Source organism: Blastococcus sp. CT_GayMR16, assembly GCF_004570875.1.
In the GTDB taxonomy this organism is placed as follows: Bacteria; Actinomycetota; Actinomycetes; order Mycobacteriales; family Geodermatophilaceae; genus Blastococcus_B.
The window spans coordinates 1-55,410 of record NZ_SPQK01000013.1 but is presented as its reverse complement, the minus strand read 5'-3'; the positions used below and the strand labels follow the sequence as shown (position 1 = coordinate 55,410).

The 55,410-nt window shown below is 72.8% G+C and carries 57 protein-coding genes and 1 rRNA gene (1 of these 58 only partly in view); 26 read left to right on the top strand and 32 right to left on the bottom strand.

The window, feature by feature from the left end:
- The 3 genes from E4P38_RS23225 to E4P38_RS14575 form a co-directional block, all read left to right on the top strand.
- Positions 1-865, top strand: partial view of an excalibur calcium-binding domain-containing protein gene (locus E4P38_RS23225; RefSeq protein ID WP_209309115.1) — the 3' portion only. It extends 113 nt beyond the left edge of the window; only the last 865 of its 978 coding nucleotides appear in the window; its start codon lies beyond the left edge, outside the window; its stop codon occupies positions 863-865.
- Between the two features lie 159 nt (positions 866-1,024).
- Complete coding sequence (locus E4P38_RS14580) at positions 1,025-1,351, top strand: multidrug efflux SMR transporter (protein WP_135132540.1); 327 nt, start codon at positions 1,025-1,027, stop codon at positions 1,349-1,351.
- 128 nt (positions 1,352-1,479) lie between these two features.
- Positions 1,480-1,947 carry a hypothetical protein gene (locus E4P38_RS14575; protein ID WP_245161039.1) on the top strand — a complete coding sequence of 156 codons (468 nt, stop codon included), beginning with the start codon at positions 1,480-1,482 and terminating at the stop codon, positions 1,945-1,947.
- A gap of 13 nt (positions 1,948-1,960) precedes the next feature.
- Here E4P38_RS14575 and E4P38_RS14570 read toward each other — a convergent pair whose 3' ends face one another.
- Positions 1,961-2,899, bottom strand: a complete 939-nt coding sequence (locus E4P38_RS14570) for a DUF5926 family protein (protein WP_135132538.1) — start codon at positions 2,897-2,899, stop codon at positions 1,961-1,963.
- 91 nt (positions 2,900-2,990) lie between these two features.
- Here E4P38_RS14570 and E4P38_RS14565 point away from each other — a divergent pair, with 91 nt between their 5' ends.
- A complete protein-coding gene (locus E4P38_RS14565) occupies positions 2,991-4,199 on the top strand; it encodes a cytochrome P450 (RefSeq protein ID WP_135132537.1) in 1,209 nt (402 codons plus the stop codon).
- 23 nt (positions 4,200-4,222) lie between these two features.
- Here E4P38_RS14565 and E4P38_RS14560 read toward each other — a convergent pair whose 3' ends face one another.
- Genes E4P38_RS14560 through E4P38_RS14550 form a run of 3 tightly spaced genes read right to left on the bottom strand, consistent with a single transcriptional unit; the run spans position 4,223 to position 6,457 of the window.
- Positions 4,223-5,023, bottom strand: a complete 801-nt coding sequence (locus E4P38_RS14560; protein WP_135132536.1) for an alpha/beta hydrolase — start codon at positions 5,021-5,023, stop codon at positions 4,223-4,225.
- Positions 5,020-5,730 (bottom strand): TMEM175 family protein, encoded by a 711-nt coding sequence (locus tag E4P38_RS14555; protein ID WP_135132535.1) that lies wholly within the window; start codon positions 5,728-5,730, stop codon positions 5,020-5,022. Before E4P38_RS14555 ends, E4P38_RS14560 begins: the two co-directional genes overlap by 4 nt.
- A 28-nt stretch (positions 5,731-5,758) precedes the next feature.
- Positions 5,759-6,457, bottom strand: coding sequence for an SDR family oxidoreductase (locus tag E4P38_RS14550; RefSeq protein WP_135132534.1), 699 nt, complete (start codon positions 6,455-6,457; stop codon positions 5,759-5,761).
- A gap of 151 nt (positions 6,458-6,608) precedes the next feature.
- On the opposite strand from E4P38_RS14550, the gene E4P38_RS14545 reads away from it, so the two are divergent.
- From E4P38_RS14545 to E4P38_RS14520, 6 genes are all read left to right on the top strand, one after another.
- Positions 6,609-7,082 (top strand): helix-turn-helix domain-containing protein, encoded by a 474-nt coding sequence (locus E4P38_RS14545; RefSeq protein ID WP_135132533.1) that lies wholly within the window; start codon positions 6,609-6,611, stop codon positions 7,080-7,082.
- Positions 7,083-7,199: 117 nt separating this feature from the next.
- Positions 7,200-8,072: a hypothetical protein gene (locus tag E4P38_RS14540; protein ID WP_135132532.1), complete on the top strand. Its 873-nt coding sequence runs from the start codon at positions 7,200-7,202 to the stop codon at positions 8,070-8,072.
- Between the two features lie 215 nt (positions 8,073-8,287).
- Positions 8,288-9,277, top strand: coding sequence for a PASTA domain-containing protein (locus E4P38_RS14535; RefSeq protein ID WP_135132531.1), 990 nt, complete (start codon positions 8,288-8,290; stop codon positions 9,275-9,277).
- On the top strand, positions 9,274-11,658 hold the full coding sequence (locus tag E4P38_RS14530; RefSeq protein WP_135132530.1) for a GDSL-type esterase/lipase family protein: 2,385 nt from the start codon (positions 9,274-9,276) through the stop codon (positions 11,656-11,658). Before E4P38_RS14535 ends, E4P38_RS14530 begins: the two co-directional genes overlap by 4 nt.
- Positions 11,655-12,353 carry a DNA alkylation repair protein gene (locus E4P38_RS14525; RefSeq protein WP_209309114.1) on the top strand — a complete coding sequence of 233 codons (699 nt, stop codon included), beginning with the start codon at positions 11,655-11,657 and terminating at the stop codon, positions 12,351-12,353. The genes E4P38_RS14530 and E4P38_RS14525 overlap by 4 nt, the downstream gene beginning before the upstream one ends.
- Positions 12,354-12,378: 25 nt before the next feature.
- Positions 12,379-13,995 (top strand): long-chain fatty acid--CoA ligase, encoded by a 1,617-nt coding sequence (locus E4P38_RS14520; RefSeq protein WP_135132529.1) that lies wholly within the window; start codon positions 12,379-12,381, stop codon positions 13,993-13,995.
- Positions 13,996-14,061: 66 nt separating this feature from the next.
- Here the strand turns inward: E4P38_RS14520 and E4P38_RS14515 are convergent, their stop codons facing one another.
- The 5 genes from E4P38_RS14515 to E4P38_RS14495 all read right to left on the bottom strand — a co-directional run bounded on the left by E4P38_RS14515 (position 14,062) and on the right by E4P38_RS14495 (position 20,362).
- On the bottom strand, positions 14,062-15,651 hold the full coding sequence (locus E4P38_RS14515; RefSeq protein ID WP_135132528.1) for a sulfite exporter TauE/SafE family protein: 1,590 nt from the start codon (positions 15,649-15,651) through the stop codon (positions 14,062-14,064).
- Complete coding sequence (locus E4P38_RS14510) at positions 15,648-16,955, bottom strand: tetratricopeptide repeat protein (RefSeq protein ID WP_135132527.1); 1,308 nt, start codon at positions 16,953-16,955, stop codon at positions 15,648-15,650. Before E4P38_RS14510 ends, E4P38_RS14515 begins: the two co-directional genes overlap by 4 nt.
- A gap of 2 nt (positions 16,956-16,957) precedes the next feature.
- Positions 16,958-17,767 (bottom strand): class F sortase, encoded by an 810-nt coding sequence (locus tag E4P38_RS14505; protein WP_167760569.1) that lies wholly within the window; start codon positions 17,765-17,767, stop codon positions 16,958-16,960.
- Positions 17,768-17,848: 81 nt separating this feature from the next.
- A complete protein-coding gene (locus E4P38_RS14500; protein ID WP_209309113.1) occupies positions 17,849-19,588 on the bottom strand; it encodes a DUF4331 domain-containing protein in 1,740 nt (579 codons plus the stop codon).
- 444 nt (positions 19,589-20,032) lie between these two features.
- Positions 20,033-20,362 carry a rhodanese-like domain-containing protein gene (locus tag E4P38_RS14495; protein ID WP_245161038.1) on the bottom strand — a complete coding sequence of 110 codons (330 nt, stop codon included), beginning with the start codon at positions 20,360-20,362 and terminating at the stop codon, positions 20,033-20,035.
- Between the two features lie 74 nt (positions 20,363-20,436).
- Here E4P38_RS14495 and E4P38_RS14490 point away from each other — a divergent pair, with 74 nt between their 5' ends.
- The 3 genes from E4P38_RS14490 (at position 20,437) to E4P38_RS14480 (ending at position 23,556) form a co-directional block, all read left to right on the top strand.
- Complete coding sequence (locus E4P38_RS14490; RefSeq protein ID WP_135132523.1) at positions 20,437-20,949, top strand: PH domain-containing protein; 513 nt, start codon at positions 20,437-20,439, stop codon at positions 20,947-20,949.
- Positions 20,946-22,457: a PH domain-containing protein gene (locus E4P38_RS14485; RefSeq protein ID WP_135132522.1), complete on the top strand. Its 1,512-nt coding sequence runs from the start codon at positions 20,946-20,948 to the stop codon at positions 22,455-22,457. Before E4P38_RS14490 ends, E4P38_RS14485 begins: the two co-directional genes overlap by 4 nt.
- A 112-nt stretch (positions 22,458-22,569) precedes the next feature.
- Positions 22,570-23,556, top strand: coding sequence for an ABC transporter ATP-binding protein (locus E4P38_RS14480; protein ID WP_135132521.1), 987 nt, complete (start codon positions 22,570-22,572; stop codon positions 23,554-23,556).
- 66 nt (positions 23,557-23,622) lie between these two features.
- On the opposite strand, the gene E4P38_RS14475 is transcribed toward E4P38_RS14480, so the two are convergent.
- From E4P38_RS14475 to E4P38_RS14460, 4 genes are all read right to left on the bottom strand, one after another.
- Positions 23,623-24,858, bottom strand: a complete 1,236-nt coding sequence (locus E4P38_RS14475; protein WP_135132520.1) for a glutamate mutase L — start codon at positions 24,856-24,858, stop codon at positions 23,623-23,625.
- Positions 24,855-25,955: a saccharopine dehydrogenase NADP-binding domain-containing protein gene (locus tag E4P38_RS14470; RefSeq protein ID WP_135132519.1), complete on the bottom strand. Its 1,101-nt coding sequence runs from the start codon at positions 25,953-25,955 to the stop codon at positions 24,855-24,857. The genes E4P38_RS14475 and E4P38_RS14470 overlap by 4 nt, the downstream gene beginning before the upstream one ends.
- A 119-nt stretch (positions 25,956-26,074) precedes the next feature.
- The gene (locus tag E4P38_RS14465) at positions 26,075-27,715 is read right to left on the bottom strand and encodes a cation acetate symporter (RefSeq protein WP_135132518.1); all 1,641 of its coding nucleotides are present in this window, start codon (positions 27,713-27,715) and stop codon (positions 26,075-26,077) included.
- A complete protein-coding gene (locus E4P38_RS14460; protein WP_245161037.1) occupies positions 27,708-28,097 on the bottom strand; it encodes a DUF485 domain-containing protein in 390 nt (129 codons plus the stop codon). The genes E4P38_RS14465 and E4P38_RS14460 overlap by 8 nt, the downstream gene beginning before the upstream one ends.
- Before the next feature lie 197 nt (positions 28,098-28,294).
- On the opposite strand from E4P38_RS14460, the gene E4P38_RS14455 reads away from it, so the two are divergent.
- Positions 28,295-29,587 carry a Rieske 2Fe-2S domain-containing protein gene (locus tag E4P38_RS14455; protein WP_135132516.1) on the top strand — a complete coding sequence of 431 codons (1,293 nt, stop codon included), beginning with the start codon at positions 28,295-28,297 and terminating at the stop codon, positions 29,585-29,587.
- On the opposite strand, the gene E4P38_RS14450 is transcribed toward E4P38_RS14455, so the two are convergent.
- Complete coding sequence (locus tag E4P38_RS14450) at positions 29,588-29,740, bottom strand: hypothetical protein (RefSeq protein WP_209309112.1); 153 nt, start codon at positions 29,738-29,740, stop codon at positions 29,588-29,590.
- 85 nt (positions 29,741-29,825) lie between these two features.
- Here E4P38_RS14450 and E4P38_RS14445 point away from each other — a divergent pair, with 85 nt between their 5' ends.
- Both E4P38_RS14445 and E4P38_RS14440 read left to right on the top strand, forming a co-directional pair.
- Positions 29,826-31,013: a histidine kinase gene (locus E4P38_RS14445; protein WP_135132514.1), complete on the top strand. Its 1,188-nt coding sequence runs from the start codon at positions 29,826-29,828 to the stop codon at positions 31,011-31,013.
- Complete coding sequence (locus E4P38_RS14440; RefSeq protein ID WP_135132513.1) at positions 31,010-31,702, top strand: response regulator transcription factor; 693 nt, start codon at positions 31,010-31,012, stop codon at positions 31,700-31,702. Before E4P38_RS14445 ends, E4P38_RS14440 begins: the two co-directional genes overlap by 4 nt.
- A gap of 2 nt (positions 31,703-31,704) precedes the next feature.
- On the opposite strand, the gene E4P38_RS14435 is transcribed toward E4P38_RS14440, so the two are convergent.
- Positions 31,705-32,181, bottom strand: coding sequence for a hypothetical protein (locus tag E4P38_RS14435; protein ID WP_135132512.1), 477 nt, complete (start codon positions 32,179-32,181; stop codon positions 31,705-31,707).
- A complete protein-coding gene (locus tag E4P38_RS14430) occupies positions 32,178-32,528 on the bottom strand; it encodes a hypothetical protein (protein WP_135132511.1) in 351 nt (116 codons plus the stop codon). The genes E4P38_RS14435 and E4P38_RS14430 overlap by 4 nt, the downstream gene beginning before the upstream one ends.
- Before the next feature lie 202 nt (positions 32,529-32,730).
- Here E4P38_RS14430 and E4P38_RS14425 point away from each other — a divergent pair, with 202 nt between their 5' ends.
- From E4P38_RS14425 to E4P38_RS14415, 3 genes are all read left to right on the top strand, one after another.
- On the top strand, positions 32,731-33,513 hold the full coding sequence (locus E4P38_RS14425) for an ABC transporter ATP-binding protein (protein WP_135132646.1): 783 nt from the start codon (positions 32,731-32,733) through the stop codon (positions 33,511-33,513).
- 4 nt (positions 33,514-33,517) lie between these two features.
- Positions 33,518-35,980, top strand: a complete 2,463-nt coding sequence (locus E4P38_RS14420) for an ABC transporter permease (protein WP_135132510.1) — start codon at positions 33,518-33,520, stop codon at positions 35,978-35,980.
- Positions 35,981-36,107: 127 nt separating this feature from the next.
- Positions 36,108-37,319, top strand: coding sequence for an MBL fold metallo-hydrolase (locus E4P38_RS14415; protein WP_245161035.1), 1,212 nt, complete (start codon positions 36,108-36,110; stop codon positions 37,317-37,319).
- A gap of 5 nt (positions 37,320-37,324) precedes the next feature.
- On the opposite strand, the gene E4P38_RS14410 is transcribed toward E4P38_RS14415, so the two are convergent.
- The 5 genes from E4P38_RS14410 to E4P38_RS14390 all read right to left on the bottom strand — a co-directional run bounded on the left by E4P38_RS14410 (position 37,325) and on the right by E4P38_RS14390 (position 41,465).
- Positions 37,325-37,978, bottom strand: coding sequence for an HAD family hydrolase (locus E4P38_RS14410; RefSeq protein ID WP_167760567.1), 654 nt, complete (start codon positions 37,976-37,978; stop codon positions 37,325-37,327).
- Positions 37,979-38,066: 88 nt separating this feature from the next.
- Entirely contained in the window at positions 38,067-38,921 is an 855-nt protein-coding gene (locus E4P38_RS14405) for a DNA-formamidopyrimidine glycosylase family protein (protein WP_135132509.1), read from the bottom strand.
- 60 nt (positions 38,922-38,981) lie between these two features.
- On the bottom strand, positions 38,982-40,508 hold the full coding sequence (locus tag E4P38_RS14400) for an NAD-dependent malic enzyme (protein WP_245161034.1): 1,527 nt from the start codon (positions 40,506-40,508) through the stop codon (positions 38,982-38,984).
- Between the two features lie 22 nt (positions 40,509-40,530).
- On the bottom strand, positions 40,531-40,971 hold the full coding sequence (locus E4P38_RS14395) for an SRPBCC domain-containing protein (RefSeq protein WP_167760566.1): 441 nt from the start codon (positions 40,969-40,971) through the stop codon (positions 40,531-40,533).
- Positions 40,968-41,465, bottom strand: coding sequence for a DUF309 domain-containing protein (locus tag E4P38_RS14390; protein ID WP_245161033.1), 498 nt, complete (start codon positions 41,463-41,465; stop codon positions 40,968-40,970). The genes E4P38_RS14395 and E4P38_RS14390 overlap by 4 nt, the downstream gene beginning before the upstream one ends.
- 105 nt (positions 41,466-41,570) lie before the next feature.
- On the opposite strand from E4P38_RS14390, the gene E4P38_RS14385 reads away from it, so the two are divergent.
- The 3 genes from E4P38_RS14385 to egtE all read left to right on the top strand — a co-directional run bounded on the left by E4P38_RS14385 (position 41,571) and on the right by egtE (position 44,062).
- Positions 41,571-42,164 carry a sigma-70 family RNA polymerase sigma factor gene (locus E4P38_RS14385; RefSeq protein ID WP_245161032.1) on the top strand — a complete coding sequence of 198 codons (594 nt, stop codon included), beginning with the start codon at positions 41,571-41,573 and terminating at the stop codon, positions 42,162-42,164.
- Complete coding sequence (locus E4P38_RS14380; protein WP_245161031.1) at positions 42,157-42,870, top strand: anti-sigma factor; 714 nt, start codon at positions 42,157-42,159, stop codon at positions 42,868-42,870. Before E4P38_RS14385 ends, E4P38_RS14380 begins: the two co-directional genes overlap by 8 nt.
- A 73-nt stretch (positions 42,871-42,943) precedes the next feature.
- On the top strand, positions 42,944-44,062 hold the full coding sequence (gene egtE / locus E4P38_RS14375; protein ID WP_167760565.1) for an ergothioneine biosynthesis PLP-dependent enzyme EgtE: 1,119 nt from the start codon (positions 42,944-42,946) through the stop codon (positions 44,060-44,062).
- Positions 44,063-44,081: 19 nt separating this feature from the next.
- Here the strand turns inward: egtE and E4P38_RS14370 are convergent, their stop codons facing one another.
- From E4P38_RS14370 to alc, 3 genes are all read right to left on the bottom strand, one after another.
- Positions 44,082-45,470, bottom strand: coding sequence for an 8-oxoguanine deaminase (locus E4P38_RS14370; protein ID WP_135132504.1), 1,389 nt, complete (start codon positions 45,468-45,470; stop codon positions 44,082-44,084).
- 37 nt (positions 45,471-45,507) lie between these two features.
- Positions 45,508-45,831, bottom strand: coding sequence for a DUF4333 domain-containing protein (locus E4P38_RS14365; RefSeq protein WP_135132503.1), 324 nt, complete (start codon positions 45,829-45,831; stop codon positions 45,508-45,510).
- A gap of 76 nt (positions 45,832-45,907) precedes the next feature.
- Positions 45,908-47,026 (bottom strand): allantoicase, encoded by a 1,119-nt coding sequence (alc, locus tag E4P38_RS14360; protein ID WP_135132502.1) that lies wholly within the window; start codon positions 47,024-47,026, stop codon positions 45,908-45,910.
- Between the two features lie 84 nt (positions 47,027-47,110).
- Between alc and E4P38_RS22955 the strand changes: the two genes are divergently transcribed.
- Positions 47,111-47,266 (top strand): hypothetical protein, encoded by a 156-nt coding sequence (locus E4P38_RS22955; protein WP_167760564.1) that lies wholly within the window; start codon positions 47,111-47,113, stop codon positions 47,264-47,266.
- On the opposite strand, the gene allB is transcribed toward E4P38_RS22955, so the two are convergent.
- The 7 genes from allB to E4P38_RS14325 are packed head-to-tail and all read right to left on the bottom strand — an operon-like array spanning position 47,263 to position 52,960.
- The gene (allB, locus tag E4P38_RS14355; protein WP_135132501.1) at positions 47,263-48,573 is read right to left on the bottom strand and encodes an allantoinase AllB; all 1,311 of its coding nucleotides are present in this window, start codon (positions 48,571-48,573) and stop codon (positions 47,263-47,265) included. The genes E4P38_RS22955 and allB overlap by 4 nt on opposite strands.
- A complete protein-coding gene (locus E4P38_RS14350; protein WP_135132500.1) occupies positions 48,570-49,283 on the bottom strand; it encodes an urease accessory protein UreD in 714 nt (237 codons plus the stop codon). The genes allB and E4P38_RS14350 overlap by 4 nt, the downstream gene beginning before the upstream one ends.
- A complete protein-coding gene (gene ureG, locus E4P38_RS14345) occupies positions 49,280-49,957 on the bottom strand; it encodes an urease accessory protein UreG (protein WP_135132499.1) in 678 nt (225 codons plus the stop codon). Before ureG ends, E4P38_RS14350 begins: the two co-directional genes overlap by 4 nt.
- Entirely contained in the window at positions 49,947-50,624 is a 678-nt protein-coding gene (locus tag E4P38_RS14340; RefSeq protein WP_135132498.1) for an urease accessory UreF family protein, read from the bottom strand. Before E4P38_RS14340 ends, ureG begins: the two co-directional genes overlap by 11 nt.
- A gap of 13 nt (positions 50,625-50,637) precedes the next feature.
- Entirely contained in the window at positions 50,638-52,359 is a 1,722-nt protein-coding gene (locus E4P38_RS14335) for an urease subunit alpha (RefSeq protein WP_135132497.1), read from the bottom strand.
- Entirely contained in the window at positions 52,359-52,661 is a 303-nt protein-coding gene (locus tag E4P38_RS14330) for an urease subunit beta (protein ID WP_135132496.1), read from the bottom strand. The genes E4P38_RS14335 and E4P38_RS14330 overlap by 1 nt, the downstream gene beginning before the upstream one ends.
- Positions 52,658-52,960, bottom strand: a complete 303-nt coding sequence (locus E4P38_RS14325) for an urease subunit gamma (protein ID WP_135132495.1) — start codon at positions 52,958-52,960, stop codon at positions 52,658-52,660. Before E4P38_RS14325 ends, E4P38_RS14330 begins: the two co-directional genes overlap by 4 nt.
- Before the next feature lie 176 nt (positions 52,961-53,136).
- On the opposite strand from E4P38_RS14325, the gene E4P38_RS14320 reads away from it, so the two are divergent.
- From E4P38_RS14320 to E4P38_RS14310, 3 genes are read left to right on the top strand one after another with little or no spacing between them, the layout of a single operon-like run.
- Positions 53,137-53,499 (top strand): GntR family transcriptional regulator, encoded by a 363-nt coding sequence (locus tag E4P38_RS14320; protein WP_135132494.1) that lies wholly within the window; start codon positions 53,137-53,139, stop codon positions 53,497-53,499.
- Positions 53,496-54,419 carry an ABC transporter ATP-binding protein gene (locus E4P38_RS14315; protein ID WP_135132493.1) on the top strand — a complete coding sequence of 308 codons (924 nt, stop codon included), beginning with the start codon at positions 53,496-53,498 and terminating at the stop codon, positions 54,417-54,419. The genes E4P38_RS14320 and E4P38_RS14315 overlap by 4 nt, the downstream gene beginning before the upstream one ends.
- The gene (locus E4P38_RS14310; RefSeq protein ID WP_135132492.1) at positions 54,419-55,114 is read left to right on the top strand and encodes a hypothetical protein; all 696 of its coding nucleotides are present in this window, start codon (positions 54,419-54,421) and stop codon (positions 55,112-55,114) included. Before E4P38_RS14315 ends, E4P38_RS14310 begins: the two co-directional genes overlap by 1 nt.
- Positions 55,115-55,290: 176 nt before the next feature.
- On the opposite strand, the gene rrf is transcribed toward E4P38_RS14310, so the two are convergent.
- Positions 55,291-55,407: ribosomal RNA gene (gene rrf, locus E4P38_RS14305) — 5S ribosomal RNA — on the bottom strand.
- Between the last annotated feature and the right edge of the window lie 3 nt (positions 55,408-55,410).

Sequence of the window (55,410 nt, the reverse complement as noted above, 5' to 3'; positions counted from 1 at the left end):
CGACCCTGACGCCACGGACAACGATGAAACGGACCCGGTCACACCGGGCACGATCACCGGCTCCGAGAGCGTCACCGGAGGAACCGCCGGCCCCGGCGGAACCCAGACGCAGTACGACAGTGCCTCTGTCGCGCCAGCAGGATCGCTCGCCGAGCCGACCGGGCAGGTCAGCAACTCGCGATCCAATACCACTTCCGCCTCCGGTACCGCAGCAGAGCAAGGAGCCACCGAGGAGGAGGGCGAGAACGAGGACGCTGAGAACCCGGCCGATGAAGACCCCGCGGCGTGCATTCAGGGTGTCGGCGAGCAGTTGATGGACGACCTCGAAGGTCTTGGTACCAGAGCCGAGGATCTGGCAACCGAGTTCTCGACTGCCCTCATGGCCGTCACCCCCACCACCAATCCCACTGGTATCCCGGACCTCCTGCAGAAGCTGGGGGAGGACGCCGAGATGGTCGGCACGGATGCTGCAGGTTTCTTCGCCACGGCGGTCGCGGGCATTGCAGAGTGCCTGGCTGCGGCCGCCCCCGACGAGGAGCCCCCGGCTGACGACGCGGGCGGAGGCGAGCCCCCGGCCGTCCAGCCGAGCGGCGTGTACTACCAGAACTGCACCGATGCGCGGGCTCAAGGAGCGACCAACATCCCGCGCGGCGCCCCCGGCTACCGTCGCGAGTTGGACAGCGACAACGACGACATCGCATGCGAGGACGACACTTCTCCCGCCGTGCCGCCGACAACCACCCCGACCGCCAGCTCCGGCAAGCTCGCCTACACCGGCGTGGACCTCGAGCCCCTGCTGAGGACGATCGCCATCCTGATCTCGTCCGGCACGCTGCTCACGCTGGCTGGGCGCCGCCAGGCCTGAGGTTCGTCGCGCGGAATCGTCGCCTGTCGCCCGGCGGCGTGGTGGACCACGTGCGCCACACCCGTCGGACCAGCGCGCACTCCTGCACGCCACAAGCTCACTGGTACGTGTGTACCGTTTTTTTTGGTACGGTGGTACCAGTCGAGCAGGGAGGCAGCCATGGCATGGGCCTTGGTGATCGTGGCCGGGTTCTTCGAAACGGCGTTCGCGGTCTCTTTGAAGATGTCCGACGGTTTCAGCCGGCTGTGGTGGACGCTGACCTTCCTCGGCTGCGCGGGGGTCAGTTTCGCGTTGCTGTCGATCGGGCTGCGCAGCCTGCCGGTGGGCAGCGCCTACGCGGTCTGGACCGGCATCGGTGCGGCTGGGACGGCGATCCTCGGCATGGTTTTCCTCCGGGACCCGGTCACCACGTTGGGCCTGCTGTCGATCCTGCTGATCGTCGCGGGCGTCGTCGGACTGAACCTGTCGTCCTCCTCGGCCCACTGACCGTGGCTGGGGACGACGATGCGGGCCGTCCTGCTACACCGAAAGGCGCCGCCCGGCGGGAAGCGATCGTCGCCGCCGCCGCGACGCTGGTCCTGACGGAAGGTCCCGATGCAATATCCCACCGGGCGGTGGCGGTGGCCGCCGGGGTTCCGCTGGCGGCCACGACGTACTACTTCCGGTCTCTGGACGAGCTCCTGGTGACCGGTGTGCAGCGCGCTGCGGACGCCGAACTGGACGCGGTGGCCGAGCTGGTCGAGGCGCTGCCTCGACGAGCACGCGCCGCCGGCTGGGCGGCGGAGCTGGTCGTGGACGTGGTCCTCGGCCCGCGGAGGCGGAGCGACGCCGCCATCCAGGCGCACTACGAGCGCTTTCTCGCCGGCGGCCGGCATCCGTCGCTGCGGCCGGTGCTCCGCGCAGCCCGTCGCCGAGTGGACGGGCTGCTGGGCGACGCCCTCGGGCGATGCGGGCACGGGAGCGCCGACGTCGGCCTGCTGGTCGCCGTCCTCGACGGCACAGCGATGTCCGCCCTCGTCGAAGGCGACGGCTCTGCCCACGCCCGGGCTGTCGACGCCGTCACCTCGGCTCTAGAGAGCTGACGCCCACGCCGACTCAGCGCAGGGTGATCTGCCGGGAGATCAGGCCGGCGCGTGAGCGCCGCTCGTCGGAGGTGAGCGGCTCGGTGACCGTCAGGGCCTGCTCCAGGCGGGCCTGGAACTCACGCGCGGGCGCGATCCAGTCCTCCGCCGGGGTGTCGGCGGGCAGGTCCCACACGGGGACGACGAGACCGAGGGCGCGGAAGGCGCCAGCGTACCGGGTGCCCTCGCCGAGCAGGATCTGCTCCGACGCCGCGAGCCGCGCCAGTGCGTCGAGCAGCTTCTCCTCCGGCTCGCGCCGGACCCAGCGCAGGTGCGCGCGCTCGTTGCCGGGCCGCACCCAGTAGGCGGCGTCCAGGCCTTGCAGCCGCACGGTCGGCAGGATCGCCTCGTTGGCGTGCTCGAGTCCGGCCAGCGCCGCCGCGCTCGGGTCGGTCCCGTCGAGCCAGAACGCGAAGTCGTCGTGGACGACGACGTCGAACGGCGCGCTCAGGTCCAGCTGCTCCTGCAGTCGGGGGCCGGCCGAACCGGCGGCACCGATCGGACCCGGGTCGACCGGCGCACCCGCGGGCGCTTCGAGCGCCGCGGCCAGCGCCGTCCCGATGTCGCGGCTGACGTCGTCGGAGGAGGCCTGCATCTGGACGCCGAGCACGATCTCACCGTTGGCCCGCACCAGCGCGGGAGTGCCGCCGGGCAGCACGCTCGCCAGGGTCACGTCCCGGCCGTCCGTCGTCTTCAGCTTTGCTGTGGCTGCGGGCACCAGCTCCCGCATCGCGACCCAGTCGGCCTCGCCGGGCAGGCCCTCGAAGGGGCGGGTCACCGGCGGCGCGTAGCCCGAACCGTGGCAGTGCTTGTAGCGGCGTCCGGAGCCGCACGGGCACGCGGCCTTCGGGTTGATCCCCTCGGGCGCGGCGGCGGGGGCGGAGGAGCGCTTGCGGGTCGCGGACTTGGCCATGCCCACGAGCCTAGGTGGCCCCCGTCCAGAGGCTCACGCCGAGCATGCACGGCGGGAGGGGGACTGGGGTCCGGTTACTAGGCTCCCGAGCGTGACCTCGGCCCTCGTCCCGCTGGACCTCACCGATCCCGCCGTGGTCGCCGACCCCTACCCCGCGTTCGCCCGGGCGCGAGCCGTCGCGCCGGTGCAGTGGCACGAGGGCCTGGGTCTCTGGCTGGCGTTCACGCACGCGGAGTCGAACGCCGTCCTGCGGGACCGGCGCCTGGGCCGGATCTGGAAGGACAAGGAGCCCGAGAGCCGGTTCGAGAGCTTCAACCTGATCCACCGCAACGCGATCCTGGAGATGGAGCCCCCGCACCACACCCGGCTGCGGCGGCTGATCAGCACGGCGTTCGCCCGCGGGCACGTCGAGCGGCTCCGGCCGTGGGTCGAGGAGCTGGCCGGCCGGCTCGTCGACGACCTGGTGGAACGGTCGGCCGGAACCGAACCGGTCGACCTGCTCACCGGGATGGCCGACCAGCTGCCGGTCGCCGTCATCGCCGAGCTGCTCGGGGTGCCCGAGGCCGACCGCCCGCTGCTGCGCCCGTGGTCCAACGCGATCGTGAAGATGTACGAGTACGACCGCACGCAGCAGCGGGAGGACGATGCCGAGCGCGCGGCCGACGAGTTCGTCGCCTACCTGCGGGGGCTGGCCGCCGAGCGCCGCGCGAACCCCGGCGACGACCTGGTCAGCCACCTGGTCACCGTCCGGGACGCCGACGGAGACAAGCTGACCGAGGACGAGCTCGTCACCACCTGCATCCTGCTGCTCAACGCCGGCCACGAGGCGACGGTCAACGTCACCGGGAACGGCACGCTCGCCCTGCTGCGCAACCCCGACCAGCTGCGGCGGCTGCGCGAGGACCGGACCCTGCTGCCGACGGCGATCGAGGAGCTCATGCGGTTCGACTCCCCGCTGCAGCTGTTCGAGCGCACCGCCACCGAGGACGTCGAGATGGGTGGGATCACCGTCGAGCAGGGGCAGAAGATCGCCGCGCTCCTGGGCTCGGCCAACCACGACCCGGCCGTGTTCCAGGTGCCGGGGACCCTCGACGTCGGCCGCGCCGAGAACCCGCACATCTCCTTCGGCGCCGGCGTCCACTTCTGCATCGGGGCACCGCTGGCCCGCGTCGAGCTCCAGGCGTCCTTCGGCGCGCTGCTCGACCGGACGACGTCGCTCGAGCTCGGAGGGGAGCCCGTGCGACGTCCGGAGTTCGTGCTCCGCGGCCTCGGCGATCTGCCCGTGTTGCTCGCCGCCTGACCGAGACGGGTCAGCCCGCGGCCTCAGAGCCCCTTGGCGCGCAGCCACTCCAGGATCGAGGCCGCGACCTCCGGCCAGCCGCTGTCGACGGTGAGGGAGTGGCCACGTCCCTCGAACTGGCGCAGTTCCGTGACCGCGGACGAGTGGCGGTACTGCTTGAGGGTCGACCGGGTGCTCACGTCGGGCACGGTGTGGTCGGCGGTCCCGGAGACCAGCAGCAGCGGACCGCGGCTCTCGTTCGCCGTGTCCACGGCGGCCTGGGAGTGGGGCTGCAGGTTCGCCGTCGCGGCCTGGAACAGCGGGCGGGCCGGCGCCGGGACCACCCACCGGTCGAACAGCGCGTCGGACTCCTCCGGGGTGAGTGCGTTGCCGAAGCCGAAGCGGAACTGCTCGCGCGTGAGGGAGACCGAGCGGTGCAGGTTGGCGGGGTTGGCGAGGGCGGGCAGCGCTGACCGCAGCTGGGCCAGCGGCAGGGCGAGGACGCCCTTGATCTGCGCGGGATCGATCGCGACGGCGGCCACGCCGATGCCCTGGCCGAGCAGCTTCTCGGCGACCAGACCGCCGAAGGAGTGGCCGATGACGATCGGGGCGGCGTCGAGGTCGTCGATGATCTTGGTGAAGTGCGCGACGGCGTCGTCGATGCTCGTGTTCGCGACAGCGTCCGGCTCGGACCGAGCCGCCTCGACGGTCGCCGGCTCGTTCGGCCAGCCCGGGGCGATGGGGTCGTAGCCGGCGTCGCGGAACAGCTCGAGCCAGGGGTTCCAGCTGGTGGCGTGCAACCACAGCCCGTGGACGAAGACGACGGGGGTGGGGGATGCGCTCATGACGGATCCGATCTGCGGGAGGGGCGGAGGACCGCTGCGGGTGCAGCAGGGACTGGGACGGGGGACACGGACCGATCGGTCTCCTCGGGGATGCCGCCGGACGGCGGGGACTGGCCGGGCAGGATCGGTGTCTGCTCGAGGACGTAGAAGCCGTTCACCGCGGCGTAGAAGATGAGCATCGCGACGGGGGAGAAGACCCCGATCACGACTGCCAGCGGGTAGAGCACGGTGCCGAGGCCGAAGCGCGCGATGCCCTGCCGGGCCTCCCGGGCGCCCACCGGGTGCTTGAGCAGACCGCGGCGGACCAGGTGGGCGAGCATCAGCGTGAAACTGACCCCCATGCCCTCGTTCGACAGGCCGTAGAGGAGCACGGCCACCCGGGTGTCGGCGTCCCCGCTGCGGAGGTAGGCCGCGAGCGTCGCAGTGGTGAAGGGGATGGTGGCGACCCACAGCAGCAGAACGAGGTTCTGGAACATGAAACTGCGGTCGATGTGGGCCGCCAGCGCAAGAACGGCGTGATGGTTGACCCAGATGACGCCGATGACGAAGAAGCTCAGCGCGTAGGCGGCGAACGACGGCCACTCGCCGGCCAGCTGGGTGGCGAGGCCACGCGGGCTGTCCGCGTCGACGTGCAGGTCGAGGACCAGCAGCGTGATGGCGACGGCGAAGACCCCGTCACTGAAGGCCTCCAGTCGGCCGGTGCCCATCGCCGTCGGCTTCCGCCAGGTCCGCGGCTCAGGCGAACTGGGGATAGATCGCGGTCACGCCGCGGCCCAGGCCCGCTTGCACCGCGCGGGTGCCCTCGTCGGCCAGGATCTCCAGCTGCCCGGCCGCCAGCCCGTCGAGGGCGAGCGACGCGACGACCGCAGGGTCGCTCTTCGGCCCGTCGACGGACCGGGCCATGTCCGTGTCCATGAAGCCGACGTGCAGAGCGCTGACCTGGGTGTGCTGACCGGCCATTTCCTGGCGCAGCCCGTTGGTCAGCGACCACGCGGCGGACTTTGCCGCGGAGTAGCCGGTGTAGCCGGGAAAGGTGACCCAGGACAGCACCGAGAGAACGTTGAGAACGGCGCTGGTCTCGTGCGCCGCCAGCTGCGGTGCGAAGGCGCGGATCACGTCGAGCGGGCCGAAGTAGTGGGTGGCCATCTCGAGCTCGATATCGGAGCGGTCGCCGTCGAGGAGGGAGACGCCCGTGAAGGAGCCGGCGTTGTTGATGAGCAGTGAGACGCCCTGCGCCTGCTCGGCCGCTGCGGTGATCGAGAGCCGGTCGGTGACGTCGAGGCGGACGGGGATCACCCCGGGCAGGTCGACCGACCCGGGGTCGCGGGCGCCGGCGTAGACGGTCGCCCCCCGGGCGAGGAGCTGCTGGGCGAAGTGCCGGCCCAGTCCGCGGTTGGCGCCGGTGACCAGTGCGGTGCGGCCTGCGATGTCCATGTCGGTTCCGATCCGCGTGGCTGAGTTGGTACGGCCAACTTAGGCCTCCTGGATAGGAGAGCACAACCTAGTTCCGCTGCGGGCGCAGAGTCGGCCGGAGCCGACCCGGAGACAGCTGGATGGGGACGGACAACTCAGCTAGCATGGGCCGGTGACGGACGAGCGGTTGGCGCAGTCGAGCTGCTCGGTCGCCCGGAGCCTGGGGGTGCTGGGCGAGCGCTGGACGATCCTGATCCTGCGTGAGGCGCTCTCGGGGACCACCCGGTTCGCCGACTTCCGAACCGCCCTCGGCGTCGCCGCCGACGTGCTCAGCGACCGGCTGGCCACCCTGGTCGACGCCGGCGTGATGGTCCGCGAGCCCTACCAGGAGCCGGGCAGCCGATCCCGCTTCGCCTACCACCTGACCGACGCCGGTCGGGAATTGGAGTTGGTGCTCGGCTCACTGCAGCAGTGGGGCGACCGGTACCTGCCGCGGCCGGAGGGGCCCACCGTGGAGCGCCGCGCGGTCCCCACCGACCGCCTGGTGCACGTCGCATTCGTCGACGACGAGGGCTGCGAGGTTCCCCCTGCCGAGGTGGCGGCGGTGCGGACCGCCGCGTACCCGGTGGTCGTGCCCTCGTCCTGACCCCGCCTGCGCTGGGTGCGGGGCAACGCAGAGGTGGACGAGGCGTCGCCCTCACGCCCGGTCAACAATCCCTCCGGCGCTGCCGAGGAGTGCGCTGACGGCCGAGCGGGAGGCGACATGGACGAGCGGGACGACGAGCCCGGTCTCTTCGGCCTCGATGGCCGGCGGGACCCGGTCGACGGCCCCGACGTCACGGAACCCCGGCCCGGACGGCGACGGTGGCTGCCGATCGGCGCCGGACTCGGCGCGGCGGCCGTGGCCGTCGCACTGGTCGTGGCCGCGACCGGCGGAGAGCCGTCCGACGCGGACGAAGCCCCCGCCGCAGCGACGCCGACGACGGCGACCGCTCCGCGCACGACGGAACCACCGGTGGCCACCACCGCGACCCCGGCTGCCAGCACCGTCCCGGCGGCCGTACTGGTCCAGGAACGGGCCGAGCTCGCCGAGACGGCAGCACTGCTCGACTCCGCCGTGACGCTGAGCTCCCCGGCCCAGTGGGACCAGTGGCTCCCCGCCGGCAAGCCGTACCCGGGCGAGAGCACCGAGGAGGAGATGGCTACCTGCCCGCGGCTCGCCGCCGGGCTGAGTGCGGCGCTCGGCGTCCAGATGAGCTACTGGATCGGGACCCTGCCCGGGGCGGGCGGCTGCACGTGGGTCCCCATCCCGCTCCAGTATGGCCCGGACCCCTACAACTACGCCTACGTCCTGAGGGTGGCCTACGTCGCCGACGGCACGACGATCGAGAGCTGGCGCCACCAGTTCTACGAGCACCAGGGCGCCATCTGCCCGGATGTCGACGTGCCCGCGGTCGCACCTGGAGCCGTGCTGTTGCGATGCGCGAACGACAACACGAGCTACACGCTCGCCCTCCCCGACCAGCGACGGGACGGCGTCTGGTTCCTGTCGGCCGACACCCGGAGCAATGCCGCGCATCCCGCGTCGTACGCACTCACCACGCTCGTCGACGGCGTGGCCGCGGCCTACGGCTGACCCTCCGCGCGAATCGTGACCTGGGCGTGACCTGACACCTGTTGGCTGTCGCCCGGCCGACACGGGGGTGAGCACGGATGACGGGACCGCATCCCGGCGAGGAGCCGCGCGCGCAATCGGGCCGACCACCGGGTGGGCGCGTCGAACCGACTCCTCCGCACACGCCTGCCCCGGCCCCCGCGCGCCCCGGGCCGGTCCGGCGGCGGGCCACGGCTGTGTGGAGGCGCATCCGGGAGATCTGGGGCCGCCGGCGCCTCCGGATCATCGGCACGCTGCTCGTCGTCTGCGGGCTGTTCGCCGGGGGCTTCGCGAGCGGCTGGTCCGCGCACACGCTGGCGGGCGTACCTGCCGCGGCGGACACCACGGTCGAGCTCGTCGCCGCGCCCCCGGACGACGCCGCGGAGAAGGTGCTCGTGCCCGACGTGCGCGGACTCCTCCTGACCGACGCCCGCCAGGCGGTCGTGGATGCGGGCACACCGGTCGACGGCATCTCGGTGGTCGAAGGACCCTCCGCCCTCCCCGCCGGAACCGTGACCGCCCAGGACCCGATCGGCGGCTCCCGGGGCACCGGGACCGTGACCCTGACCGTCGCGGTGGCCGGCACGATGCCGGCGCTGGTGGGCATCCCGGCCACGGAGGCAGCTCAGACGCTGCTCGACCTCGGGGTGCGGGCCGTCCAGAACCAGGTCTACGACCCCGCGGTGTCCGAAGGGACCGTGCTCGCGGTGGACCCCGCCGCCGGGAGCCCGCTGGCCGCGACCGCCACCCTCACCGTGGCCGGCCCCGCCTCGAGCGTTTTCGTGGCCGAGCTCGACCCGCTGGAGTCGGCCTGCAGCAGCGGGGAGATCTCGCTCAACGGGCAGGACCACGAACAATCGGTGTACTGCAGCGTCCGTGAGCGGGAGTCGGTCCAGACCTACCTGCTCGACCGGCAGGCCACTCTGCTCACCGGCGTCCTCGGCATCACCGACCGCAGCGATCCGGGCACGTCGGCGACCGTACGGATCGTCGCCGACGGGGTGACGGTCTTCGAGGGTGCCGCCGCCTACGGCGCGAGCACCCCCTTCGAGGCGCGGGTCGCCGGCGCGCTGCGCGTCGAGATCCGGTTCTCGGGCACGGTCGGCGAGCGCAGCGGCGAAGTCGGTTTCGGGGACCTCCGGGCAGTCGGCGGGCCCGACGGCATCGACGCCCTGGCGGCGGGGTGAGGCGCCGGCTCCAGCGGCTGGCAGCCGTCGCTGCCGCCACCTTGGTCTGCCTGGTCCTGCCGGGCGGGGCGGTCGGCCCGTCGACAGCCGCGCCAGGTGATCCCGCCGACCCTGCCGCGGAGGTGGCCGGCGGGAATCCCATCCTGTTGGTCCTGGACACGTCCGGGTCCATGGGGGAGGACGACGGCACCGGCACGATCAAGATCGAGGGTGCCAAGAACGCGCTGCTCAATCTGCTCGCCCGCCTGCCCCTGGACACCCATATCGGGATGCGCACCTACCCGGCCGCGAGCGGCGGCTGCGACTCCGGCTCCATCGACATCGGCCTGGCTCGACGGGACCCCGGGGACATGTCGGCCTCCATCCGGGCCGTCACCGCCGACGGAGACACCCCCACCGCCGAGGCGCTGGCCGCCGCGGCCGAGGACATCAAGAGCCGTGGGTACTCCCAGGGGACGATCGTTCTGGTCAGCGACGGGGAGCACACCTGCGACGACCCGTGCGAGGTGGCGCGCTCCATTCGCGACCAGGGCATCGGGCTGACCGTCGACACCGTGGGTTTCCGGATCGATGATGCCGGCGCCCAGGAGCTGCAGTGCATCTCCGGAGCCACGGGCGGGACCTACACCCCGGTTGACGACTCCGCCGCCCTCGGTGACCGGCTTGCCGCGCTCCAGGCGCCGCGCCTGGAGCTCGACGCCCCCGATGTCCCCAGCTTCTCCCCGCTGAGCGAGGGGGTTCTGGGCATGACGGCGACAGTGCGGAACACGTCCGGCGTCGATGCGCGGAACGTCCGGCTCGCCCTCACTTACCACCCCTCGAGCAGTGGCGGCGCCCCGACAGTGCTCACGCCGCTGCGACTCCTGGGCAACCTGGAGGCCGGCGGCAGCCGCACGGTGCGATGGTCGGTCTACCCCTCGACGCAGCGCGCCTCGGGCCAGCTCGACTGGACGGTGACTCTCACGGCGATCGGCGTCCCGGTGCAGGCCCGGGCCGGCGTCACCACGCTGAGCAGCGAGTTCCGGCTCGACACGGTGGGACCGGTGTTCCAGGACGTCGACGACGTCGTCATCCTCGGCGACTCCTACTCCTCCGGCGAGGGCGGCGGCGACTACGGGCCCGGCGGCGCCTGTCACCGCAGCCCGAACGCCTGGGGACGGCAGGCCTTCCCGAAGACCGTTGCCGTGCACAACCTCGCCTGCTCCGGCGCGGTGGTCGCCGACTACTGGGCGAGCGACCAGCAGAAATGGTTGAACCCCTGGGACGACGTGGAGAGCCAGCACGATCAACTGGACGCCCTGAAGCGAAGCGGGGACGTCGACGTCGTTGCCCTGACCATGGGCGGCAACGACATCCAGTTCCCCGATCTGGTCAAGAGCTGCGTCACCACCGCGAACTGCGTCGACAACGCCGTGTGTGACGACCAGGGCTCCTGCCTCACGTGGCGCGAGCACATGGAACTGCTGCTGGCTGGCCTGGGCCCGCAGCTGAGGTTGTTCTACGAGGACGTCGCCCGGGTGGCCGGCACCGACGTCGTCGTCCTGCCCTATCCCGACCTGTTGCCCAACACCAGCCGGGGAAGATTCACGTGCACGGCCGGACTGCCGGGATTCAGCCCCGACGAGCAGACCTTCGGGCGGTGGGTGCAGGACGAGCTGCACCGGCAGATCAGCGCGGCGGTCCGCGACGTCGCCGCCAAGGGTCTCCCGGTGCACCTGGCCCGTGACGTCCGCACTGCACTCCAGCCGAACCACACGATCTGCGACCGGGACCCCTGGGTCGTCCAGGTGACCGACCGGGACATCTTGAGTCCCGAGCGTGTCCACCCGGACCCCGACGGCTACCGCGCGATGGCAGGCGCCCTCGTCCGCTGGTCGGCGTCCCCGGCCGCTCCGCAGAAGGCGACCCGCGGGAAGGGCGAGACGTCGTCCCTGCTCGTCCGTACCGCCGAAGGCCTCGGCCAACTGCTGGCGCCGGCACCGATCCCGGTCGATACGAGCCAGCCGGGGAACACCCTGCAGGCACGCCCGGGCGTCCCCCTGCAGATCACGAGCGGAGGCCACCTCCAGGGCTCGCTCGTGGTGGTCGGCGTCCAGAGCACTCCGCAGGCGCTGGGCTCCGCCTGGGCCGATGCGGACGGGCGGGTCACGGTCGATGTCCAGCTGCCGGAGAACCTGCCGGACGGCGAGCACACGCTGTGGACCTCCGGCCTCGACCCCGACGGTCAGCTCTCCATCGACACACAGCAGCTCGACGTCGGCGGCAGTGCGCCGTGGTGGCCCACGGCGGCGCTGTCGCTGACCTGCCTGCTGCTCGCCGCATCCGGGTGGCTGCTGTTGCGCGTCGACCGTCGCCGGACCCGTCGGCGCGCCCCGGCGTGACCGCCGACGAGGTGCTGGCCAGGCTGCGCGGGCTCGCCGTCCCGTCCCGGCTCCCGGGCATGGCCCGGTACGGCATCGCCACCGACCACGCCTACGGCGTGACCGTCGGGGAGCTGCGGACCGTGGCGAAGGAGCTCGACCGGGACCACGGCCTGGCCGCCGAACTCTGGGCCAGCGGGGTGCACGAGGCGCGCATCCTCGCCTCGCTCGTCGACGACCCGGCACTCGTCGACGACGAGCAGTTCGAGCGCTGGGCCCTCGAATTCGACTCCTGGGACCTCTGCGACCAGGTCTGCCAGAACCTCCTCCGGTACGCCGCGCCGGCCTGGGCGAAGGCCGCCCAGTGGACGACGAGGCCGGAACTCTTCGTCCGGCGGGCCGGGTTCTCGCTGATGGCGGGCCTGGCAGTCGCCGACAAACGGTCGGACGACGCGCGGTTCGCCGCCCTGCTCGACCCGCTGGCGGCCGGCGCGGACGACGACCGGCCGCTGGTCCGCAAGGGAGCGAGCTGGGCCTTGCGCGCGATCGGCAAGCGGAGCCCCGGCCTCTACCGGCTGGCACTCGACACGGCCGAGCAGCTGCGGGCCGGGAGCACGGGGGCCGGGTGGGTGGGAAGCGACGCAGTGCGCGAGCTCGGAAGCCCGGCGGTCCGGAAGCGTCTCAGGCTGACCGGAGACTCCTCGCCTGGAAGGTGAGCGCCGTCACTGGCAAACTCCGGCCATGCGCGGCCTGATGCAGGACTACCCCCTCACCATCGACTCGATGTTCCGGCACGTCGAACAGCACTACGGCGACGGGACGATCGTCACCAACAACCCCGGCGGCGTCACCCGCACGACCTACGCGGAGTGGGCCGAGCGGACCCGCCGGCTCGGTGGCGTGCTCGACACCCTCGGCATCAGCGCGGACGGCCGGGTCGGCACGTTCGCCTGGAACTCCGCGCGGCACCTGGAGCTCTACTTCGGTGCCCCGTCGACCGGCCGCGTGCTGCACACACTGAACGTGCGGCTCTTCCCCGAGCAGCTCACCTACATCGCCAACCACGCGGAGGACGAGGTCATCTTCGTCGACCGCACGGTGCTGCCCCTGTTGTGGAAGCTCATCGACACGATGACGACGGTCAAGCACGTCGTGGTCATGGACGACGGCGGCGACAACGAGATCCCCGACGACTCCCGCGTGCTCGACTACGAGACGCTGCTCGCCGACGCCGAGCCGGTCGATTTCGGTGTCACGGACGAGAACTCGGCCGCGTACATGTGCTACACGAGCGGCACGACGGGCAACCCCAAGGGCGTCGTCTACTCCCACCGGTCGACGTTCCTGCACACGATGGGCGTGATGCAGCCCAACGCCTTCGGTCTCGGCATCCAAGACGTCGCCATGCCGGTGGTCCCGATGTTCCACGCGAACGCATGGGGCATCGCCCAGGCGGCCCCGGCCGCCGGCGCCTCGCTGGTCATGCCCGGGGCGATGATGCAGCCCGAGGCGCTGGCCAAGCTCATCCTCGACGAGGGCGTCACGTTCACCGCCGGCGTCCCGACCATCTGGCTCGGCATGCTGCCGTACCTCGCGGGCAAGCCGCACAAGCTCCGCGACATCGGCTGTGGCGGTTCCGCGGTGCCCAAGTCGCTGTCGGAGGCCTACCGCGAGCAGGTCGGGCTGCCGATCCTGCAGGCCTGGGGCATGACCGAGACCCACCCGGTCGCCTCGTCGGGCGTCCTGCCGAAGCGCTATGCGGACGCCGACGACGAGACGAAGGCGAACCAGCGGGCGCGCGCCGGCATCCCGTTCCTCGGCGTCGAGGCGCGGATCGTCGACGCCGACACCCTCGAGCCGCAGGCGTGGGACGACAAGGCCACCGGCGAGCTGCAGGTGCGCGGGCCGTGGTGCGCCGCGGACTACTACAACCCCGACGCCGGCGTGCAGCTCACGACCGAGGACGGCTGGATGAAGACCGGCGACGTCGCGGCCATGGACGAGTTCGGTTCCATCCGCATCGCCGACCGCACCAAGGACCTGATCAAGTCCGGCGGCGAGTGGATCAGCTCCGTCGACCTGGAGAACGCGATCATGAGCCACCCGGCGGTGAAGGAGGCCGCCGTCATCGGCATCCCGCACCCGAAGTGGGACGAGCGTCCGCTGGCGTGCGTCGTCCTCAAGGAGGGGCAGACCGCGACCGCGGAGGACATCCTCGAGCACCTCAAGCCGCTGGTCGCCAAGTGGTGGATGCCCGAGGCGGTCGAGTTCATCGACGAGGTGCCGAAGACCAGCGTCGGCAAGTTCTCGAAGAAGGACCTGCGGTCGAAGTTCGCGGAGTACGAGCTCAAGAACTGAGCGTCGGGGGGAGCTCTTGGTGCCGAAGGCTCCCCCCGCCGTCAGCGGGCGATTCCCCGGCGGAGGTCAGGCGCCGAGCACTGCACCGCGAGCAACGAGCGCCACGCCGACCAGGAGAACGAGACTCGCCGTCAGCACGGGGGCCGCGATCGCGACCCGCGTGAGCCATCTGCGTCCGCGCAGGTCGGCCAGGCGACGCTCCATGCGACCGCGCAGCCTGACCAGCAGCAGACCGACAGCGGTGAGGGTGCCCGCCATTCCCAGACCGTAGGCGAGCACCAGAAGGACGCCGAAGACCGTGCGTCCCAGCCCGATCGAGGCCAGCAGGACGATCAGCGCGGACGGGCTGGGCACCAGACCGCCCGCCACGCCCATGCCGATCAGCCCCGCGCGGCCGCGGGCCGGTCCGTGCGTGTGGCCTCCAGCCCACCAACCCTGCCCGTGCGCATGGTCGTGGTGGTGGCCGTGGTCATGGCCGTGCGCATGGTCGTGATGGTGGTCGTGGCCGGCGTGCTCGGGGACGGTGGGGGCGTGCACGGCTCCACCGCTGCCCGCCGCGTGCACCGCGCCCGCCAGCACCGGCTCGGGAAGCACCTCGCTGATCAGCGTCGGAACCCCACGACGTCTCGGCAGCGCCGCGCGCAGCATGAACGCCCCGATGCCGGCGACGAGGAGGCCGCTGCCGACCCCGAGCCAGCGGATCACCTGATCCCCGGCCAGGGTGCTCGACAGCGAGATGGCCAGCCCGAGCACGAGTACGCCCACGGTGTGGGTTGCCGTCACCGTCGCGCCGACGATGATCGCGTCCCGGCTTCGTCCACGGCGGGCAGCCAGGTAGGCGGCCATCACGGTCTTCCCGTGCCCGGGAAGCAGGGCGTGCCCGCAGCCGAGCAGGACGGCGAGCAGGACGGCGAGAGTTCCGACCAGCGGAGTCAAGCCGCGGTCGCCGATCAGGTCCTCCAGCCGTCGGTCCAGGCCGGCGATGAAGTTCGTGAACGGGTCGCCCGAGCCGGGCGTGATCGCCGACCCGGTGCCGGTGTTCTGCCCGGGCTCGGTCGCGACCGTGAACGATCGGACGTCGACCGGAGAGGCCAGCAGGTCTGTCGGGTATTGACGCAGTTCGTCCGAGACGCTCGTGACCGGCACCGGGGAATCGATCAGCCGGACGCCGTCGCCGTCCGCCGTCATCTCCCGCCAGCCCACGCGGTCGGGCAGATACGTGTCACTGACGGCGATCTCGGCGGGGACGTCGAGCTCGGCGTCGGCCTCGAACCGGCAGGTCAACCGCAGAGTGGGCAGTCCGCCGGCACCCGGGATCGTCTCCATCCCGGTGTCCTGCACGGTCCACCCCACCGCCGCGCCGTCGACGGTGACCTGGACGGCGCCGGCGACGTCAGCGCACTCCTCCGCGGCTGCCGACGCGAGCTGGGCGGCCGTCGGTGACCCGTCCGGGGCGACAATCTGCAGCTTCTGCGCGGTCGGTATCTCGGCACGGTCGAGGACGGTCGTCACCTGGACCCGGCCGGGCTGCAGTTGGACATGATCGTAGTGATTGACCGTGAAGTTGCCGAGGGGGTGGGCCTGGGCGACTCCTGGCGCGACCGCCCACAACGCTCCGGCGCCGAGAATGACGGCGAGGAGCCGCCGCCCTCTCACGGACGCCCGCCCAGCGACTCGAGCAGCCCCTCGGCCCGGGGTGCGTGCAGCGGTGAGAAGTCGGGATTGGTGTCCAGGGCCTCGGCCAAGCTCGCCCGCGCCTGGTCGATCTGTCCGACCGCCGCTTCGATCACTCCGCGGTGGTAGAGGAAGAGCGCGCTGGCGCCGCCGAGGGCGGTCGCCTGCTGGGCGTGCGGCAGTGCCTCGGCGTCGCGCCCGGCGCTGTGCAGAGCCCAGGCCATGGCATCGTGGGAGTCGATGTTCTGCCGCCGATCGAACTCGGCCTGGGCCGCGGCTACCGCCACGGCCGGATCGCCGTGATCAGCAGCGAACAGTGCCGTCGAGAGGTCGTCGGTCACGCCGCTCGCCACAAACAGCCGGCGGACGGTCTCGACCAGCGCGAACTGCTGTTCGGCGTCTGCGGCCCGCCCCTGCGACTCCAGGTACGCGCCGAACTCCACGAGGTACTCAGGCAGCGGCTGCGCGTTCACTACCGCCTGGAAGGTTTCGATCGCGGCGGTCTCCTCGCCTCGCGCTGCGAGCACGCGGGCACGGCCCAGCAGCAGGGCTGGGTCGGACGGCCTCGCCTTCAGGCCGGCGGTGTACTGCTCGGCCGCGCCTTCGAGGTCGCCGGTAGCGAACGCTAGAGCCCCGAGGTAGGTGCGGCAGTAGGCCTCGCCCGCGCCACCCTGCGTGATGTCGAGAGCCTGCTCGAGCGCCGAACGGGCCCCGGCCAGGTCTCCATGCAGTTCCGCGTCGTAAGACGCCCGGGTGAACGATGCCAGACCCGGCTTCAGTTCGAGCATCCGCTGAACCGCTTCCGTCGCCCCCGGATAGTCCCCCAACTGGGTGCGCGCATCGGTGAGCACGCCCCACGCGGTGGCGTTGTAGGAGTTGATCGCCAGCGCCCGGGTGGCGAGGTCCGCCGCCGCGGCGAAGTCGTGCCGGGCGTTGGCCAGCGCGCCCTGCCCCGTGAGTGCGGTGTCGTTGCCCTCCGGCCGCCGGATCAGCGACTCCTGGAGGGCGCCATCCGCCTTGTCGTAGAAGGAGGGGTCCGCGGTGACCCGTGCCTGCTCGACGTAGGCGGAGCCCAGCTGCGCCCAGGTGGTGTAGTCGCCCGGAACCTCCTGCAGCCGCTGCTGCGCCACCTCGATGGACGCTGTGAGAGGGTCGACCTCCGCCACCGCCTGCTGCTCCCGAGCCTCGGCGCCCCGGTCCACGAAGACCGTGTAGAAGCCAGCCGCCGAGACCAGCAGGAAGATGACTCCGGCCACCACCGCGCTCACCGCGGTCCGCCTGCGCACGGTCAGACGTTCGGGAGGTCGGCGGCTGGCACCGGCTGACCGGAGGCAGCGCGCTTGTCGCTCTCCTCGAGGGATCGCGCCATGTTGAGCGTGGCGCGGACGACGAGGTTGTCCTGGTAGGACCGCGCGGACCGGTCGAAGTCTCCGGTGCACGTGATGAGCACGATCTCCGAGTCGCCGACGGGGGCGTAGACCTGGTCGGTCGGCAGGGCATCCTTCGGGTACTGCTGGCTCCCGGTCACGGAGAAGACCGCGACGGTGTTGTCGGCGCGGGTCACGAGCACCTCGTCGCCCACCGCCAGCTCGGGCAGCCGGTAGAAGACGGCCGGGCCGGTGTAGTCGTCGACGTGTCCGGCGAGCAGTGCGGGCGGGCCCTGCGGATCGCCGGGGTAATTGCCGCCGGTGAACCAGCCGGCCTTGGCGAAGTCGACCGGCACCTCGAGGGTGCCGTCGGTGTTGAGCCCGAGGTCGACCAGCGAGGAGCTCACCTCGATGGCCGGGATGTCGAGCTGGACGGGCTCGGCGCGGGCCAATGAGGTGACGACGGGCGAGGCCGGCTGAGGTGCCTCGGATGTCGTGGTCGGGACCGCGGCGACTGGGCGGGGGGCGCGGGCGTCGGTTCCGCCGAAAATGAAGTAGCCGACGAGTACACCGGCAGCCAGCGCGCCAAGGGTGGGGAGCAGCCAGACAGGAATGCCCCAGCGACGGCTGCGGGCAGGCCCGTCGCCCTTCCGGAACTCGGACTCCAGCAGCGACGGCTCGTTGTCGGAGGCGTCATCCTGGGAGGGTGGGGGCTGGGTGGTGCCGGACACAGGATCTCCTTCGAAACGGTGCTGCCCGGGGGCGTGGCTGTGGGGTGCGGCCGGAGCCGCACCCCACAGCCGACGAGCGGGTCAGACCTCCGGCGTGCCGGAGGTCGTCGACCGACGCAGAGCCCTGCCCCGGATCAGCGACCCGGCACCGGCACCGATGAGCAGGAGCGCGGCCGAGCCGGTGAGCGCCGGGATGATGGTGTCCCCGACACCGCCTGCACCGGTCTCGACGCCGCCTCGGGGATACCCGTTGGCCTGCGGCTGAGCCGCCGGCTGCACCGGGTTGCCGTTGCCCGCGGCGGTGTCCGTACCGCCGGCACCGGTGCCACCACCCTGGTTGACGGCCTGTGTGTTCGGGCCGGCGATGTAGGGGAACGAGCCGCTGAACGCGTTGTCGTTGGAGTTGACCCCGTCGCCGCCCTTCAGGGCGTCGAAGGCCGCCTGCCGATCACCCGGGTTGGTGACGTCGTAGATGCCCTCGAGCGCGAGGATCTCGATGTCCACCACGTCGTCGGCGAGCCGGCGACCGTTCGGGAAGCCCTGGATGTCACCGCCGATGACTCCGAGCCGGCTGGCCTCCGGCAGCGGCTGCATGTTCAGGTCCGTCGGCCCGGTGATGGCCATGTTCAGCCGCAGCATCTCCGACGGCTGGAAGGCCGCCCGGTCCGCATTGGCCGGCGAATCGGCGTTGATCGCCTGCGAGTTGAGGTCCACGTCGATGGGGTTGGCCGTGGCCGCATCCCCGTCGATGTCGTAGGTCTCGGTGCTGACGACCCCCGTCAGGAACACCTCGAAGATGTCCCATCGCGGCGCCGCGGGCGCCGGAACGCCGTAGATCGCCTCGATGAGCTTCGGCACCTCGGGGTCGAGCACGCGGTCCACGACCGCGCCGTCGGCGGCGTCGGCGTCCATGTCAGGCGAGATGGAGTTGAAGGCGTCCTTGAGTCCGGTCGGGACGACGACCTCGTTGACCAGCGGCATGCCCAGGCGGGAGACCTGGGTGAACCCGTTGCCCGATGCCGTCCCGTCGGCATTGCGCATGGTCGGCCGTGTGGTCGTGCTCCACACGCCGATGACCGGGTTGTTCGTGGCGTCGTTGCCGATCGCGACCTCGGTCTTGGGCACCTCGAGAACGATGCTGTTCACGTTGTAGCCCGCGAGGGTGTCCTGACCGGTCTCGGACAGGTTGGCACCGTAGAGCAGGTCGAAGACCCGGAGGTCGAGGAAGAACGAGTCCTCGGCCTGGGTGGTCAGGGTGCGCCCGCCGCCGTCCACGTCGGTGATCGCCGGGGTGCGCAGGTTGTCGACGTAGCTCTGCGAAGAGCCCATGCTGGCCGGCCCGGTGTAGGACGGCGCCACGGGGCCTTCGGCGATCGGTGATCCGTAGGAACCGCCGCCGTCGGTGCTCACGTCGAGCGTGAAGGACTGGCGGAAGAGCAGGTTCTCGTCGTCGAGGGAGTCGACCGGCCCGTTGTTGTAGAGGAACGTGTCGGTGCTGCGACGGTCATCGGTGGTGAAGCGCCACCGGTAGATCAGATCGGCCACGGCGTCGCCGTCGTTGTCGATGTTGATCAGGTATTCGGCGTCGTCGGACCACGGGTAGAAGTTCGGGCCGCCGTTAGGCTCCTCGAACGGGATCCAGTTGGCGACGAGCGCGACGTTGTCGGGGTTCTCCGGGCTCGAGAAGGCGTAGACGTCGGTGTTGTCCACGGCGGGGTCTGCCGCGATGAGCGGAGCCTCGCGGTGGCTGGAGGCCCCGGCGAGGGTGGGCAGGAGCCCGATCACGGTCGAACCGGCGAGCAGGCCGCCCGCGGCGATCATCGCGGTGGCACGGCCCCCCCTTGTTTGGAGGAGTCGTCTGGAACTGGGCATGCGCGTCCTTTCACCGACCACCCACGACGGGCGATCACCGACATGACGTCGCAGCCAGCCGGTGAGGGAAAGTCACCGAACCGCCGAGAAAGGCACTCCCCCTGGAACGTGCGCTCCCCTGGAACGTGCGCTCGAGCTCTGTAGTCCTGCTGCGACGACCGGAACGTACGCAGCGATCTTGTGAATGCGCTCACTCAGCGTTCAGGGAATCGCGAACACGCCGAGCGGTCGTCGCAATGCGTCACGTGACGGAGACGGAGTCAACAGAATTGCCTTCTACCGAGTTGTACGCAGAATGCGTTCCGTCGGCCCGCGTGTCGGCACCGGGAGTCACGGCCCGGTAGCTCTCCCGCCCAGCGGCGTCCACCCGGCAGCCAGGCCCGGCCACCGCGATCACCGCACGAAAGGGGGCTCGCCGGTCTCGCTGACCATCGGCTTGCCGGCGGCCTCCCACTCGCCCATGCCGCCGCCGACGTTCACCGCGTCGAAGCCGTTCTGGTTGAGCCACGCGGCCACGCGCCCGGACCGGCCGCCACCGCGGCAGGTCACGTACAGCGGGTCGCCCTCGGGAAGGTCGTCGAGACGGGCCGGGACGTCGCCCATCGGGATGTGGGTCGCGCCCTCGATGTGGCCGTGCACCCATTCGTCGTCCTCACGGACGTCGAGGACGACGGCATCCGCCGGCAACTCGGAGGCGGGCACGGTGGGAACCTGCTGCGGCATCACGCACTCCATCGTGGCACGCCGACGGGCACTGCGAGGATGGGGGCGATGTCCCTCACCCGCCGGCCTGCCCGATGACCACCGCCCCGTCGCCCGTCCGCCAACCGGCCTGGCAGCTCTCCCGGTCCGCGATCGGTCTCTGGGTGACCGAGGGGGTCATCGCGTCGCTGTTCCTCGGGATCGGCGCGACCTTGTTCATCATGTTCGTGCCCGACGACCTGGGCGGCCCGTTCCCCGTGCTGCGCTGGCTCGTGCCGACCGCTTCCGTGCTCTACGCGGTCATGGCGATCGGCGTGCGGCCCTGGTTCCGATTCCGGGTGCACCACTGGGAGGTCACCGCCGACGCGGTCTACACGCTCACCGGCTGGCTGACCCGCACCTGGACGCTGGTGCCGATCTCCCGCATCCAGACCGTCGACGTCACCCGCGGCGTCCTGCAGCAGCTGTTCGGCCTGTCCACGGTCGCGGTGCTGACGGCGTCGTCGCAGGGCACCGTGCGCGTCTGGCACCTGGAGGCCGACGTCGCCCAGCGCGTGGCCGACGACCTCGCCCACCGCGCGGAGCAGGTCCGCGACCAGGCGACGTGAACCCCGAAACTGTCGGCCGCCGGACGTCCCCGTTCATCGTCCTGGTCCACACGATCACCTTCCGGCAGGCCCGCGCGTTCGTGCCGGCCGTCATCCCGCTCGTTGCGGCCACCGGCTTCGGCGGCGGTCGGACGACGGTCATCGCGCTCGTCGTCGGTGTGACGCTGCTGTCCCTCGGCACGGCTGCGCTGTCGTGGTGGCGGTTCAGCTACGCGGACGGCCTGAGCTCCGTCGTCGTCACCCGGGGGCTGCTGTCCCGCTCGGTGCGCACCGTCCCCAACGACCGGATCCGCGGGGTGGAGGTCGAGACACCGATCCTGCACCGGCTGTTCGGCCTGGTGCGGGTACGCGTCGACGCGGCTGCCGGGGCGGTGTCGGGCAAGGACGAGGAACTGGTCGTCGACGGCGTCTCGCGCGCCGAGGGCGACCGGCTGCGCACCGCCGTCCTCACCCACCGCCAGGCCCCGGCACGGCAGGACGACGGAGCCGAGCGCGAGCCCGCCGAGGAGGAGTTCGGCCGCTTCGACAACCGCTGGCTGCTCTACGCGCCGCTGGTCGGCAGCTATCTCGCCCTTCCGCTGGCCGCGGTCGGGGCCCTGTTCCGGCTGGCGCAGGAGCTGCCGGAGAGCCTGCGGCCCGACGTCGACGAGGAGGCGCTGGCCAGCGTCCGGGCGTTCGTCATCGTCGTCGTCGGCGCGCTACTGGTCCTGCTCGTCGGTTCGGTCGTGGGCGCCGCCGTCGTGAATTGGGGCTTCCGGCTGGTCCGGCGCGGCGGGTCGCTGATCGCCGTCCGGGGCCTGATCACCCGGCGGCACACGGAGCTGGAGATCGACCGGATCCGCGGCGCCACCGTGGCCGAGGGCGCCGGCATGCGGCTGGTCCGCGCGGCGCGGGTGAACGCCCTGGTGACCGGCCTGGGCGACGCGGCCCGGCGCGGGCAGCTGCTCCCGCTGGGCCCTCGTTCCGAGGCGTGGTCGCTCGTCCGCCGGCTGGTCGAGGACCCCGGCCCGCTCGTCGCTCATCCCCCCGCGGCACGCCGCCGGCGGATCGTGCGGGCGGTCTCCGCCGGACTGCTCGTCGCGGCGGGCGGCCTGGTCGCGATCGTCACGGCCGGCTGGTGGTGGGTCCTGGTCGTCGGGCTGGTGCTCGCCGTCCTCGGCGTCCCGCTGGGGCTGGGCCGGTACGCCGCGCTGGGCCACGCGACCGGGCCGAGTTCGTTCAGCGTCCGCAGCGGATGGCTGGTGCGCGAGCAGGCGCTCCTGCAGCGCCGGGCGGTCGTCGGCTGGGAGGTGCGGCAGTCCTTCTTCCAACGGCGCGCCGGGCTCGCCACGGTACTGGCCTGCGTGGGCGCCGGGCGCGGCGGCTACGCGGCGATCGACATGGCCGCCGACGACGTCGCGAGCTTCACCGCCGCCGCGTCCGGGCAATGGGCAAGTGCACTCTTGGCGTCCGGAGAGAGGAATCCCCGCGGGCCGGGAATGTCGTCGCCCCGCGCAGGAGAGGGCTGACAATTCGGTAGGCATCCACCATGCTGTCCCTCCGCAGGACCCATGGGGGGGCTATGAACGGGGAAACGTCGCAGGGAACTTCGAACGACCCAAGTAGCAAGAGCGAAGCACCATGAGTACGCCCACACGTCACGAGGCAGGCGACGGTGCCAAGCCGCAGCCAAATGGCGAGGTGCCGCGGGACTATCCGATGGTCACACCAGGGGTGACGTCCCGCGGCGACGACCCTTCGGGCGGTCTGGGCCTTGACTCCGGGTTTCGGGATGGCCCCGATGTAAATGATCCGTACAAGATGCTGTGGGCGAACAGTCCCGAGCGCGCGTGGTTCGTGAAGCGCAATCGCCCCTGGCCGTTGGCCGCGTCCGTCGTACTCCTCACCTTCGCGACCGTCCTTCTGGCCACTAGGTGGCGAGGCGGTGGGATGAACGAAAATTGGCGCGACGTTCTGTGGATCATTGCGGTGCTCTCCGCGGCAGCTTTGGCCTGGAGCGTGGCTCCATACATTTCGGCGCGTTGGTCCCTGTGGGAGAGGAGGAAGCGCGAGGCGCAGTATCAGGCCGAGGCTGCACTGCAGGCTCTCTCCGGCTCTATGGACGGCACGATCCCGCTGAGCCGTTTGTACATCATGAACCGGCGCCAGTTAGACGCCTACCAAGAAATGACCAAGCGACAGCAGCGGTCGTCCTTCCGCATGGCGCAGGTCTCCAGTGCGGTCGGCTTCATCATTCTGGTCTCCGGGGCAATCATCGCCTTGAATGGCCCTGGGGACAGCGCGTGGCTGACGGCGGGTCTCACAGCACTCGGAACGGCGATAAGCGCGTTCCTCGGCGCCACATTCCTCGACAGCCACAAGAAGACCAACGCACAACTGAACAAGTTCGCCAACGAACCTCACATCACCGGGCGCATGCTCTCGGCCGAGCGGGTTGCCATGCTTCAGGCGTGGCCGCGGACCTCGGCCCCGGCACGCCTGCTCTTGCAGGCGCTGCTTACCCCTCCGGAGAGGCTCGACGGCGATCAGGAGGAAGAGACCGAACAAGAGGCTGTACCAGAGGATCAGCCTGATGACACCGGTCAAGCTGACGCGGCACAACAGTAGGACGCTGAAGAGCGGGTCAACGAAGGTCTGAGCGACCCACCCGACGAGCCGCCGTGGCCGCGACGTTCAGCCGGCCAGCTCCCTGAGCAGACCGGCCGCGGCCACCGGGTAGTCCGTGGCGAGCAGCCCCGCGGCGGCGAGCACGTACCGGCGGTCGACGACGACCTGCGTTCCCGTGAGCACGCTCCCCGCTCCGCCGCGGTCGGCGGCCAGGCGCGCGACGACGCCGTCCACGGCGGCGGGGTCGGCGTGCCGGAAGACCCCGCCGGAGAGGACGACGAGGCCGACTCCGCGTGCTCCGGCACCGCCCGGCCCGTAGGCACCCTCGGCCCGCAGGTGCCGGCGGAGCGCCACGGTCGCAGCCGCCTCCCCCAGCGACAGGGGGTCGTCGCCGACGCCGAGGCCCTCGGCGCGGGCCGCCGCGCGCAGGTCCTCGACGCTCGAGGACACCCCGAGGTCGCCCTCCACCGTGCGCCGGCGGGCGGGCACGCCGACCGCCTCCCGGCCCAGCGTCGCCTGCTCGGCGTCCGGGTCGGGCACGCAGTAGACGTCGGTGGTGGCGCCGCCGACGTCCAGTACGACGACGCCCGGCACCGCCGCGGCCGACCGCAGCCCGGCCAGCACCGAGACCCCCTCCAGGACGGAGTCCGGCGTCACCGCCCGCACCCAGGTGCGCAGCCGGGGATCGCGGGACAGCCGGGAACCGCCGATCACGTGCTCCAGGAACACCTCGCGGATCGCCGTCCGGGCCGATTCGGGGGCGAGCCGGCCGATGTCGGGCAGCACGTTGGCCGCCTCGCTCACCGGCAGCCCGCCGTCCCGGAGCACAGCAGCCACCTCGTCGCGGACAGCGGCGTTCCCGGCCAGGACGATCGGGACGGACCAGTCCATCCCGGCGAGCGCGGCCGCGTTGTGCCGCAGCACCGAGGCCTCGCCGCCGTCCGTACCGCCGACCAGGAGGACCACGTCGGGTGCGATGTTCCGCAGCAAGGCCAGCGCGGCGTCGTCCAGGCGACCGGCCGCGACGTGCACCACGCGGGCTCCCGCCGACAGCGCCGCCCGGTGCCCGGCCTCGGCGCTGATCAGCTCCTCGTAGCCGACGACGACCAGGCGCAGGCCACCGCCCGCGCTGGAGCAGGCGACGACCGCGACGTCGTCGAAGCCGGCGGTCGCCGCCAGGACGCCGTCCACCACGTCGGCGGTCGTCGGTGCCTGCGCGGTGGCGAGCAGCGACCCCGTGGCGACGTCGACCACCGCGGCCTTCGTGTACGTGGAGCCGATGTCGACGCAGACGACGTTCACGAACGGACGAGGCCGGCCTCGGCGGCGCCGGCGGTGAGCTCGTCGAGGCCGAAGGCCTGCACCGGGCCCAACGTGCCGGTGCCTCGGACGCCTGACTCGGCCGCCCGGGTCGCCCCCCAGGCGAGCATCGACGCGGTGAACCCGTAGGCCTCCGGCCCGGTCAACTGCACGCGGCTGACGAGCTCCCCGGACGAGTCCCGCACCTCGGCCACGGTGTGCGTGCGGGCGCGCCCGAGGGTCGCCTGCGACGGCGCCTCGCTGACCCGTCCGCCGATGAAACCGGCCAGCCGCTGGGCGACCCGCTCCGCGCCGGGCAACCGGCCGGTCAGCCCGGACAGCGGCGCCAGGCGGTGCGCCACCGGGGTCAGCGGGCCGAACCAGTCCAGGTGCACGCCGATCTCCCGCAGGGACGGGGCGAGCCCCGGCATGGTCAGGTGTTCCGAGCCACCGACCGACAGCCCGCGGCGGGTCCGTCCGTTCGCCTCGAACCGCCACATCCGGCGGCCCGCGGCCTCGGGCACGAGCCGGCCCCCGGTGAAGGCGAAACCCGGTTCGAACAGCACGCCCATCAGCGAGACCAGCGTCCCGCGGGAGAACGCCTGCCCCGAGGCACCGTCGATCGCGTAGCCCACGTCGAGGCGGTGCGCGCGCCTGCCGGCCTCGGTCAGGGCGAGCGCGGCCGCGAGGTTGCCCGGCACGTAATCGAGGCCGAAGGCCGGCACCAGCGCGGCACCCGTGGCGGCCGCGCGCACGGCGTCGTGCTCGAAGAGCCGGCGGACGAACGGCGGCTCTCCGGTGGAGTCCAGGTACACGGCGCCCTCCGCCACGGCGGCGTCCACCGCTGCCTGCCCGAGCCGGAGGAACGGGCCGACCGTGGTGACCAGGACGTCGCCGTGCCCGAGAAGACCGCGCACCGAGCGGGGATCGGTCACGTCGGCGCGTGCGGTCTCCACGCCGCCGAGCCGCTCGGCCAGCTGCGCGAGCCGCGCGGGATCACGGCCGGCGAGGACGGGGCGGGCACCGCGGGCGACGAGCGCCTCGGCGGTGCGGGCGCCGGTGTAGCCGGTCGCGCCGAACAGGACGATGCGGGCAGTCACCCGCGGACCCTATCGACGTCGCCCCGGGGCGCTTCCGGGGTGTTCTTCGCGCTCTCGGGGTCCTGCAGAACCCCTGAAACGCGAGAACAACCCCGGAAGCGAGCCACGCGACCGCCGTTTCAGTGCTGGACGGCCTGCTCCGCCCCGATCCCGGTGAACGCGCGGACCTCGAGCTCGGCGGACTTGAGCTCGTCCGGGCGCTCCTTGGACAGCTTCGTGCCGAGCCAGCCCAGGAAGAACGAGAGCGGGATCGACACCAGGCCGGGGTTGTTGAGCGGGAACCAGTGGAAGTCCACGTTCTGGAACAGCGACGTGCTCTTGCCCGTCGCTTCCACGATCGGCGCTCCGGACACCACCGGCGAGAAGATGATCAGCCCGACGCAGGCGATCAGCCCGCCGTAGATCGACCACAGCGCGCCCTGGGTGGTGAACTTCTTCCAGAACAGCGTGTAGAGGATCGTCGGCAGGTTGGCCGAGGCGGCGATCGCGAACGCCAGCGCCACCAGGAACGCGATGTTCAGACCTGCCTGGAGCGCCAGGATGCCCAGCCCGATGGCGATCGCGCCGATGACGACGGCGGTGATCCGGGCGACCCGGACCTCGCCGTTCGGCGACACCTTGCCCTTCTTGATCACCGATGCGTAGACGTCGTGCGCGAACGACGCGGACGCCGTGATCGTCAGCCCGGCGACCACCGCGAGGATCGTCGCGAAGGCGACGCCCGAGATGATGCCCAGCAGCGCGGTGCCGCCGAGCTCGAAGGCCAGCAGCGGCGCAGCGGCGTTGACCGCGCCCGGCGCGGCGAGGATCTCCTCCGCACCCACCAGCGCACCGGCGCCGTAGCCGATCACCAGGCTGAACAGGTAGAAGATCCCGATCAGCCAGATCGCCCAGACGACCGAGCGACGGGCGTCCTTCGCCGTCGGCACGGTGTAGAAGCGCATGAGCACGTGCGGCAGACCCGCCGTCCCGAGCACGAGCGCCAGCCCCAGCGAGACGAAGTCCAGCTTCGAGGTGTTGGTCAGGCCGTACTGCGCGCCCGGCGCGAGGACGTTCCGGCCCGCTGCGGCGTTGTCCTGCGCGCCGCCCAGCAGGGACGACAGGTTGAAGCCGTACTTGCCGAGCACCCACACGGTCATCACGAAGGCGCCGATGATCAGCAGCGAGGCCTTGATGATCTGGACGTACGTCGTGCCGCGCATGCCGCCGACGAGCACGTAGAAGATCATCAGAGCGCCGACGACGGTCACGACGACGGCCTGCGCCGCCTCGCCGCTCACGCCGAGCAGCAGGGTGACCAGTCCGCCCGCGCCGGCCATCTGCGCGAGGAGATAGAACAGCGAGACGACCAGGGTCGAGATCGCCGCCGCCATGCGCACCGGTGCCTGACGCATCCGGAAGGCGAGGACGTCGGCCATCGTGAACCGCGCCGTGTTCCGCATGAGCTCGGCGACCAGCAGCAGCGCGACGAGCCATGCCACGAGGAAGCCGATGGAGTACAGGAAGCCGTCGTAGCCGTAGACGGCGATGGCGCCGGCGATCCCCAGGAACGACGCAGCCGACAGGTAGTCGCCCGCGATGGCCAGGCCGTTCTGGGTGCCGCTGATGTTGCGGCCCGCCGCGTAGTAGTCCGCGGCGCTCTTGTTGTTGCGGCTGGCCCGGAACGTGATGACCAGCGTGATCAGGACGAAGACGCCGAAGATCGAGATGTTGATCGCCGGCTCACCGATGCTGCCCTCGGCAGCGAGCAGGTCAGGCACGGGTCGCCCCCTCGGTCGTGCCGGTGCCGTCCCGGTGCGCGAACTCGTGCTGCTCGAGCCGGTTGCGCATCTCGTCGGCGATCGGGTCGGTGTTCTTGTTCGCGTGGGCCACGTAGAGGTGGGTGATCGCGAAGGTCGAGACGAACTGGAGCAGACCGAAGATGAGGCCCACGTTGATGTTGCCGATGACCTCGGTGGACATGAAGTCGTGCGCGTAGGTCGAGAGCAGCACGAACAGCAGGTACCAGCTCAGGAAGGCGACGGTCATCGGGAAGGCGAAGCGGCGGAACCGGCGCTTCAGCTCGACGAACTCCGCCGACTCCTGCGCCGCCAGGTACTCCTCCGGCGACAGCAGCCGACGTTCGTCGTTGGGTTCACTCACAGAACACTCTCCGGTCCAGGACACCTGCGCGGACGACGGACTCGATGTGGCGGTCGTCACTGTAGGGCCTACCGGCGGGTACTCAAGGTCACAACTAGAACAAGGCGTTGCACAAACGCCCGATCGACGTAACCGGCCCCTCATCCCGGCGCGCTGCAATGGCTCATGGCAGCGAACTCGTGGCAGCGATTCCTCCGATGACGACCGGCTGGTTCCCGGTGGCCCGGACCACCGAGGTGGGGACGACGCCGGTCCCGGTGGGCGTCGGCGGTCAGGCGTACGTGGTCGTCCGGCTCCGCCCCGGCGGCGAGGTGAGCGCGTTCCCCGCCCGGTGCCCGCACCGGCTGGTGCCGCTGGCCGCCGGCTCGGTGGTGGACGGACGCCTGCAGTGCCCCGCCCACGGGTGGCGGTTCGACTCCGACGGCCGCTGCGTCGACCTCCCGTCGATGGGCCCGCACGGCACCCCGCCCCCGCGTGCCGACCTGTCCATGCCCTGGGCGGTCGAGGAGCGGCACGGCTGGGTCTGGCTCGCACCCGAGCGGACGGCGACCCACGTCCCACCACGGGTCACGGCCGCACCCGAGCCCGCGCCGGCACCCCCCGACCCGGAGGGGGCGGCCTTCGACAACCTAGATCCCTCGCTCGAGCACGCCTGGCACCCCGTGGCGCTGTCGCGGGAGCTGCGGCCGGGCGGCTGGTTGCAGGTCCGGCTGCTGGGACGGAACTGGACGCTGCGGCGGGACGGCGATGCGCTGGTCGCCGACCCGCCGGCGTTCGGCGTCCGTGAGCGCCTGGGCCTCATCTGGCTGGCGCCGTCCGAGCCGGCCGACGTCCCGCTCGAGGTGCCGGAGGACGTCGATCGCCGGTTCGTGACCGACTGGATGCAGCCCGTCCGCTCCCCCGGTCCGGCCGGCCCGCTGGCCGACACCTTCCTCGACGCGACGCACGGCCCGTTCGTGCACGCGGCCACCATCGGCCTACCGGACCAGGCCGAGGTCGGGCCCGCGCCGGTCACGATCGAGCCGGGCGGCTTCAGCAGCGTCCGGGAGCAGTGGTGCGACAACCCGCTGGACCCCGAGGTCGCCACCGGCGGGCGGCCGCTGCGCCAGCGGCGGCGTACGACGTACACCTACCGCGCGCCGTTCCAGCTGCGGCTGCGCCAGGACTTCCTGGACAGCGGCGCCACCACGACGATCCTGTACCTGCTGCAGCCCGAGGACCTCGACTCGACGCGGATCTACGTCGTCCTGCTGCTCTCCTCCGGCCCCGGACAGCCGCTGCCACTGCGGGCCGACGTGTCCGGGCAAGTGGCGCTGCAGAAACGGATCCTCGAGGAGGACGTCCGGTCGCAGGCGGCGCTCGCCGTTCCCGGCCTGCCGCTGGACCCGCGCGACGAGGTGCACGTGCCCGCCGACCGGCTGGGGATCGCGCTGCGGCAGGCGCTGTGCGACTTCATGGTGGTCGGCCGCCGGCAGCAGGCGGCCGCCTGATCAGTCGTCGGGCAGCTCCGCGCCGCAGCCGGGGCAGCGGGTCGGCGGGTCCTGGTCGGCCAGCCGGCCGCACGCCGGGCAGACGCGGCGGGCCCAGCACGCCGGGTCGCCGCCGTCGTCGGGCCGCGCGGGGCGTGGCTCGGGAGCGATCACGGGTCCAGCGTCCCACCGCGGTCTGACGCGCATGTCCCTCCTGGGGACGACGAGATTTCCGGCCGCGCTGCCTAGGGTCGACCCAATGGAGCGGTCCCCTGCTGTCGAGCGCGTCGCGCGCTGGGCCCGTGCGCACCCGTTCGCCGTCGACTGCTGGCTGGCCGCCGCCGTCGCGTTCTGCACGGTGCTGTTGCCGGCCCCCGGCTACTGGGAGAACCCGACCGGCGCGTTCCTGCTCGGTCTGCTCCTGACGGTCCCCCTGGCCTGGCGCCGCCGCGCGCCGGTGCACGCGGCGGCCGTCGTCATCGCCGTGGGACTGTTCGAGCTGGGCGCCCTGAACACGTTCCTGGCGGCCAACGTCGCGGCCTTGTTCATGATCTACGCCCTGGCGGCCTACGCGCCGCGGTGGGCGTCCCGCGGCGGCCTGGCCGTCGGCCTGCTCGGGGCGCTCCTGGCCTCGCTGCGCTACTTCTCCGGGAACGTCAGCGACGCCCTCGTCCCGACCGCCCTGGCGATCGGCGTCGCGGTCGTCGCGTCCTGGGCGCTGGGCGACCTGCGCCGCGCCCGGCTGCTGCGGGTGGCCGCGCTCGAGGAGCGCGCCGAGCTGCTGGAGCTGGAGCGCGACCAGGAGATGCGGCTCGCGGCGACCGCCGAGCGGGCCCGGATCGCCCGCGAGCTCCACGACGTCGTCGCGCACTCCCTCTCCGTCGTCATCGCGCAGGCCGACGGCGGCCGGTACGCCGGCAAGGCCGACCCCGAGGCGGCGACCGGAGCACTGGAGGCCATCGCGGCGACCGGCCGGCAGGCGCTGGCCGACATGCGCTCGCTGCTCGGGGTGCTGCGGGAGGGCAGCGCCGAGGAGTACGCGCCGCAGCCCGACGTCGCGGCGATCCCGGTCCTGGTCGAGGACGTGCGGAGCAGCGGTCTGGACGTCGACCTGATCGTCGAGGGCGATCCCCGCCCGCTGCCGGCCGGCCCGCAGCTGGCCGCCTACCGGATCGTGCAGGAATCGCTCACCAACGTGCTCAAGCACGCGGGGCCGGCCAGCCGCGCGTGGGTGCGCCTGCAGTGGCGGCCCGACGCCCTCGAGCTGTCCGTGCTCGACGACGGCCGCGGCGCCTCGGCAGCCATGGTCGACGCCGACGGCCAGGGTCAGGGCGTGCGCGGGATGGTCGAGCGCGCGATGTTGCACGGCGGTCGGCTCGAGGCCGGCCCCCGGACCGGCGGCGGCTTCGGCGTGCATGCCGCGCTCCCCTACGGAGTCCGGCGATGAGCGACCCGATCCGCGTGGTCCTGGTCGACGACCAGCAGATGGTGCGGGCCGGGTTCCGCATGGTGATCGACTCCCAGCCCGACCTGACCGTCGTCGGGGAGGCCGGCGACGGCGCGAGCGCGGTCGACCTGCTGCGCCGCACGCCGGCCGACGTCGTCCTCATGGACGTGCGGATGCCCGGTACCGACGGGATCGAGGCGACCCGGCAGGTCACCGCACTCCCGGACGCGCCGCGGGTCGTCGTCCTGACGACGTTCGACCTGGACGAGTACGTCGTCGCCGCGATCGGCGCCGGGGCCAGCGGGTTCCTGCTCAAGGACGCCGCTCCGGAGGACATGCTCGCGGCCGTGCGGACCGTCCACGCCGGTGACTCCGTCATCGCGGCCAGCTCGACCCGGCGTCTGCTGCAGCACGTCGCGCCGATGCTCCGCGGCGCAGCGCCGTCGTCGGCCGTGACCGACCGCCAGCTCGCCGACCTCACCCCGCGCGAGCGGGAGGTGCTGGTGCAGATGGCACTCGGCGCGAGCAACACCGAGATCGCCGGCCGGTTCGTGGTCAGCGAGGCCACCGTGAAGACCCACGTCGGCCGGGTGCTGGCCAAGACCGGCTCGCGCGACCGGGTGCAGGCCGTCGTCCTCGCCTACCGCACCGGCCTCGTCCAGCCCGCCGACCTGCTCCGCGACGCCTGAACTCAGGGACAGTCGCTGGGCTCTCCGCTCAGCTCCACGCAGCCGCGCGGGTCGTCCTCCCAGGATGGCCGGTCCGGCCGGTTCTTCGCGGCGATCGCGTAGGTGGTCAGCCCGACGACGAGGGAGACCACGACCGCCCCTCCGAAGACCGCCACCGCCAGCCCGCGGCCCCGCCAGAGACCCAGCACCACGCCGATGCCCGCCACGCAGGACGCGCGGAGGGTGAGTGCGAGCACGTCCTCCCGCAGTACCTCCCGGCCGGAGGGCGGCGACTCTCCAGCGATGTGCAGGGCGTTGTCGCCGGCCCAGCCGAGCAGGTCGCCCACCACCGTGAACACGCCGTGGACGGCGACCGCCAGGAAGGCCACCGCCACGACCGTCAGCGCGGCGCTCAGCCAGACCTGCGGCCGGTCCCGGATCGGTTCCCCCTCGGCGCCGGTCTCTTCCCACAGGTCCCCGGGCAGCCCGTCGCCGCTCATCCCGGGCGGACCGGGGAGTCGGTCAGCCACAGCAGGGCGCCGGACACCAGGACGGCGAACATGAGACCCACGAGGAACGCGGCCGTCCACCCGTCCGACCGCCACCGCCGGGCGAGCAGGAGGCCCACGGCCGGCGGCAGCACCGACACCACTCCGGCACTCCACGCGTCCGTCCGCGCCTGGCGGACCTGCGCGGCCGTCGGCAGCTCGCCGAACGGCGCCCAGTCCGACTGCAGGGCAGCCCCGATCGCCAGGAAGGCGGCGATCAGCCAGATGGAGAGGATCGCGGCCAGATTCCGGTGCTGCCAGCCCTGCGTCGGCGGGCGCGCGGGCGCTCCGGTCACCATGTCCGTCCCCTCACCTCGTCGACCGACCGACCGACCGACCGACCGACCGACCGACCGGAGGATGACACGGCGTCCACCCGGAGTGGTACCGCGACGTTCCGAAAGACCGGTCCTCGCTCCGACGCGGGACGACCTGCCTGACCGGCAGCGTGATCACCGTTCCGATCACCTGCTTCCGGAGGTCCCCGTGTCCGTCCCCGTCATGACCGTGCCCGGCGAGCCACCGGCGTCGCTCTCCACCGCCGCCGTGCGCGCCGCTGGTCTGCGCAAGACCTACGGACGTGGGGAGACCGCCGTCGAGGCACTCGGCGGGAGGGCGGGTGGCGGCGGAGCGGGGGTCGACGTCACCTTCGCCCGCGGGGAGTTCACCGCCATCATGGGCCCGTCGGGCTCCGGGAAGTCCACCCTGATGCACTGCCTGGCGGGGCTCGACACCGCCACCGAGGGCCAGGTGTGGCTCGGCGGCACCGAGCTCACCAGCCTCCGCGACGACCAGCTGACCACGCTGCGCCGCCAGCGGATCGGCTTCGTCTTCCAGTCGTTCAACCTGCTGCCGGTGCTCGACGCCCTCGAGAACATCGTCCTGCCCATGCAATTGGGCGGGCAGCGTCCCGACCGGGTGTGGATGGACGCCGTCATCGCCCGCCTCGGCCTGCGCGAACGCCTCGGGCACCGCCCGCACGAGCTCTCCGGCGGCCAGCAGCAACGCGTCGCGATCGCCCGGGCGCTGCTGCCCCGGCCGGACGTCGTCTTCGCCGACGAGCCCACCGGCAACCTCGACTCCCGCTCCGGCGCCGAGGTGCTCGGCCTGCTGCGCTCCAGCGTCAAGGAGACCGGCCAGACCGTCGTCATGGTCACCCACGACCCGACCGCCGCGGCCTACGCCGACCGCGTGGTCCTGCTCGCCGACGGCCGCCTGGCCGGCGAGCTGGTCGCCCCGACCGCCGAGTCCGTGTTGGACGCCCTCGCCGGGCTGGGGGCCTGATCCCGTGCGCACCGTCTTGTTCGCTCAGATCCGCGCGAACGCCGCGCGGCTGATCGCCTCCACCCTGGCCGTCGTCATCGCCGTCGGCTTCGTGGTGGGCACGCTCGTGCTCAACCAGACCTCCCGCACCACCGTCCTGGACGCCCTCGGTGCCCGGTACGTCGACGCCGCCGCCGTCGTGAGCTCGGACGGCGACTCGCTCGCCGGTGACGTCGGCACGCTGAGCGCGCTCGACTCCGTCGGCGCGGTCGCGCCGTCCTGGCAGACCTCGGTCCAGGCGAACGTGCCCGGCCGGAGCGGCTCACAGTTCCTGCAGGTCGAGGCGGTCGCCGACGATCCCGCTCTCCGCTGGCAGCAACTGGCCGCGGGCGCCCTCCCCGACCGGCCGGGGGAGGTCGCGGTCAGCGAACGCGCCCGCGCCGACGTGGGCGACGTCCTCACCGTCACGACCTTCGACGCCGACGGCGGCGAGAGCACCTCCGAGGCGACCGTCACCGGCATCGTCGACCTGCGCGGCGACCCCGAGGCGGGGCTGTACGGCCGCGCGTTCGTCACGGCGGACCAGGCCCGGTCGTGGGGAGCGACCGACCCGACCGAGCTGCGCATCGCCGGGGCAGAGGGGGTCGCACCGGAGAAGGTGCGGCTGGACGTCGCGACGGCGCTGGCCGGCCACGACGTCACCGTGCGCACCGGCACCGAGGCCGCGGAGCACGCGGCAGCCCGGCTGATGGGCAACTCGACGGCGCTGGCGGCCGTCCTGCTGGTGTTCGCCACCGTCGCCGTGCTCGTCGCCGGTCTGGTCATCGCCAACACGTTCGCCGTGGTGCTCGCCCAGCGGACCCGGGAGCTCGCCCTCCTGCGCTGCGTCGGTGCCACGGCGCGCCAGGTGCGCCGCAGCGTCCTCGGCGAGGCCCTCGTCACCGGTCTCGTCGCCTCGGCGATCGGTGTGCTGGCCGGGATCGGCCTCGCGGCCGGGGTCTCGGCGCTGGTCGGCTCCGGAGAGACCCCGGTGCCGCTGTCGGGGGTCTCGGTGCCGCTCTACGCCGTCCTCGTCGGGCTCGTCCTCGGGACGGCGGTGACCTTCCTGGCCGCCCTCGCCCCCGCGCGCGGCGCCACCCGGGTCGCCCCGCTCGCGGCGATGCGCCCCGTCGACCCGGCACCGCTGCGCTCCCGGAACGGCGTCCTGCGGCTGGTGTTCGGACTGCTCCTGCTGCTGCCGGGCGTCGGCCTGCTGGCCATGGGCGTCGCGATGGCCGATGTGCTGGTCGCCCTGCCCGGCGGGGTGCTGAGCTTCCTCGGCGTCGTCCTGCTGGCCCAGCGGGCGGTGCCACCGGTCGTCGCGGCCGCTGGCCGGCTGGCCGGGCGGTTCGGCGGCGTGCCGGCCCGGCTCGCCGCGGGCAACGCCACCCGCAACCCCCGGCGGACGGCGGCGACGGCCACGGCCCTGCTGATCGGCGTCACGCTGACGACGGCGATGGTGGTCGGCTCGGCCTCCACGCGGGCCACGGCGACGGCGAACCTGGCCGCCGAGTTCCCGACCGACGTCGTGGTCCAGGGCCAGGAACTCCCCGCGTCGCTGCCCGGCAGGCTCGCCGACGTCGACGGAGTGGAGCGCGGCAACGTCGTCCTCGCGGGTGAGGTCACCGGGCCGGACGGTCAGCCGATGTACGCGTTCGGCATCGACCCGGCCGAGGCCGGTCCCACCCTGCGGTCGGCGGGGAAGACGGTCCTGCCCGAGCCCGGTCAGGCGCTGCTGCCGGAGTGGCTGGCGGACTCGTGGTCGGTGCGCACCGGGGACCGGGTGACCCTGGCCCAGGACGACCGGCGGCTGGACCTCAGCGTCGCGGTGGTGGACCAGGACCAGCCGCTGGTGCTGACCGCCGCGGACCTGACGACGCTGCGGCCCGACGCCGGCATCGGCGAGGTCTGGCTGCGGCTGGCCGACGCCGACCCGGACGGCCAGGTGGACACGGTCGACCGGATCACCGACGTCACCGCGGACGTCGCCCCGTCGGCCCAGGTCACGGGCGTGGTCACCCTGCGGGATCAGATCAACGAGGTCCTCGACCTGCTCCTGCTGGTGGTCACCGGCCTGCTCGGCATCGCCGTGGTCATCGCGCTGATCGGCGTGGGCAACACCCTGGCGCTCTCGGTGGTCGAGCGGCGGCAGGAGAACGGTCTGCTCCGAGCCCTGGGCCTCACCCGCGGGCAGCTGCGCAGGCTGCTGGCCTGGGAGGCGGTGCTCGTGGCGGGGGTCGCCGCAGTCCTCGGGGTGCTGCTCGGCGGGGCGTACGGGCTGATCGGGGCAGCGTCGGTGCTCGGCGAGATCGGCGAGATCGTGCTCGCCGTCCCGTGGCTGCAGGTGGCGGCGATCGTCGTGGTCGCGACGCTCGCCGGTCTGCTGGCCTCGGTGCTCCCGGCCCGGCGGGCGGCCCGCACCTCACCAGTGGCCGCGATCGCCGCCTGATCCGCCGAGATCTGCACACTCGCCCCGATCAGCTACCTGATGGCGGCGAGTGTGCGGATCTCGCCCTCCGGTGTGACGTTGTCCGGAACAGCGGTGGACACCCAGCTTCGGCTGGGACACTGGAACCGTGTCGTCCCGCTCACTGCTCCGCCGCGTCGCACTCACCGCCGCCGTCCTCGCCGGGCCCGTCGGCTGGGTGACCCGCGCCGCCTGGGGGCTGCCCACCGCCCTCGGCGCACACCGCCGCTGGCTGCGGCCGGTGGTCGCCGGGTCCCCGCACTTCTCCGGGGGCAAGTTCCACAACACCCTCGAGACCCCCGCGCTAGCTCCGGCGAACACCCGCGACGGGCTGCTGCGGCAGTGGCACGACCAGCGCCACGTCGGCCTGCCGGGCGCGCCCATCCCGCTGGCCACGAGCGAGTTCCCCGCCGACGCCGCAGAGCTGGCTGTCACCTGGCTCGGCCACGCCAGCGCGCTGATCGAGATCGACGGACAACGGGTGCTGGCCGATCCGGTGTGGGGCTTCCGCGTCTCGCCGTCGCCGGTGTTCGGGCCCACCCGGCTGCACCCGGCGCCCGTCCCGCTGGAGGACCTCCCCCAGGTCGACGTCGTCCTGATCTCCCACGACCACTACGACCACCTGGACCTGCCGACCGTGCGGGAGCTGCTCCGGACGCAGACCGCGCCGTTCGTCGTCCCCCTCGGGATCGGGCAGCACCTGCGCAAGTGGCACGTGCCGGAGGACCGCATCGTGGAGCTCGACTGGGACCAGTCGCACACGATCGGCGGTCTCACACTGACCTGCACCGAGGCGCGGCACTTCTCGGGCCGCTACTTCTACCGGGACACCACCCTGTGGGCCTCGTGGGCGATCACCGGCACGCGGCACCGGGTCTTCTTCGGCGGGGACACCGGCTACACCCCCGCGTTCGCCGGCATCGGCGCCCGGTTCGGCCCCTTCGACCTGACCCTGCTGCCGATCGGCGCCTACAACGACGCCTGGCACGCCATCCACATGGACCCGGAGGAGGCGATGCGGGCCCACGGCGACCTCGGCGGCCGCGTGCTCCTGCCGATCCACTGGGCCACGTTCAACCTCGCCTTCCACCGCTGGGCCGAGCCCGTGCAGCGACTGCTGGCCGCCGCCGGGCGGGTCGGGGCGACGGTCGTCGTCCCGCTGCCCGGTCAGCGGATCGACGTGCTGGACCCGCCGGAGCTCGGCGACTGGTGGACGGCGGTCGGCTCGGCCGAGGCGCCGCCGGAGGGCGTGCACGGCTCGGGTCCCGGCGGCGCGCTCCTGGTGCGCGCGGCGACGCGCCTGCTGCGGATCGGCGGCTGAAGAGGTCAGCCCAGCAGGCGGCCGACCTCGGCGAGATCCCCCGCCACCCGGTCGGGGACCGGCCCGGACGGGTCCAGCGTGTGCCCCGGACGGCGCAGGTGGATGACGTCGAGGCCCGCCTCCAGCGCACCGCGCACGTCGCGCGCCGACGTGGGCACGTGCACCAGCTCCCCACCCGCCCGTTCCCGCGCCCGCCGGTAGATCTCGGGGCCCGGCTTGTAGGCCTGCAGGCGCTCCGAGGTGAGGACGTCGTCGTCGGCGACCAGCGCGGCCACCTGTGTGCGGGCGAAGACGTCGTCGTCCACGTTGGAGAGCACGCCCACCCGGTGCCGGGCCGCGATCCGCGGCAGTTCCTCGGCGACGTCGGGCCACAGCGGCCAGTCGCCGACCGAGCGCCGCAGGACGGCGACGTCCGCGTCGGCGTCCCCGTCCAGGCCGAGCTCGGCGTAGGTGGCGGAGAGGGCCCGGCGGCAGTGCTCCGCGAACGGCACCCAGGACGGGAGATCCCGTTGCGAGGCCTTGTTCCGCACGTCCCACTCGTCGTAGAGGACGCCGCCGTCGACCGGCCACCCGCGGGCACGCGCCAGCCCGTCGAGCACCGCGGAGGCCCCCATGTGGGAGTCGATCAGCGCACTGAACAGGTCGAAGGTGACCAGCACGGAATGCAGTGTGCAGGTGCACTCGTCCCGGCCCCGTCCCGAGGCTCGCCCCGAGCGTGCGAGGGGTGAGAAGGAGGGGGTCCTTGTATCACCGCAGCAGCTTGGACATCCGCCGGTCGGCCAGCGGCTTGCCGCCGGTCTGACAGGTCGGGCAGTACTGCAGCGAGGTGTCGGCGAAGGAGACCTCGCGGACGGTGTCGCCGCACACCGGGCACGGCAGGCCGGTGCGTGCGTGCACCGTCAGGCCGGACCGCTTCTCGCCCTTGAGCGTCGCGGCCTTCTGACCCACCTGGCGCTCCAGCGCGTCGGTCAGCGTGGCGCGCATCGCGTCGTAGAGACGGACCAGTTCGTCCTCGTCCATCTTGTTCGCCATCTTGAACGGGCTCAGCCGGGCGGCGTGCAGGATCTCGTCGGAGTAGGCGTTGCCGACCCCGGACACCAACGTCTGGTCGGTGAGTGCGCCCTTCACCTGCCCGCTGCGGCTGCCCATCAGCGCGGCGAACTGCTCACGGTCGACCTGGAGCGCGTCCGGCCCGAGGCGAGCGATGCCGGGCACCTCGGACGGATTCCGGACGGCGTAGACCGCCAGCCCCTTGCGCGTGCCCTGCTCGGTGAGGTCGAAGCCCTGGCCGTTGTCGAGGTGCACCCGCAGCGCGAGCGGTCCCTTGCCCGGCTTGGGCGGCGCGGGCGGCAGGTTCTCCCGCCAGTGCAGCCAGCCCGCCCGCGCCAGGTGGACGACGAGGTGCAGCCCGGAGACGTCGAGGTCGAGGAACTTCCCGTGCCGGCTCGCCCCGGTGACCTCGAGGCCCGCGAACGCTGACAGCGGCGGGTCGAACGTCTTGATCGACTGGATACCGGCGAGATCGATCCGCGTGATGACACGGCCGACGGCGTTCTCGCGGAGGAACGCGGCCAGCGCCTCCACCTCGGGCAATTCGGGCACCCGACCATCATGCTCTGCAGATCGTCGCCCTCCGGGCTCCCACCACGATCAGGGGACGTCCTAAGCGGTGACGTCGTCCTCGTCCCGGACCCTCGCGGTCGCGCCGGGCTCGGCCCGGGCCTGCTCGGCGACGGCGGCGGCCACCGCGGCCGTGACCGCCGGGTCGAAGACGCTCGGGATGATGAAGTTGGCGTTCAGCTGGTCGTCGCGGACGACGGCGGCCAGCGCGTCGGCCGCCGCGAGCAGCATCCCGTCGCTGATCTCGGTGGCCCGGGCGTCGAGCAGGCCGCGGAACACCCCGGGGAACGCCAGCACGTTGTTGATCTGGTTCGGCAGGTCCGAGCGGCCGGACGCCACGATGGTGGCGTACTCGCGGGCCCGCACCGGATCGACCTCGGGCGTCGGGTTGGCCATCGGGAAGACGATGGCCCGCTCGTTCATGCGGGCGAGGTCCTCGACGGCGAGCACGTTGCCGGCGCTGACCCCGATGAACACGTCGGCACCGGTGAGGGCGTCGGGCAGTTCCCCGCGCTCGCGGCCGGGGTTGGTCCGCTGCGCCAGGTCGCGCTTCGCGGGGCCGAGCCGGTCGTCGTCGGGCGACAGGATGCCCTCGCGGTCCCAGACCAGCACCTGACCGGCGCCCGCCTCCAGCAGCAGGTGCACGATCGCGGTGCCGGCCGCGCCGCCACCGGCGACCACGATCTTCACGTCGGACAGCCGCTTGTCCACCACGCGCAGCGCGTTCGTCAGGGCCGCCAGCGCGACGATCGCCGTCCCGTGCTGGTCGTCGTGGAACACCGGGATGTCGAGCTTCTCGCGCAGCCGGGCCTCGATCTCGAAGCAGCGCGGGGCGGCGATGTCCTCGAGGTTGATGCCGCCGAAGCCGGGCGCGATGAGCTCGACGGTGCGCACGATCTCGTCGACGTCCTGGGTGTCCAGGCAGATCGGCCAGGCGTCGATGTCGGCGAACCGCTTGAACAGCGCCGCCTTGCCCTCCATCACCGGCAGGGACGCGCCCGGGCCGATGTCGCCGAGCCCCAGGACGGCGGACCCGTCGGTGACGACCGCGACGGTGTTGCCCTTGATGGTCAGCCGGCGGACGTCCTCCGGGTGGTCGGCCAGCGCGAGGCAGACCCGCGCCACCCCGGGCGTGTAGGCCATCGAGAGGTCGTCGCGGGTCTTCAGCGGCACGCGGGAGCCGACCTCGATCTTCCCGCCGAGGTGCAGCAGGAACGTGCGGTCGCTGACCTTGCGGACCTTCACCCCCGGGACGGCGCGCAGCGCCTCGACCATCTCCTCGGAGTGGGCGGCGTCAGCGGCCGAGCAGGTGACGTCGACGGTGAGCCCGTCGGAGCGGCTGTCCACCACGTCGATCGCGGTCACGGCCCCGCCGGCGGTGCCCACGGCGGTCGCGATGCGGCCGATGCTGGCGGGATCGCCGTCGGCGGTCAGCCGGACGGTGATCGAGTACGAGGCGGAGGTGACCGGCCCGCGGGGAGCCGACACGGGCTCTCCGGGGGAGGTGTCGCCGGATGCGGTGGCGGGCGCGATGTCGGGCGCGATGTCGTGGCTCATATCGGCGCCCATGGTCTCACCGCGACCTGCCCGATCAGGTCGCGGGGCGGGAGACCTTGCCCTCGGCCCGCGCCTTGAGGCCGGCGCAGAACTGGCGGAACGAGGGGTTGAGATCCGGCGTCGTCCGGCCGAGCAGGCCGGCCAGCGGACCGGAGTGGTCCTCGCGGACGGTCAGCACCGTGCCGCCGTCGTCCTGTGCGTCCAGGGAGTAGGTGCGCTCGATGGTGGCCACACCCAACGGCAGCCCGCCCCGCCAGCGCATCGCCTCGCGGGGCCGGATCTCGGTGACGGTGACCGTGAACGGACGGCTGCGGATCATCGTGGCGTAGATGGTGAGCGGTTCTCCGAGGGTGACCCGGCCGTCGACGCGGTCCACGCCGGAGTCCCAGTCCCGCCACTGTCCGACGCCGATGAGCAGGGCCCACACGTCGGCCGGCCCGGCATCGATCCGCGTGGCCGCCTCGAAGCTCCTCACCCCCGGCAGTCTGCTCCGGCGGCCGATGCCGTGCCAGACCTGCGGAGCCGGGGCGGACCCAGGTCGGGCCGGGGGGCGGCAGCCAGCTCCCGTGCCCAGCGGGCCAACCCCGCCACGTCGATGCCGTGCGGCGGCGCGGCTGCGTAGGGCTCGATGTTGCCGGCGCCGCGCTCCAGCAGGGTCGCCGCACCGTGCGCGTTGCCGCGCATCGCGTGGGTCAGCCCGACCGCCAACTGGGCCAGCCCCCGCCAGAGTTCCCGCTCGGCCTCGGGCGCGGACTTCCAGGCGTCCTCGAGCACCTCGTGGGCGTGGAACGGCCGTCCGGCGTCCAGGAGATGCTGCGCCTCGGTGAGCGCCTGCGCCGGCGGGCGGACGACGCCCTCCGGTGCCCGCTCCTCGCCGGCGGCGCCGTAGGGCAGGGGCCGGCCGAGCGCGTCACGAGGGCGGGCGTTGCGCGCGCGGCCCTCGTCGTCCCGGTCCCGGCCGCTGGTCACGGCCCTGATCCTCCCCCAGTGCATCCGGCGGACGGTGCGGGGGCGAAGGGCACCGTGAGCCAGATGCTGACCCGGTCGCGCCCCCGCCTGGGTAGCGTCGGTGTCGTGGATCCCGGCCCGGCGCGCAACGGAGCGCCGGGACCGCGCGACGACGAGATCGCCCAGCGCTTCGCGGCGGGTGACGAGAGCGCCCTGGCGCTGGCCTACCAGCGGTGGGCCGGTCAGGTGCACGGCATGGCCGTGCGCGCCTTCGGTCCCGGACCCGACGCCGAGGACGTCACGCAGCAGACCTTCGTCTCCGCGTGGACCGGCCGCGCCGGCTACCGGCCGGACAAGGGACCGCTCCCCGCGTGGCTGGTCGGGGTCTGCCGGCACAAGATCTCCGACACCTGGGCCCGCCGCGACAAGCAGCGTCGCGAGGCGGAGGCAGCTGCGTCGCAGCTGCAGGCCGGGCCGTCGCCGGTCACCGCCGGGGTCGACACGGCGGTCGCCGACCGGATGCTGGTGCTCGACGAGCTGGACCTCCTTGGCCAGCCGCAGCGCGGGATCATCGAGCTCGCGTTCTTCGAGGACCTCACCCATGCCCAGATCGCCGCCCGCACCGGGATCCCGCTCGGCACGGTCAAGTCCCACATCCGGCGCACCCTGGAACGCCTGCGGAGCCGATTGGAGGTGGACGGTGCAGCACTGCATGCCTGAGCAGCTGGCCCTGGCCGCGCTCCGCGAGCCCCTCCCGGCCGAGGACGCCGCCCACCTGGACTCCTGCGGCGCGTGTGCCGCCGAGGTCGCCTCGCTCCAGCGCGCCGTCGACGCCGTCGCCGTCCCCCTGCTCGCCGCGCCGGGGGCCCCGGTCGAGCCACCGGCGCACGTCTGGGACGCCATCGCCGCAGCGACCGGGGTGCCCGCCGCGGCGACCGGGGTGCCCGCCGCGGCCGACCCCCCGGCCGGCGCCGAGATCGTGCCGTTCCGTGCGCGCCGTCGTCCGCTGCTGCTCGTCGCCGCATCGGTCCTGGTCGGCGCGGTCGTGGGGGCCGGGGCTGTCGCCGTCCTGCGCGACTCCGACGACGGGGTCGACGCCGTCCAGACCGTCGCCCTCGACCCGCTCGACGAGAACGACGCGTCCGGCCGGGCGGAGGTCGTGGTGCGCGACGACGGCTCCCGGGCCCTGGAGGTCCAGCTGACCGCCCCTGCCCTGGACGACGGCTACTACGAGGTGTGGCTGATCGAGCCGTCGATCACCGACATGGTTCCCCTCGGCATCGCGCGGTCGGGCACCCAGACCTTCGAGCTGCCCGCCGACCTGGACCTCGGGGAGTTCCCGGTCGTCGACGTCTCCGTGGAGCCGCTGGACGGCGATCCGCTGCACTCCGGGGTCTCGGTCGCCCGCGGGCAGCTGGAGAGCTGAAAAAGGACCCCGTGCCCCCCACCCCTCGCACGCTCGCGGCGGGCCCCGGCACGGGGCCGCAAAGATGTACGCCATGAGCGACCTCCCCCACGAGGACCTGGGCGCATCCTGGCGCAAGGCCCGTCCCCGGCCGGCCGGCCGGCACCTCGACAGCGCCGCGTCCAGCCGGCAGAGCCATCGCGCCCTCGAGGCGGCCGCGCACCACGCCCGGCACGAGGCCGAGCTCGGCGGCTACGTGGCCGAGGCCGCGTCGGACGACCTGCTCCAGCAGGGCCGGTCGGTCATCGGGGGGCTGGCCGGGATGGCCGCCGCCGACGTCGCGTTCGGAGAATCCGCGCAGGCCGCCCTCGTGGCCCTGCTGACCGGCTGGCGGCTGCCGGCCGGGTCGCGGGTGGCCTGCCTGCCGGGTGAGTACGCGCCCAACATCGCCCAGCTGCGCACCTACGGTCTGCGCCCCGAGCCCCTGCCGGTGGACGGCGTCGGCCGGGCCGACGTCGCCGCGGTCGCCCGCCTGCTCGCCGACGATCCGCCGGCGTTCGTCCACCTCACGCACATCCCGAGTCACCGCGGGGTGCTCCAGCCCGCCGCGGAGATCGCCGCGCTGTGCCGGGAGGCGGGGGTGCCCCTGGTGCTGGACGCCGCCCAGTCGCTGGGTCACGCCGACACCGACCTGGGGGCCGACGTCGTCTACGGAACCTCGCGCAAGTGGCTGGCCGGCCCGCGCGGGGTCGGCGTGCTGTGCGTGCGGCCGGCGCTCGCCCGGCAGCTCACCCCGGTGCTGCCGGAGCCGGAGGGTGTGCCGCCGATGCGGGCGTTCGAGTCCGGAGAGGCGCACGTGGCCGGCCGGGTGGGCCTGGTGGTGGCCGTGGGCGAGCACCTCGCGGCCGGACCGCACCGGGTCCGCGAACGCCTCGGCGCGATCGGCCGGGCGACCCGCGAGATCCTGGACGGCGTCGGCGGCTGGCGGGTCATCGAGCCGGTCGACGAGCCGACGGCGACCACCACGCTCACCCCGCCGGACGGCGTCGACGTCGTCGACGCCCGCACCCGGCTGCTCACCGAGCACGGCATCGTGCTGAGCGCGATCGGGCCGGAGCGGGCACCGGGCGAGATGACCGGCCCGGTGTTGCGCGTCTCCCCGCACCTCGACGCCTCGATCGACGACCTCGAGGCGCTCGCCGCCGCCCTGTAGGGGCCTTCATCAAGGCCCCTCAGAGGGCTGACTGCATCGCCCCGGACACCCGGCGGTGGACGGCGAGCTGCTCGTCGAGGCCCGAGTGCACCGGGACGCCGTCCTCCACGACGAGCCGGCCGCCGACGACGGTGTGCAGCGCCGCCACCGGTCCGCACCGCAGCCATGCCTCGACCGGGTCCGAGAGCGCGCCGGCGAACGCCGGACCGGTCAGCGGCCAGACCACCAGGTCGCCGCACGCGCCGACCGACAGCTCACCGATCTCACCGGTGCGGCCCAGGCACGCGGCGCCGCCGCGCGTGGCGATCTCCAGGGCGTCGCGGGCCGACATCGAGCCGGCGCCGTGGCGCAGCTTCCCCTGCAGCATCGCCGTCCGGGCCTCCAGCCACAGCGATGCCGAGTCCGCCGACGACGACCCGTCCACGCCGAGCCCCACCGGCGCGCCCGCGACCCGGAGCTCCGCGACCGGGGACAGCCCGCTGCCCAGGATCATGTTGGACGACGGGCAGTGCGCGGCCCCGACCCGCGCCGCACCCAGGCGGGTGACCTCCTCCGCCGAAGGCCAGACGACGTGGGCCAGCCACACCCGGTCGCTCATCCAGCCGACGTCGGCGAGGTAGTCGACCGGACGCCGGCCGAACTGCGACAGGCAGAAGTCGTTCTCGTCCTGGGTCTCGGCCAGGTGGGTGTGCAGCCGGACGTCGAGCCGCTCGGCCAGCTCCGCGGTGCGGCTCATCAGCGACGTCGAGACGCTGAACGGCGAGCACGGCGCGAGCGCGATCCGGGTCATCGCCAGCGGGGTCCGGTCGTGGTGGGCCGCGACCAGGCGCTCGGACTCGGCGAGGATCTCGTCGTCGTCCTGGACGACGCTGTCCGGTGGCAGCCCGCCGTCCTTGACCGACCGCGACATCGAGCCGCGGGTGAAGTGGGACCGCATGCCGAGGTCGCGCGCCGCGGCCACCTCGGCGGCGATCAGGTCGCCGGCGCCCCGCGGATGGACGTAGAGGTGGTCGGTGGACGTCGTGCAGCCGCCGAGCGCGAGCTCGGTGAGCCCGACGTAGGCGCTGACGTAGGCCGCCTCCTCGTCGAGCCGCGCCCACAGCGGATAGAGCGTCACGAGCCAGTCGAAGAGCCCGCCGGTCAGCGCGGGCGCGAAGGCGCGGGTCAGGTTCTGGTACAGGTGGTGGTGGGTGTTGACCAGCCCCGGTGTGACCAGGCAGCCCCGGGCATCGATGGTGCGGACGGCGTCGGGCGTGTGGTCACCCGGCCCGCCGACGCCGCTGATCGCGCCGCCGGTGACCGCGACCCAGCCGCCCGCGATCTCGCGGCGGGCGTCGTCGACGGTGGCGACGAGTTCGGCGTCGGTGATCAGCAGGTCGGCGCGCACGGGGCTCTCCACACCCGGCATCCTGCCGACGTCGTGTTTCGGGCGGGCGCCGGGCCCCTCAGCCCAGCGGTTCCTCGTCCACCTCGACGTCGAAGGTCGCGTCGTTGCCGTCGACCGAGGTCACCCGCACGGTGACCCCGTACTCGGTCGGGTCGTCACCGCCGGTCAGCGTGCACCGGGCCTCCTCGCCGACCTTGGCCTCGAGGTCCTCCGGGCAGCTGATCGTCGGGCGGACGCCGATCTGCTCCTCCAGCGCGTCCTCGGCGCTGGACGCAACCTCGTCGGCGCTCAGTGTGGAGGTACTGCCGACGCTGGCGCTGCAGGCCGCCAGGCCGGCGAGCAGGAACGGGAGAACGGCGAGCTCGCGAAGGCGGCGGGACACGGCAGCTCCTCGGGGGGAACGGAAGGGGCGACCCTATCGACGCCGACGCCCCACGCCCACGGGTTCGCGTGCGACCTCAGGCGGGCCCGTCGAGCAGCCGGGCGACCTGCGGGGGCAGGTCCGCGCCCAGCGGCCGGGCGCCGACCAGGCGGCCGGCCTCCTGCGGGGGCACCCCGACCGAGCCGAGCACCTCCAGCGCCTGGACGTCGGGCAGCGCGTCGAACCACCGCCGCCCCAGGGCCGCCCGCCCCGCGGGCGTGGGACGGCCCCACAACCGCAGCCGGGCCATGCCGCCGTCCGGGTAGACGTCCAGCCGCACCCGGTCGACGCCGGGCGCGCCCTCCAGGACGAAGCGGTGCCTGGTGTCGGGCTGCAGGCGGGTGCGCGGCAGCAGCGGGACCTCGCCGGCAGGCCCGCTGCCGGTGAGGGCCGCGGTGCCGGGGGCGTTGCCGAGGAAGTAGGAGGTGTCCAGCTCGAGCAGGGTCACCACGCCCTCGCAGGCCAGCTGCACCTCGACCCAGTCGTTGGCGGAATCGCGCCGCCGGGCGGTCTCCCAGCCCTCCCCCATCGAACGGGCCAGCCCCGGGGCGATCAGCTGGGACGGCCGGCCGTAGAACTCGTTGCTCACCCCGGTGACCAGGCCGCCGTTCTCCAGTGCCGCCAGGTCGAACGGGCCGGCGTCGACCAGCCTCGGGTCGGGCAGCGCCGTCCCGTGCACCCGCAGCCGCGCGACCCCGCCGTCCGGGTGGATGTTGAGCCGCACGTGGGTGACCCGGCGGTCGGAGAACACCGGGAAGTGGTTGTGGGTGTTGCCGGCCAGGTCGTGCAGCGCGAGCAGCGGCTGCCAGTCGGCCTTGGTCAGCTCGTCGACCGAGCAGTGCCCCTCGATCGCGGCGCCGTCGAGCGAGGCGTGCGGCGGATAGTTGCCGCTGAAGAACGCGGTGTCGACGACGATGCCCCCCACGATGCCGGGCGCGCCGAGCCGGACGATCGCCCAGTCGTGGCCGGGGGTGCGGCGGCGGCGGGTCTCCCAGCCGTCGTACTCCTTGCCCTTGTGGCCGAACTCGGTGCGCTCGACCGCCGGCTCGGGCAGCACGAGGTTCTCCCGGGCCGCGAAGAACTCGTCGTTGGCCGCCACCACCGCGCCGCCGAGCGCACGGCTCGCCAGATCGGGCAGACGGGTGAAGTCGGTCATCGAGCTCCCTCTTGTGCTGCGGATCGGCGCGGATCACTGTGGCACGACGGGGCCCGGACCTCGCACTCACCGCTGGGAGCACTGATGACGACGCCTGACCGCGACGACCTCGAAGCCCGCGCCAAGGACTACGTGGAGCACCTGCCCGCCGAGACCGCCCTCGGCAATCCCGACCCCGAGGGCGGCGACCAGTCCGACCCGAAGACCTTCGACGAGACGCGCAAGGGCAGCGAGGCCTAACCCCGGTCGAGCAGTCGTCCGATCGGGGAGCCGTCGGCGATCTCGCCGCGCAGCCACGTCCGCCGGACCGCGCCCGTCAGTGACCGCCCGGTGTAGGGCGTGACCGGGTTGCGGTGCTCGAGGTCGCCCACCGTCCAGCGCTCGTCGGGGGCGAATGCGACCAGGTCGGCGTCCCTCCCGACCTCGATCGCGCCCTTCGTGGACAGCCCGGCCAGCCGCGCCGGCGCCGTGGCCATCCAGCGCACGATCTCGGCCAGGGCGATGCCGCGTTCCCGGGCGCCGGTCCAGACCGCGGGCAGGGCCACCTGCAGTGAGGCGATCCCGCCCCAGGCCGCGCCGAAGTCGCCGTCCTCGAGCCGCTTGAGGTCCGGCGTGCACGGGGAGTGGTCGCTGACCACCTGATCGACGTCGCCGTCGGTCAGCGCCGACCACAGCCCCTCGCGGTGGCGCACCTCGCGGATCGGCGGGCAGCACTTGAAGGACGTCGCCCCGTCGGGCACCCCCTCGGCGGCGAAGGTCAGGTAGTGCGGGCAGGTCTCGACGGTGATCTGCACCCCCTCGGCGCGGGCGCGGCGCAGCAGCGGGAGCGCGTCGGCGTCGGCGAGGTGCACGACGTGGGTGCGCGCCCCCGTGTCGCGGGTCGCAGCCACGAGCCGGCCGATCGCCGTCTCCTCCGCCGCACCCGGACGCGAGGCGAGGAAACCGGCGTAGCTCGGGCCGACGGGGTCGGGCGCGGCCGCGATCACGTCGGCGTCCTCGGCGTGGGCGATCAGCAGCCCGTCGACGGCCGCCAGTTCGGCGAGAACCGCCCGCAGCCCGGCCTCGTCCAGCGGCGGGAACTCCGGCACGCCGGAGTCGAGCAGGAAGCACTTGAAGCCGACGACGCCCGCGTCGAGCAGCGGCCGCAGCTGGTCGAGGTTGCCGGGCACGGCCCCGCCCCAGAAGGCGACATCGGCCGCGACCTGCCCTTTCGCCGCCTCTCGTTTCACGTGCAACGCCTCGACCGACGTCGTCGCCGGGATCGAGTTCAGGGGCATGTCGACGATCGTGGTGACGCCCCCGGCGATCGCCGCGCGGGTGGCGGAGGCGAAGCCCTCCCAGTGGGTGCGCCCCGGCTCGTTGACGTGCACATGGCTGTCGACCAGGCCCGGCAGCAGCACCTCGTCGTCGGCCAGGGTGACGGCGTCGGCGGGCGCGTCGTCGAACGCGGTGACGGCAGTGATCCGCCCGTCCTCGGTGTGCACGGCGGCGGCCCGCTCCCCGTCGGGCAGCACCACCCGACGGGCGCGGACGACGAGACCGCTCATGCCGGCACCCGCACCGGCGCACCCGGCGTGAGCAGGGTCGCGGCCCGGACGACCCGGTGCAGCTCCGATCCCCAGGCCGTCGTCACCCAGCCGCCGGGGAGGGGTAGCCGGACGGCGTCGTCCCCCGTCAGGACGTCCGCCTCGTCGTCGCCGATGTGCACCGTGGATGCATAGGCCCGCGGGGCCACCGGTGGCAACCACGCGGGCTGGTCGGGTCCGAGCCCGACCGTCGTGTTCAACAGCGGGCGTCCCTCCCGGACGACGCGCACGGTCCCGGTCCACCGGCCCGGCTCCTCGCCGGTGCGGCCCAGGAGCACCTGCTCGGTGGCGGTCAGCGCTCCGGCCGGGCCGAGGTCGACGGTCAGCCCGGCGAGGTGGTGGGCGCCGGCCGCCACCACCGTGGGCTCGAGACGGAGGTCGAGCACGCCGTCGACGGAGGCGGTGATCCGCTGCGCCGACGGCGCGATGGCACCGCGGGCCGGTAGGGCGATCGCGGCGGCCACCGACCGGACGGCGAGGCACGCGCCCTCCTCGACGACCAGGGACACCTCGGCGTCGTCCCCGCCGAGCGGACCGAAGGCGGTGGCGACCAGGTGCACGGTGGTCGGGCCGGTGCGGCGCACGGCGAGCTGGCCGCTGGCCCGCACCACCGGCAGGACCGTCAGCCCACCCGGGCCCGGTCGGGCGACGATCTCGACGAACGTCTTCACGTAGTCTGCAGAGCCCGGGCCCGCACCTGCTCACGCACCCACTCCGCCACCGGGGCGGCCGTCGGGTCCTCGCGCAGCGAGATCAGCAGGGTCGGCTTGCCGCCCCGCACGGCGGCGGAGTCGCGGCGCATCACGTCCAGGTCGGCACCCACCATCGGCGCGAGATCGGTCTTGTTGACCACGAGCAGGTCGGCGGCGGTCACACCGGGGCCGCCCTTGCGCGGCACCTTGTCCCCGCCGGCGACGTCGATCACGAACACCTGGACGTCGATGAGCCCGTAGCTGAACGACGCGGTGAGGTTGTCCCCGCCCGACTCGACCAGGACCAGCTCCAGCCCCGGGTGCCGCGACTCCAGGAGTTCCACGGCGTCGAGGTTGGCGGTGATGTCGTCGCGGATCGCGGTGTGCGGGCAGCAGCCGGTCTGCACGGCCTCGATCCGGTCGTCGGGGAGGACGGCGTTGCGGCGCAGGAAGTCGGCGTCCTCGGTCGTGTAGATGTCGTTGGTGACAACGGCGAGGTCGTACTCCTCCCCCAGCGTCCGGCAGAGCGCCGCAGCCAGCGCGGTCTTGCCCGAGCCGACGGGACCGCCCAGACCGACCCGCAGCGGGCCGCCGTGGCGGTGTCCGTGCTCATAGGGGTCGACGTAGTCGTCCAGGTTGTGGTCAGGAGGCAAAGAACCTGTCCTTCCGTGCGGCGTGGACCTCGGCCAGCAGGTCGAGGAGGGGATCGGTGGCGGCCGAGATGGGGCCGTCATGACCATGAAGGCCGTCGGCGACCGCGTCGATCTCCGGCGCCAGCCGTGCGGTGACGGCGGCGACGGTGAGCGGGTCCATGGCGAGCAGGCGCTGCGCCGCCGTCGCCGGCCCGCTGATCGACAGGTAGGCAGCGGCCTGCGCGGCATCTCGCGGGCCGAGTCCGGCGACCGCCGCGGCGACGCCGAGCGCGATGGGGTGGTGGGGGAGTGCCGGTAGCGCGTTCCAGGCGCCCGACGGCCAGGCGCGGCGGCCGACCCGGACGAGGCCACGGCCCTGCTGCCGGGACGCCGCCCGCAGCGCCGGCGACGGCGTCCGTGCATCTGCCTCCACGTCGAGTGCCGCCAGGTCCGCAATGACACTGTCGCCCTCCGGGCCCCCTTCGTCGGGACCGATGGCAGCGCAGGCCGCGGTGGCCAACGCGGCGGCGACCGCCCCCGAGGTGGCCAGCCGACGGCGCAGGAACGCCGCCAGCGATCCCGGGTCATGCACCACCCCGGCCGCGATCGCCTGCTCGACGCCACCGGAGTGCGTGTGCCCGCCGGCCGGGAGCCGCGAGTCGGCGAGCGTGAGCAGCGCTGAGTTCATAGGAAAGGGCCCCCTAGAACAGGAAGTAGCGCTGGGCCATCGGCAGCTCGCGCACCGGCTCGGGCTCCCACACCTCGCCGTCCACGGAGACCGTGAACGTGTCGGGGTCGACGCGGATGTCGGGCAGCGCCGTGTTCTCCGGCATATCCGCCTTGGTCAGCCGCGTCGTGTCGGTGACGGCGACGAGCCGCCGGTCGACGGCCAGCCGCTCGGCGAGCCCGGCCTCGATCGCCGCCGGCGAGACGAAGTGGACGCTGGTCATGGCGGGGACCTTGCCGTAGGCGCCGAACATCGGCCGGGGCAGCACGGGCTGCGGGGTGGGGATCGACGCGTTGGCGTCGCCCATCTGCGCCCAGGCGATCATCCCGCCCTTGAAGACGACGTGCGGCCGGACGCCGAACATCTTCGGGTCCCAGAGCACCAGGTCGGCCAGCTTCCCGGGCTCGACCGAGCCGACCTCGCCGTCGATGCCGTGCGCGACGGCGGGGCAGATCGTGTACTTGGCGACGTACCGGCGGGCGCGCAGATTGTCGGCCGCGCCGTCCCCGGCCAGGGATCCGCGCTTGGCCTTCATCACGTGCGCGGTCTGCCAGGTGCGCAGCACCACCTCACCGACCCGGCCCATCGCCTGCGCGTCGGAGCCGATCATCGAGATGGCCCCGAGGTCGTGCAGCAGGTCCTCGGCGGCGATCGTGGTGGGGCGGATCCGGCTCTCGGCGAAGGCGAGGTCCTCGGGAACGCTCGAGTCGAGGTGGTGGCAGACCATGAGCATGTCGAGGTGCTCGTCGAGGGTGTTGACCGTGTGCGGCCGGGTCGGGTTCGTGCTGCTGGGCAGCACGTTCGGATGGCCGGCGACGGTGATGATGTCCGGCGCGTGACCGCCTCCGGCACCCTCGGTGTGGTACGCGTGGATGCTCCGCCCGGCGATGGCGGCGAGGGTGTCCTCGACGAACCCGGCCTCGTTGAGGGTGTCGCTGTGCAGCGCCACGGGGACCCCGTGTTCCCCGGCCACCGTCAGCGCGGCGTCGATCGCGGCGGGGGTCGAGCCCCAGTCCTCGTGCAGCTTGAAGCCGCTCGCGCCGGCCTTCAACTGCTCGACCAGCGACGCCCGGCTCACCGTGTTGCCCTTGCCCAGCAGCGCGACGTTGACCGGCAGGGGGTCCATCGCCTCGAGCATGCGGGCCAGGTACCAGTCGCCGGGCGTGATCGTGGTGGCCTTCGAGCCCTCGGCCGGGCCGGTGCCGCCGCCGATCAGCGTGGTGACGCCCGAGCCCAGCGCCGTCGGGACGATCTGCGGGCAGATGAAGTGGACGTGGCAGTCGATGCCGCCGGCGGTGAGGATCTTCACGTTGCCGGAGAGCACCTCGGTGCCGGGTCCGATGACGAGGCCCGGATGGACGCCGTCCATGGTGTCGGGGTTGCCCGCCTTGCCCAGCGCGACGATCCGGCCGTCGCGGATGCCCACGTCGGCCTTGACGATGCCCCAGTGGTCGAGGACGACGGCGCCGGTGATCACCAGGTCGGGGGCGCCCTCGGCCCGGGTGGCCCGGCCCTGCCCCATCGACTCGCGGATGACCTTGCCGCCGCCGAACACGGCCTCCTCGCCCGCCCGCCCCGGTCCGCCCGACAGGTCGTCGGTCACCTCGATCACCAGGTTGGTGTCGGCCAGTCGGACGCGGTCGCCGGTCGTCGGCCCGTAGAGCTGGGCGTAGCGCTCGCGGCTGAGCTGGACCACTAGAGGAGGCCCCCTTCGGCGGTGAGGCCCGGGACGACGCGCGCGCCGGCCAGCGGGACGAGCGTGACGCTCCGGGTGATCCCCGGTTCGAAGCGGACGGCGGTGCCGGCCGCGATGTCCAGCCGGTGGCCGTGAGCGGCCTCCCGGTCGAACACGAGGGCCTTGTTCGTCTGGGCGAAGTGGAAGTGCGAGCCGACCTGGACCGGCCGGTCACCCGAGTTGGACACCTCGAGCTCGATCCGCGGTGCGCCCGGCAGCGTCTCGATGACCCCCTCGGCGGGGAACACCTCACCCGGAATCATTGGATGGGCTGATGGACGGTCACCAGCTTCGTCCCGTCCGGGAAGGTCGCCTCCACCTGCACCTCCTCCAGCAGCTCGGGGACGCCGTCCATGACGTCGTCCCGGGTGAGGACCGTGCGGCCGGACTGCATGAGCTCGGCGACCAGGACGCCGTCCCGCGCGCCCTCCAGCACGTGGTCGGTGACGATCGCCGTCGCCTCCGGCAGGTTGAGCTTCAGGCCGCGCGCCCGGCGGCGGCGGGCCAGCTCGGCGGCGTAGGAGAGCAGCAGCCGTTCCTGCTCGTGCGGGGACAGGTGCACAGCGAGCGGACCTCCGGACGTCGGCGGAGCCCGGACGCTAACCCCGATGTGTGACGGGGCTGTTGCCCGGCTCCGCGAATGAGTGCTTGCGCGTCGCTGCTGGGTGGTCCTATGGTTCATTACATGGGTAACGAACCAAGGGACCAGGTCTCCCCTGGTATCGACCGGCGGACGGCGTGAACGAGGACGCCGGGCCGATCTTCCGGCAGGTCGCGGACCAGATCGAGAACGCGATCGTCGACGGGTCCCTCGCCGAGGAGACCCAGGCGCCCTCGTCCAACGAGCTCGCCGCCTTCCACCGCATCAACCCCGCGACCGCCGCCAAGGGCCTGAACCAACTGGTCGCTGACGGGGTCCTCTACAAGAGACGAGGAGTCGGGATGTTCGTCGCCACGGGCGCCCGCGAACAGCTGCTCAAGCGCCGCCGGAGCGAGTTCGCCGACCAGTACGTGCGCCCGCTGATGACCGAGGCGGAGAAGCTCGGGATCTCCGTACGCGAGCTCGCCGGGATGATCAACGACTGGGAGGGCGCGCGATGACCGCCGTCGCCACCGTCGACCACGTCTCGATGCGCTTCCGGGAGATCACCGCCCTGGACGACGTCACGACCGTGTTCGAGCAGGACAGCATCACCGGGCTGCTGGGTCGCAACGGCGCGGGCAAGACGACGCTGATGCAGCTCCTGACCGGCCACCGCGTGCCCAGCCAGGGCCGGATCGAGGTCTTCGGCGCCGCCCCGTACGAGAACGACGGCGTGCTGAGCCGGATGTGCTTCATCAAGGAGGGGCAGCGCTACCCCGACCACTTCCGGGTGGTCGACGCTCTGACGTCCGCGGCCATGCTCTTCCCCGACTGGGACGCCGACCTCGCGGCCGGTCTGATGAGCGACTTCGACCTGCCGGCGAAGCGGCCGATCAAGAAGCTGTCGCGCGGTATGACGTCCGCGGTCGGCATCGTGATCGGCCTGGCCTCCCGGGCGCCGGTCACGCTGTTCGACGAGCCCTACCTGGGTCTGGACGCCGTGGCACGGCAGTTGTTCTACGACCGGCTGCTCGCCGACTACGCCGAGCACCCGCGCACCGTCGTCCTCTCGACGCACCTCATCGAGGAGATCGCCGGCCTGCTGGAGCGGGTGCTGCTGATCGACCACGGACGGGTGCTCCTGGACGCCGACGCAGAGTCGCTCCGCGGCAGTGCGGTCACTGTCAGCGGCCCGGGGGAGGAGGTGCGCTCGTTCGCCCGGCAGCACGAACTGCTGCACACCGAGTCCCTGGGCGGCCACAGCCGGGCCGTCGTCCGCCTCCATGGGACCGCCGACCGTCACGCCGCCGCGGTGCACGGCCTCTCCGTCGAGCCAACCAGCCTCCAGCAGCTGGTGGTGGCGATGAGCCTGCAGACCCCGGCTCCGCCCAGCCCCATGCGGCTTGCCGCCTCCGACGACCTCGAGGAGGTCTCCTGATGAACCGCGTCCTGCAGGCAGCGCGCCTGCACTTCGTCCACCCCCTGGTCTCGCTCGCGATGCCCTGGGTGATCGTCGGCCTGAGCTTCACCATCAACCTGGCTGTCTGGCACCTCACGCCGGCCGGCGAACAGGACGGCGGCTTCACCGGCGGCATCCTGGCCCTCTACATCACGCTCCTGATCGGCTACCTCCAGGCGGTGACCCAGCTCCTCCCGTTCGGGATGGGCATGGGCCTGAGCCGCCGCGCCTTCTACGCCGGGACGGCACTCGTCGCCGTCGTCGAGGCCCTCATCTACGGCGTGGGCATCTCCGCGCTCACGTCCGTCGAGGACGCCACAGGCGGCTGGGGGGCACAGATGTCCTTCTGGGCGCCGGGGCCGCTGGACGTCGACAACCCGGCGCTGCAGGTCCTCGTGTCGGGCGCACCGGTGCTCGCGTTCGCGTTCGCCGGGATCGCGTGCGGGGTGGTGTCCAAGCGCTGGGGGCCCTCCGGCGTCTGGATCCTGTCCATCGCGTCGACCGTCGTCCTCGGCGGGCTCGGCATCCTGCTCACCTGGGCGGACGCCTGGCCGGCGATCGGACGCTGGTTCGCGGACCAGTCCGTCACGACCCTCGCCCTCGGGTTGCCCGTGGCGTTCGCCGCGGTCATCGCGGCCGCGTCCTTCGCCGTCCTCCGTCGGGTGGTCCCCTGACCCGGATCGCACGACACTCGGGCCCCTGCTCCGGCACGTGACAGAGCAGGGGCCCGCTGCATAGGTCAGGCGCACTCGGCACCCAGAGCACCGGCCGCGGTCCGACCATTCGGCGCGTTCTCCGGGCATGACGAAGGGGCCCCAGCACGAATGCTGGGGCCCCTTCGGTAATGGTTGTCCGGCGGCGTCCTACTCTCCCACCCCGTCTCCAGGGCAGTACCATCGGCGCTGAGAGGCTTAGCTTCCGGGTTCGGAATGAGACCGGGCGTTTCCCTCTCGCCATGGCCGCCGTAACT

What these genes read in the sequence shown, in the direction of transcription:
- E4P38_RS14580 (WP_135132540.1), top strand. Translation starts at nt 1,025, where the DNA reads ATGGCATGGGCCTTGGTGATCGTGGCCGGGTTCTTCGAAACGGCGTTC.
- E4P38_RS14570 (WP_135132538.1), bottom strand. Translation starts at nt 2,899, where the DNA reads ATGGCCAAGTCCGCGACCCGCAAGCGCTCCTCCGCCCCCGCCGCCGCG.
- E4P38_RS14560 (WP_135132536.1), bottom strand. Translation starts at nt 5,023, where the DNA reads ATGAGCGCATCCCCCACCCCCGTCGTCTTCGTCCACGGGCTGTGGTTG.
- E4P38_RS14555 (WP_135132535.1), bottom strand. Translation starts at nt 5,730, where the DNA reads ATGGGCACCGGCCGACTGGAGGCCTTCAGTGACGGGGTCTTCGCCGTC.
- E4P38_RS14550 (WP_135132534.1), bottom strand. Translation starts at nt 6,457, where the DNA reads ATGGACATCGCAGGCCGCACCGCACTGGTCACCGGCGCCAACCGCGGA.
- E4P38_RS14540 (WP_135132532.1), top strand. Translation starts at nt 7,200, where the DNA reads ATGGACGAGCGGGACGACGAGCCCGGTCTCTTCGGCCTCGATGGCCGG.
- E4P38_RS14520 (WP_135132529.1), top strand. Translation starts at nt 12,379, where the DNA reads ATGCGCGGCCTGATGCAGGACTACCCCCTCACCATCGACTCGATGTTC.
- E4P38_RS14500 (WP_209309113.1), bottom strand. Translation starts at nt 19,588, where the DNA reads ATGATCGCCGCGGGCGGCCTGCTCGCCGGTTCGACCGTGATCGGGCTC.
- E4P38_RS14495 (WP_245161038.1), bottom strand. Translation starts at nt 20,362, where the DNA reads ATGCCGCAGCAGGTTCCCACCGTGCCCGCCTCCGAGTTGCCGGCGGAT.
- E4P38_RS14490 (WP_135132523.1), top strand. Translation starts at nt 20,437, where the DNA reads ATGACCACCGCCCCGTCGCCCGTCCGCCAACCGGCCTGGCAGCTCTCC.
- E4P38_RS14480 (WP_135132521.1), top strand. Translation starts at nt 22,570, where the DNA reads ATGAGTACGCCCACACGTCACGAGGCAGGCGACGGTGCCAAGCCGCAG.
- E4P38_RS14455 (WP_135132516.1), top strand. Translation starts at nt 28,295, where the DNA reads ATGACGACCGGCTGGTTCCCGGTGGCCCGGACCACCGAGGTGGGGACG.
- E4P38_RS14445 (WP_135132514.1), top strand. Translation starts at nt 29,826, where the DNA reads ATGGAGCGGTCCCCTGCTGTCGAGCGCGTCGCGCGCTGGGCCCGTGCG.
- E4P38_RS14440 (WP_135132513.1), top strand. Translation starts at nt 31,010, where the DNA reads ATGAGCGACCCGATCCGCGTGGTCCTGGTCGACGACCAGCAGATGGTG.
- E4P38_RS14435 (WP_135132512.1), bottom strand. Translation starts at nt 32,181, where the DNA reads ATGAGCGGCGACGGGCTGCCCGGGGACCTGTGGGAAGAGACCGGCGCC.
- E4P38_RS14430 (WP_135132511.1), bottom strand. Translation starts at nt 32,528, where the DNA reads ATGGTGACCGGAGCGCCCGCGCGCCCGCCGACGCAGGGCTGGCAGCAC.
- E4P38_RS14425 (WP_135132646.1), top strand. Translation starts at nt 32,731, where the DNA reads ATGACCGTGCCCGGCGAGCCACCGGCGTCGCTCTCCACCGCCGCCGTG.
- E4P38_RS14400 (WP_245161034.1), bottom strand. Translation starts at nt 40,508, where the DNA reads ATGGGCGCCGATATGAGCCACGACATCGCGCCCGACATCGCGCCCGCC.
- E4P38_RS14380 (WP_245161031.1), top strand. Translation starts at nt 42,157, where the DNA reads ATGCCTGAGCAGCTGGCCCTGGCCGCGCTCCGCGAGCCCCTCCCGGCC.
- egtE (WP_167760565.1), top strand. Translation starts at nt 42,944, where the DNA reads ATGAGCGACCTCCCCCACGAGGACCTGGGCGCATCCTGGCGCAAGGCC.
- E4P38_RS14370 (WP_135132504.1), bottom strand. Translation starts at nt 45,470, where the DNA reads ATGCCGGGTGTGGAGAGCCCCGTGCGCGCCGACCTGCTGATCACCGAC.
- alc (WP_135132502.1), bottom strand. Translation starts at nt 47,026, where the DNA reads ATGACCGACTTCACCCGTCTGCCCGATCTGGCGAGCCGTGCGCTCGGC.
- E4P38_RS22955 (WP_167760564.1), top strand. Translation starts at nt 47,111, where the DNA reads ATGACGACGCCTGACCGCGACGACCTCGAAGCCCGCGCCAAGGACTAC.
- allB (WP_135132501.1), bottom strand. Translation starts at nt 48,573, where the DNA reads ATGAGCGGTCTCGTCGTCCGCGCCCGTCGGGTGGTGCTGCCCGACGGG.
- E4P38_RS14340 (WP_135132498.1), bottom strand. Translation starts at nt 50,624, where the DNA reads ATGAACTCAGCGCTGCTCACGCTCGCCGACTCGCGGCTCCCGGCCGGC.
- E4P38_RS14330 (WP_135132496.1), bottom strand. Translation starts at nt 52,661, where the DNA reads ATGATTCCGGGTGAGGTGTTCCCCGCCGAGGGGGTCATCGAGACGCTG.
- E4P38_RS14315 (WP_135132493.1), top strand. Translation starts at nt 53,496, where the DNA reads ATGACCGCCGTCGCCACCGTCGACCACGTCTCGATGCGCTTCCGGGAG.
- E4P38_RS14310 (WP_135132492.1), top strand. Translation starts at nt 54,419, where the DNA reads ATGAACCGCGTCCTGCAGGCAGCGCGCCTGCACTTCGTCCACCCCCTG.